The sequence below is a fragment of the Streptomyces sp. NPDC098789 genome (assembly GCF_044759975.1).
GTDB lineage: Bacteria > Actinomycetota > Actinomycetes > Streptomycetales > Streptomycetaceae > Streptomyces.
In genome coordinates, this window is sequence record NZ_JBIWAJ010000019.1 from 115,344 (window position 1) to 172,595 (window position 57,252).

The 57,252-nt window shown below is 73.0% G+C and carries 48 protein-coding genes and 1 pseudogene (2 of these 49 running past the window's edge); 14 read left to right on the forward strand and 35 right to left on the reverse strand.

Annotated features, from left to right (window positions below):
* The 3 genes from ACIQWR_RS31555 to ACIQWR_RS31565 all read left to right on the forward strand — a co-directional run.
* Nucleotides 1–521 carry the 3' end of an alpha/beta fold hydrolase gene (locus ACIQWR_RS31555; RefSeq protein ID WP_404016547.1) on the forward strand. It extends 1,030 nt beyond the left edge of the window, so 521 of the gene's 1,551 nt are visible here — the last part of the coding sequence; its start codon lies beyond the left edge, outside the window; its stop codon occupies nt 519–521.
* 50 nt (nt 522–571) lie between these two features.
* Nucleotides 572–2,191 carry an alpha/beta fold hydrolase gene (locus ACIQWR_RS31560; RefSeq protein ID WP_404016550.1) on the forward strand — a complete coding sequence of 540 codons (1,620 nt, stop codon included), beginning with the start codon at nt 572–574 and terminating at the stop codon, nt 2,189–2,191.
* A gap of 75 nt (nt 2,192–2,266) precedes the next feature.
* Nucleotides 2,267–3,151: a DUF4436 family protein gene (locus ACIQWR_RS31565; RefSeq protein ID WP_404016552.1), complete on the forward strand. Its 885-nt coding sequence runs from the start codon at nt 2,267–2,269 to the stop codon at nt 3,149–3,151.
* On the opposite strand, the gene ACIQWR_RS31570 is transcribed toward ACIQWR_RS31565, so the two are convergent.
* Together ACIQWR_RS31570 and ACIQWR_RS31575 are read right to left on the reverse strand one after the other, a co-directional pair.
* The gene (locus tag ACIQWR_RS31570; protein ID WP_404016555.1) at nt 3,148–3,807 is read right to left on the reverse strand and encodes a hypothetical protein; all 660 of its coding nucleotides are present in this window, start codon (nt 3,805–3,807) and stop codon (nt 3,148–3,150) included. The genes ACIQWR_RS31565 and ACIQWR_RS31570 overlap by 4 nt on opposite strands.
* The gene (locus ACIQWR_RS31575) at nt 3,804–4,124 is read right to left on the reverse strand and encodes a hypothetical protein (RefSeq protein ID WP_404016557.1); all 321 of its coding nucleotides are present in this window, start codon (nt 4,122–4,124) and stop codon (nt 3,804–3,806) included. The genes ACIQWR_RS31570 and ACIQWR_RS31575 overlap by 4 nt, the downstream gene beginning before the upstream one ends.
* Nucleotides 4,125–4,337: 213 nt before the next feature.
* On the opposite strand from ACIQWR_RS31575, the gene ACIQWR_RS31580 reads away from it, so the two are divergent.
* Nucleotides 4,338–8,651 carry a CHAT domain-containing protein gene (locus ACIQWR_RS31580; protein ID WP_404016559.1) on the forward strand — a complete coding sequence of 1,438 codons (4,314 nt, stop codon included), beginning with the start codon at nt 4,338–4,340 and terminating at the stop codon, nt 8,649–8,651.
* Nucleotides 8,648–9,310 (forward strand): RES family NAD+ phosphorylase, encoded by a 663-nt coding sequence (locus ACIQWR_RS31585; protein WP_404016562.1) that lies wholly within the window; start codon nt 8,648–8,650, stop codon nt 9,308–9,310. Before ACIQWR_RS31580 ends, ACIQWR_RS31585 begins: the two co-directional genes overlap by 4 nt.
* Here ACIQWR_RS31585 and ACIQWR_RS31590 read toward each other — a convergent pair.
* Genes ACIQWR_RS31590 through ACIQWR_RS31605 form a run of 4 tightly spaced genes read right to left on the reverse strand, consistent with a single transcriptional unit; the run spans nt 9,307 to nt 15,858 of the window.
* Nucleotides 9,307–9,774: an FHA domain-containing protein gene (locus ACIQWR_RS31590; protein WP_404016565.1), complete on the reverse strand. Its 468-nt coding sequence runs from the start codon at nt 9,772–9,774 to the stop codon at nt 9,307–9,309. The genes ACIQWR_RS31585 and ACIQWR_RS31590 overlap by 4 nt on opposite strands.
* Nucleotides 9,771–11,816, reverse strand: coding sequence for an AAA family ATPase (locus tag ACIQWR_RS31595; RefSeq protein WP_404016568.1), 2,046 nt, complete (start codon nt 11,814–11,816; stop codon nt 9,771–9,773). The genes ACIQWR_RS31590 and ACIQWR_RS31595 overlap by 4 nt, the downstream gene beginning before the upstream one ends.
* On the reverse strand, nt 11,816–13,534 hold the full coding sequence (locus tag ACIQWR_RS31600; protein WP_404016571.1) for a hypothetical protein: 1,719 nt from the start codon (nt 13,532–13,534) through the stop codon (nt 11,816–11,818). Before ACIQWR_RS31600 ends, ACIQWR_RS31595 begins: the two co-directional genes overlap by 1 nt.
* Nucleotides 13,531–15,858: a protein kinase gene (locus ACIQWR_RS31605; RefSeq protein ID WP_404016574.1), complete on the reverse strand. Its 2,328-nt coding sequence runs from the start codon at nt 15,856–15,858 to the stop codon at nt 13,531–13,533. The genes ACIQWR_RS31600 and ACIQWR_RS31605 overlap by 4 nt, the downstream gene beginning before the upstream one ends.
* 317 nt (nt 15,859–16,175) lie before the next feature.
* On the opposite strand from ACIQWR_RS31605, the gene ACIQWR_RS31610 reads away from it, so the two are divergent.
* Nucleotides 16,176–17,360 carry a macro domain-containing protein gene (locus ACIQWR_RS31610; protein ID WP_404016577.1) on the forward strand — a complete coding sequence of 395 codons (1,185 nt, stop codon included), beginning with the start codon at nt 16,176–16,178 and terminating at the stop codon, nt 17,358–17,360.
* Here ACIQWR_RS31610 and ACIQWR_RS31615 read toward each other — a convergent pair.
* Entirely contained in the window at nt 17,335–18,030 is a 696-nt protein-coding gene (locus ACIQWR_RS31615) for a 4Fe-4S single cluster domain-containing protein (protein WP_404016580.1), read from the reverse strand. The genes ACIQWR_RS31610 and ACIQWR_RS31615 overlap by 26 nt on opposite strands.
* A gap of 225 nt (nt 18,031–18,255) precedes the next feature.
* Between ACIQWR_RS31615 and ACIQWR_RS31620 the strand changes: the two genes are divergently transcribed.
* From ACIQWR_RS31620 to ACIQWR_RS31630, 3 genes are read left to right on the forward strand one after another with little or no spacing between them, the layout of a single operon-like run.
* The gene (locus ACIQWR_RS31620; RefSeq protein WP_404016583.1) at nt 18,256–19,197 is read left to right on the forward strand and encodes a hypothetical protein; all 942 of its coding nucleotides are present in this window, start codon (nt 18,256–18,258) and stop codon (nt 19,195–19,197) included.
* Entirely contained in the window at nt 19,194–19,979 is a 786-nt protein-coding gene (locus ACIQWR_RS31625; RefSeq protein WP_404016586.1) for a hypothetical protein, read from the forward strand. Before ACIQWR_RS31620 ends, ACIQWR_RS31625 begins: the two co-directional genes overlap by 4 nt.
* Complete coding sequence (locus tag ACIQWR_RS31630; RefSeq protein ID WP_404016589.1) at nt 19,954–21,663, forward strand: hypothetical protein; 1,710 nt, start codon at nt 19,954–19,956, stop codon at nt 21,661–21,663. Before ACIQWR_RS31625 ends, ACIQWR_RS31630 begins: the two co-directional genes overlap by 26 nt.
* Nucleotides 21,664–21,799: 136 nt before the next feature.
* Here the strand turns inward: ACIQWR_RS31630 and ACIQWR_RS31635 are convergent, their stop codons facing one another.
* The 3 genes from ACIQWR_RS31635 to ACIQWR_RS31645 form a co-directional block, all read right to left on the reverse strand.
* Nucleotides 21,800–22,282, reverse strand: a complete 483-nt coding sequence (locus tag ACIQWR_RS31635; RefSeq protein WP_404016592.1) for a DedA family protein — start codon at nt 22,280–22,282, stop codon at nt 21,800–21,802.
* A 168-nt stretch (nt 22,283–22,450) separates the two neighbouring features.
* On the reverse strand, nt 22,451–23,743 hold the full coding sequence (locus tag ACIQWR_RS31640; protein ID WP_404016595.1) for a ClC family H(+)/Cl(-) exchange transporter: 1,293 nt from the start codon (nt 23,741–23,743) through the stop codon (nt 22,451–22,453).
* 176 nt (nt 23,744–23,919) lie between these two features.
* Nucleotides 23,920–24,684, reverse strand: coding sequence for a TetR/AcrR family transcriptional regulator (locus tag ACIQWR_RS31645; protein ID WP_404016598.1), 765 nt, complete (start codon nt 24,682–24,684; stop codon nt 23,920–23,922).
* 132 nt (nt 24,685–24,816) lie between these two features.
* Between ACIQWR_RS31645 and ACIQWR_RS31650 the strand changes: the two are divergent.
* Nucleotides 24,817–25,197, forward strand: a pseudogene (locus tag ACIQWR_RS31650) (VOC family protein); the annotation flags it as partial.
* Between the two features lie 27 nt (nt 25,198–25,224).
* Here the strand turns inward: ACIQWR_RS31650 and ACIQWR_RS31655 are convergent.
* Together ACIQWR_RS31655 and ACIQWR_RS31660 are read right to left on the reverse strand one after the other, a co-directional pair.
* Nucleotides 25,225–25,953: a GNAT family N-acetyltransferase gene (locus ACIQWR_RS31655; RefSeq protein ID WP_404016601.1), complete on the reverse strand. Its 729-nt coding sequence runs from the start codon at nt 25,951–25,953 to the stop codon at nt 25,225–25,227.
* 75 nt (nt 25,954–26,028) lie between these two features.
* Nucleotides 26,029–26,493 carry a GNAT family N-acetyltransferase gene (locus tag ACIQWR_RS31660; RefSeq protein WP_404016604.1) on the reverse strand — a complete coding sequence of 155 codons (465 nt, stop codon included), beginning with the start codon at nt 26,491–26,493 and terminating at the stop codon, nt 26,029–26,031.
* Nucleotides 26,494–26,624: 131 nt separating this feature from the next.
* On the opposite strand from ACIQWR_RS31660, the gene ACIQWR_RS31665 reads away from it, so the two are divergent.
* Nucleotides 26,625–27,686, forward strand: a complete 1,062-nt coding sequence (locus ACIQWR_RS31665; protein WP_404016607.1) for a helix-turn-helix transcriptional regulator — start codon at nt 26,625–26,627, stop codon at nt 27,684–27,686.
* Between the two features lie 149 nt (nt 27,687–27,835).
* Complete coding sequence (locus tag ACIQWR_RS31670) at nt 27,836–28,693, forward strand: hypothetical protein (protein ID WP_404016609.1); 858 nt, start codon at nt 27,836–27,838, stop codon at nt 28,691–28,693.
* A 140-nt stretch (nt 28,694–28,833) separates the two neighbouring features.
* On the opposite strand, the gene ACIQWR_RS31675 is transcribed toward ACIQWR_RS31670, so the two are convergent.
* Nucleotides 28,834–30,366, reverse strand: a complete 1,533-nt coding sequence (locus tag ACIQWR_RS31675) for an FAD-dependent oxidoreductase (protein ID WP_404016612.1) — start codon at nt 30,364–30,366, stop codon at nt 28,834–28,836.
* 217 nt (nt 30,367–30,583) lie between these two features.
* Between ACIQWR_RS31675 and ACIQWR_RS31680 the strand changes: the two genes are divergently transcribed.
* Entirely contained in the window at nt 30,584–31,072 is a 489-nt protein-coding gene (locus ACIQWR_RS31680; protein WP_404016615.1) for a VOC family protein, read from the forward strand.
* 5 nt (nt 31,073–31,077) lie between these two features.
* On the opposite strand, the gene ACIQWR_RS31685 is transcribed toward ACIQWR_RS31680, so the two are convergent.
* From ACIQWR_RS31685 to ACIQWR_RS31750, 14 genes are all read right to left on the reverse strand, one after another.
* Entirely contained in the window at nt 31,078–32,331 is a 1,254-nt protein-coding gene (locus ACIQWR_RS31685) for a methylaspartate mutase (protein ID WP_404016618.1), read from the reverse strand.
* On the reverse strand, nt 32,328–32,792 hold the full coding sequence (locus ACIQWR_RS31690; RefSeq protein ID WP_404016620.1) for a cobalamin B12-binding domain-containing protein: 465 nt from the start codon (nt 32,790–32,792) through the stop codon (nt 32,328–32,330). The genes ACIQWR_RS31685 and ACIQWR_RS31690 overlap by 4 nt, the downstream gene beginning before the upstream one ends.
* Nucleotides 32,785–34,050: a type III PLP-dependent enzyme gene (locus tag ACIQWR_RS31695; RefSeq protein WP_404016623.1), complete on the reverse strand. Its 1,266-nt coding sequence runs from the start codon at nt 34,048–34,050 to the stop codon at nt 32,785–32,787. The genes ACIQWR_RS31690 and ACIQWR_RS31695 overlap by 8 nt, the downstream gene beginning before the upstream one ends.
* Nucleotides 34,047–35,591 (reverse strand): AMP-binding protein, encoded by a 1,545-nt coding sequence (locus ACIQWR_RS31700; RefSeq protein WP_404016624.1) that lies wholly within the window; start codon nt 35,589–35,591, stop codon nt 34,047–34,049. Before ACIQWR_RS31700 ends, ACIQWR_RS31695 begins: the two co-directional genes overlap by 4 nt.
* On the reverse strand, nt 35,588–37,147 hold the full coding sequence (locus ACIQWR_RS31705) for an amino acid adenylation domain-containing protein (RefSeq protein ID WP_404016626.1): 1,560 nt from the start codon (nt 37,145–37,147) through the stop codon (nt 35,588–35,590). Before ACIQWR_RS31705 ends, ACIQWR_RS31700 begins: the two co-directional genes overlap by 4 nt.
* On the reverse strand, nt 37,137–38,111 hold the full coding sequence (locus ACIQWR_RS31710; protein ID WP_404016630.1) for a hypothetical protein: 975 nt from the start codon (nt 38,109–38,111) through the stop codon (nt 37,137–37,139). The genes ACIQWR_RS31705 and ACIQWR_RS31710 overlap by 11 nt, the downstream gene beginning before the upstream one ends.
* The gene (locus tag ACIQWR_RS31715) at nt 38,104–38,796 is read right to left on the reverse strand and encodes a 4'-phosphopantetheinyl transferase family protein (protein WP_404016632.1); all 693 of its coding nucleotides are present in this window, start codon (nt 38,794–38,796) and stop codon (nt 38,104–38,106) included. Before ACIQWR_RS31715 ends, ACIQWR_RS31710 begins: the two co-directional genes overlap by 8 nt.
* On the reverse strand, nt 38,793–39,875 hold the full coding sequence (locus tag ACIQWR_RS31720) for an acyl-CoA dehydrogenase family protein (RefSeq protein ID WP_404016635.1): 1,083 nt from the start codon (nt 39,873–39,875) through the stop codon (nt 38,793–38,795). Before ACIQWR_RS31720 ends, ACIQWR_RS31715 begins: the two co-directional genes overlap by 4 nt.
* The gene (locus ACIQWR_RS31725; RefSeq protein WP_404016637.1) at nt 39,868–41,046 is read right to left on the reverse strand and encodes an acyl-CoA dehydrogenase family protein; all 1,179 of its coding nucleotides are present in this window, start codon (nt 41,044–41,046) and stop codon (nt 39,868–39,870) included. The genes ACIQWR_RS31720 and ACIQWR_RS31725 overlap by 8 nt, the downstream gene beginning before the upstream one ends.
* Nucleotides 41,043–41,297 (reverse strand): acyl carrier protein, encoded by a 255-nt coding sequence (locus ACIQWR_RS31730; RefSeq protein ID WP_354384042.1) that lies wholly within the window; start codon nt 41,295–41,297, stop codon nt 41,043–41,045. The genes ACIQWR_RS31725 and ACIQWR_RS31730 overlap by 4 nt, the downstream gene beginning before the upstream one ends.
* A 5-nt stretch (nt 41,298–41,302) precedes the next feature.
* Nucleotides 41,303–42,424 carry an acyl carrier protein gene (locus tag ACIQWR_RS31735; RefSeq protein WP_404016641.1) on the reverse strand — a complete coding sequence of 374 codons (1,122 nt, stop codon included), beginning with the start codon at nt 42,422–42,424 and terminating at the stop codon, nt 41,303–41,305.
* On the reverse strand, nt 42,421–42,699 hold the full coding sequence (locus tag ACIQWR_RS31740) for an acyl carrier protein (RefSeq protein WP_404016644.1): 279 nt from the start codon (nt 42,697–42,699) through the stop codon (nt 42,421–42,423). Before ACIQWR_RS31740 ends, ACIQWR_RS31735 begins: the two co-directional genes overlap by 4 nt.
* An 82-nt stretch (nt 42,700–42,781) precedes the next feature.
* Entirely contained in the window at nt 42,782–43,552 is a 771-nt protein-coding gene (locus ACIQWR_RS31745) for a thioesterase II family protein (RefSeq protein WP_404016647.1), read from the reverse strand.
* Nucleotides 43,546–44,577, reverse strand: a complete 1,032-nt coding sequence (locus ACIQWR_RS31750; RefSeq protein WP_404016649.1) for a ketoacyl-ACP synthase III family protein — start codon at nt 44,575–44,577, stop codon at nt 43,546–43,548. Before ACIQWR_RS31750 ends, ACIQWR_RS31745 begins: the two co-directional genes overlap by 7 nt.
* A 183-nt stretch (nt 44,578–44,760) precedes the next feature.
* Between ACIQWR_RS31750 and ACIQWR_RS31755 the strand changes: the two genes are divergently transcribed.
* Nucleotides 44,761–45,366, forward strand: a complete 606-nt coding sequence (locus tag ACIQWR_RS31755; RefSeq protein ID WP_404016650.1) for an acyltransferase — start codon at nt 44,761–44,763, stop codon at nt 45,364–45,366.
* A 21-nt stretch (nt 45,367–45,387) separates the two neighbouring features.
* Here the strand turns inward: ACIQWR_RS31755 and ACIQWR_RS31760 are convergent, their stop codons facing one another.
* The 8 genes from ACIQWR_RS31760 to ACIQWR_RS31795 form a co-directional block, all read right to left on the reverse strand.
* Complete coding sequence (locus ACIQWR_RS31760) at nt 45,388–46,779, reverse strand: NDP-hexose 2,3-dehydratase family protein (RefSeq protein ID WP_404016652.1); 1,392 nt, start codon at nt 46,777–46,779, stop codon at nt 45,388–45,390.
* Nucleotides 46,776–47,759, reverse strand: a complete 984-nt coding sequence (gene rfbB / locus ACIQWR_RS31765; RefSeq protein ID WP_404016654.1) for a dTDP-glucose 4,6-dehydratase — start codon at nt 47,757–47,759, stop codon at nt 46,776–46,778. Before rfbB ends, ACIQWR_RS31760 begins: the two co-directional genes overlap by 4 nt.
* Nucleotides 47,756–48,820: a glucose-1-phosphate thymidylyltransferase gene (locus ACIQWR_RS31770; protein WP_404016656.1), complete on the reverse strand. Its 1,065-nt coding sequence runs from the start codon at nt 48,818–48,820 to the stop codon at nt 47,756–47,758. Before ACIQWR_RS31770 ends, rfbB begins: the two co-directional genes overlap by 4 nt.
* Before the next feature lie 13 nt (nt 48,821–48,833).
* A complete protein-coding gene (locus ACIQWR_RS31775; RefSeq protein WP_404016659.1) occupies nt 48,834–49,958 on the reverse strand; it encodes a DegT/DnrJ/EryC1/StrS family aminotransferase in 1,125 nt (374 codons plus the stop codon).
* A gap of 53 nt (nt 49,959–50,011) precedes the next feature.
* Nucleotides 50,012–51,247 carry a glycosyltransferase gene (locus ACIQWR_RS31780; RefSeq protein ID WP_404016662.1) on the reverse strand — a complete coding sequence of 412 codons (1,236 nt, stop codon included), beginning with the start codon at nt 51,245–51,247 and terminating at the stop codon, nt 50,012–50,014.
* Nucleotides 51,244–52,230 carry an NAD-dependent epimerase/dehydratase family protein gene (locus ACIQWR_RS31785; RefSeq protein WP_404016665.1) on the reverse strand — a complete coding sequence of 329 codons (987 nt, stop codon included), beginning with the start codon at nt 52,228–52,230 and terminating at the stop codon, nt 51,244–51,246. Before ACIQWR_RS31785 ends, ACIQWR_RS31780 begins: the two co-directional genes overlap by 4 nt.
* Before the next feature lies 1 nt (nt 52,231).
* Nucleotides 52,232–53,434 carry a macrolide family glycosyltransferase gene (locus ACIQWR_RS31790; RefSeq protein ID WP_404016668.1) on the reverse strand — a complete coding sequence of 401 codons (1,203 nt, stop codon included), beginning with the start codon at nt 53,432–53,434 and terminating at the stop codon, nt 52,232–52,234.
* Nucleotides 53,435–53,586: 152 nt separating this feature from the next.
* On the reverse strand, nt 53,587–57,252 hold the 3' portion of the coding sequence (locus tag ACIQWR_RS31795; RefSeq protein ID WP_404016671.1) for an SDR family NAD(P)-dependent oxidoreductase. It continues 6,501 nt past the right edge of the window; 3,666 of the gene's 10,167 nt are visible here — the last part of the coding sequence; the start codon falls outside the window, past its right edge; its stop codon occupies nt 53,587–53,589.

The window sequence follows — 57,252 nt, forward strand, 5'->3', positions numbered from 1 at the left end:
GCCGGGGCCGCACGGAACGCGTCGCGCGGGCCCGCGCGGCCGACTCGGTCCAGAACGTCGGCGCGGTCGCCCACGGGCTGATCGAGTCGGTCGCGTGCGGCGAGTGGGTGCCGGGGTCCTCACCGTCCGACCTGCTCGGCGCGGGGCGCGCGGCCTTCCCGGGCTGGCCGGACACGGTCCTGGCCCAGGCACCACAACTGCCCTTCCAGTACGAGGCGTGCCGCATCTGGAGCGTTCCCGACCGCACCGCCACCCAGCGGGTCGCCACCGAGAGCGCGGTACCGGCGCTCGTCATCCACGGCACCTTCGACACCAAGACCGGGGCGAGCCTGTCCAAGGACGCGGCCCGTACGCTGTCCCGCTCGACCTCCGTGGTGATCCCCGGAGTCGGGCACTGGGTGGTCCCCCAATCGCCCTGCGCACAGCGGGTGCTGGCCTCGTTCCTCGCCCGTCCGACCGAGCCCGACACCGGTTGCGTGGCGGGTCTGACACCGCAACCGTTCACGATCGTCCCGAAGTGACCGGATCATTCCTAAGTGACCGCATCATTCCCATGTGACTGGGAGGGCAGATGGCTCTCGACCTCGCGCCCCGTCGCCTCCGCGACGCCCGACGGCGCCACACCAGGTCGGCCGCGGTGGCCACCGGAGTCCTCATCACGGGCCTGCTCACGGTCCCCGCCCACGCACAGCCGGGCACGGGCACGGGCACGGGGTCCGGAGCGCCGATCGGAACGGTCGCCAGGGCGGTGGGCGACGCGAGCTTCGCGCCCGGACCCTGCCCGAAGACGCCGGAGCCGATCGCCGAGCTCGACGGAGCCCGCTGCGGAACGCTCACCGTGCCCGAGAACCGCACCACACCGGACGGTCGGAAGATCAAGCTCGGTGTCGCGATCGTGGCGGCGGCCGCCGACAAGCCGAAGTCCGACCCGATCGTGTGGCTCGCCGGCGGACCCGGCGACGACGCGGTCGGCGAGGCGAAGATGGCGATCGACGGCGGGCTGAACCGCGACCGGGACGTCATCCTCATGTCCCAGCGCGGCACGTACTCGGCAGATCCGGCGCTCACCTGCGCCGACATCGACGAGTTCAACGCGCGCGCGACCGGGCTCGTCTACGACGCGCCGTCCACCGGGCGCGAGCACGTCGCGGCCACGAAGACCTGCCGCGACGCACTGGCCGCGACCGGCGCCGACCTCGGCGCCTACAACGACATCGAGAGCTCCGCCGACCTCGCGGACCTGCGCACCACCCTGGACATCGGGCAGTGGAACGTGTTCGGCATCTCCTACGGCACCCAGCTGGCGCTCGTCTACATGCGCCTGCACCCGGAGGGGGTCCGGTCGGTCGGCATCGACGGCATCCTGCCGCCGTCCACGGCGGGGTCGGCCCTGACCTGGAGCGCCGCGAAGCAGGGCTTCGACGGCCTGTTCAAGGCCTGCGCGGAGCAGCCCGCCTGCAACGACCGCTATCCGAAGCTGCCGGCCACCTTCGAACGCCTCGTCCGCGACCTCGAAGCCAAGCCGGTCACGACCACCGTCGCGCTCCCCGACGGCAAGCGGGTGAAGGTCGTCCTGGACGGCGGAGCCCTGGTGAACTGGATGACCTCCGCCACCCACGTGGCGGAGCAGGTGCCCGCCGCCCTCGACGAGCTGGCCCACGGCAAGCCCCAGCGGATCGCCCAGCAGTGGGCGGTCGGCAAGTACAGCCCCCAGGCCATCGGTCGGACGGCGCACGGGCTCGTCTACGGGGTCTTCTGCAGCGAGTGGACGCCGTACGAGACCCAGGCCCAGGCACTGCGCGGAGGCCAGGAAGCCTTCCCGTCGTTCCCCCGATCGGTACAGGCCCAGGCCCCGCAGCTGAGCTTCCTGCGAGAGGACTGCGACGCCTGGAACGTCCCCGCGGCGCCGGCCTCGATCCGGGACGTCACGACGAGCGACATCCCCACCCTGGCCCTCTCGGGCGGCTTCGACGCCCAGACCGGCGCCGCCAACGGGCCGTACGTCGCACGGACGTTGAGCAGGGCCACCGTGGTCACGGTCCCCTACGAACCCCACGTGGTGTTCGCCACCTCGAAGTGCGCGCAGCAGATCACCCTCTCGTTCTTCGACTCCCCGACAGCGCCGAACACCGGCTGCATCGCCGCGCTCACACCGCCGGCCTTCGAGATCGGACCCGGAACCGCGGGCTGAACCGCCGCCCGGAGAAGGCGGCCCGGCTCCGGCCCGATCGCGTCCGCTCCCCCCTCCCACCCCGTCGGAGTCACCATGGCAGCGCCTTCGGACCCACCTCGCCCGCCCCGCTCCGGGACGTCGCTCCTGCCGGTCCCGCTTCCCCTCACGGTCCTGATCGTGGTGGCGGTGTCCGTGGGATCGTGGCTGCAGTTCTCCGAGCGGCAGGCCATCGACACGGTCCACACCATCGGATCCACGGCCGTCGACCGGGTGGACGTGGAGGCCAACGTCCAATACGTCGACGCCGCGGCCAGAGAGCTGGTACTGCGGATCCGGGTCGCTCCGCGCGGCACCCTCGGCGAGGAGGAGGGGAACGCCCCCGTGGCCGACCTCAGCCTCGAAACCTCCACGGCCACCGTCGGCGACCTGGCGTTCAAGGCACACGAACGGCTCACGACCAGGGACGTGAAGGTCGCGCTCACGGGTGGATCGATCAGCGACTACCCGTTCGACACCTACGGGACCGACATCGGGTTCAGAGCGCTGCTGGGTGGCGAGCAGGTGCCGGTGCAGCTGCTGTTCTCCAACAACGACACGCTCTTCTCGATCTCCGCCACACCCTTGCCCTCCCAACAGGTCGCCGTCGCGGAACTGGAGTTGAACCGGTCGGCCAGCCTCCTTCTCTTCGCGTGCTTCATGATGGTCGTGATGTGGGCGCTGGCCGGGTCCGTGCTCATCGGGGCCTGGTACCTGATCACCCGCAACCAGGGCCTGGTCTGGCCCGCCCTCTCCTGGATGGCCGCCACCCTGTTCGCCCTCGCGGCGTTCCGCAACACCGCCCCCGGCACACCTCCGATCGGCTGCGTGCTGGACTGGTTCGCCTTCCTGTGGGCCGAGACCGTCATCGCCCTCTGCCTGATCGCCCTGGTCGTCACCGGCGTCCGCACCGCCCTCCGCCCGGACGAACCCGGCTCCTAGTGCTGTGGCGGGCCCTGCGACGGGGCGCAGGAGACGACCGCGCGCAGCGTGCCGGCGGTCGACAGGTCCACGGTCACCTCCCCCGCCTCCGTCCTGAGCACGAGCCGCCCGGCGGTCGTGCTCAGCGGCTCCCCGCAGAAGCTTCCGGCGGGGGTGGTGACGGCGATCCGCGGACCGTCCTTCGCCGGCCCGTACCAGGTCAGCGCCACGGCCGCGGTCAGCAGCGCGGCACAGACCAGGGTCGCCGACACACCGCGGGTCAGGGCCCGTGCGGCGCGCAGCGCCTCCTCGTGCCCGGCGGTGACCGGCCCGGCGGGCAACCTCCCCGGGGCCGGTGCGGGCAGTGCCGTCGCGGCCGGACGGCCGTGGGCGGCGCGCAGCAGCAGGACCGCGCCGCCCACCCCGCACAGCAGCGCACACAGCAACAGCCCACCGACCACGGCGCCGTAGGACCCCGCGAGCGCCCCCACGTCCGTGCGCCCCTTCAGCAGGCCGAACCCGATCAGTCCGGCCAGCAGCGCCCCCAGCCCGTTGCGCCAGGCCAGTGCCGATTCGCGGACCCGCGACAACTCCCCGTGCAGCAGCCGGCGCCCTCGGCGGGCGGCCATCCGGTCGGCCGGCGTCCCGGCCGGTCCGGGGAGGGCCCGCCAGGTCATGGAGCCGCCCGCTCCAGCAGGATGTTCCAGTAGGCGCCGCAGCCCTCCTCGTCGGCGGGCCGCCCCGCGTGTTCGGTCTCGCACACGCACAGGACGGGCACCCGCAGGGCCTGCGCGGCCCGCCCACCGGCGGAACGGCCACCGACGGGCCGGTGGCGGTAGACGCGGCGGGTGTACGAGAAGTCGAACGGGCAGGCACACCGCGGACAGGCACCGCTGAGCACGGCGCCGTCCGCGGTGCCGGTCACCTGCAGCCCGGTGGTGTACGAGGCCGCGTAGGACGCCGCGGTGACTTCGAGGTAGGGGAGCACGGTCAAAGGCCGCCGCCTTCCGGGGTGAGGGACCGGGCGGAGGCCGGACCGGTCCGCGTGGCCCCCGCACTCCGATGCTGCCACGCGGACCGCCGCAACGTCCGGCCGTTCCGGGCGCCCGCCGGTCGATTGCCGGGCGGGTTCCGCGGGCGCGCGCAACTGCCATGCGGGGAACGGGATCACGAGTGATGATGGTCTCGATTCGCTTGCCTGGGAGGGGTGTTGGGGACACAGGACGAACCTGCGGAGCCGCTTGCCGACGAACTCGCCGACCGTGCACGGGAGCTGGTGCGCCGCTCCGAGGGAGCCAAGGTCCTACCGGTCGCGGAGGGGCCGGCGTCGGGCCCGTCGGCCGCCGAACGGGACGCGCTCATCGAGGAGATCCGGCTGCTGCTCCCCGATCTGGCCGGCCGGCCGCAGGACGAAGCGCTGCTCCCGGTGGTGCTCGCCCGACTGGGTGCGCTGATCGGTGCCCGCTGGACCGAGGAGCGCGGGGAGGCCGACCGCAAGGAGGCCATCGCCCTGTTGCGGCGGGCCCGCGGCGGCGACCTGCTCGATACGGAGCGGCACACGGACGCGGCGCGGGACCTGCTCATCCTGCTGGCCGGCCGGTTCGGCGCGCGCACACCGCTGGGCATGGAAGCGGTGCAGAGCATCCTGGACGCGTCGGTGCCGGAGCACCTCGGCGGCGTCGGGCTGATCGAGGCCTCTGCCGAGATCGAGCGCCTCGCCCACGAACTGGCGGCGAGCAAGCGTGGGGGGTTGCCTCCCGGGATGGCCGAACTCCTGTCCCTCCAGACGGACTTCCACGCGGCGCTCACCGCCCAGGACGGCCCGGGGCTGCACCGCCTGATGAGCCGGATCGACACCCTGAACCCGGATCTGCTGGGCCCGGTGGCACCGCTGGTCACCATGTTGCGCCGGATGGTGCCCACGTCACCGCAGGACCTGCCCACGACCGGTCTGAAACCCCCCACCCGGGACGAACAGCTGGAACTGCTGCCCCTGATGGGCCTCATGGCCGAGATCGTCCAGCCGGGCGCGCTCTCGACGGACCAGATCTCCGACCTGATCGGGGAGGCCGCCGGTCCCGCGCCGAAGACGGGTCTGGAGGTTTCCGACACCGTGCTCGCGGCGGCCCGCACGCTCCTGGGCGGGCGTACCGGCGATGCCGGCCAGTACCAGGAGGCGTTGCGGCTGCTGCGCAAGGCCGCCGACGAGCACCCGCAGGACGAGACCTTCGCCTGGCTCGTACGGGGCGTGCTGCCCGGACTGCTCGCCGGATCCGCACTCACCGGCGGGAGCAGGCTGGACTCCGCCGTGGCCGGGCAGCTCCTGGAACAGTCGCTCACGCCCGGTGTCGGCCCCCTCGTCGCGCAGCGGCCCCCGGGCCTGCCAGGGGCCCTGGACATGCTGAACACGAACCGGCACCTGCTGCTGATGACGCAGCTGTCGGCGGCCTCCGACGCGGACGACGTACCGGCCCTGGAGGCGCTGATCGAGGAGGTGCTCGATCTCCTGGACGCACTCGACTCCCCGGACGGAACCGGGTCCACCGGCGGAACCGAGCCCGCCGCGGCGACCGAACCCGCCGACGCGCACGACAGGCCCCCGGGAGCAGCGGACAGGCAGCGGTTCATGCCGCTCTTCCTTCTGGGCTACGCCCACATGGCCCTCGCGAAGGCCACGTCCGACGCCGGGGCCCTGCGCAACGCGGCCCACCACCTGGACCAGGCGTACGCGGCCGCGGAGTCCCAGCCCTTCCTGCGCCGGCTCATGGACGCCATGTGGGCGCCCCTGCTGGCCCTCACCTCCTTCCTCGACCCGCAACCCGAGCGGGTCGCCGCGGCGGTGGAGCGCGCCCGGGCCTCTCTCCTCGACACCCCCGTCCTCGCCGACCAGCGCATCCGCACCCGGATGGGCATCGCGATGACGCTCACCCTCCAGTACCGGGCCGCGCACGACCCGGCCCTGCTGGACGAGGTGCTCGCCGAGCTGGAGCGGGCCCGCGAGGAACTGTCCTCCGGTACCGCTCAGGTGGCCTCCGCGCTGTACTGGGACCTGGCCGAGGGCTACGCCACCCGCGCGGGCCGCGGCGCCGGCCCCGATCTCGTGCGGGCCGTCTCGGACGCACGCGACTCGCTGAGCGCGACGGCCGCCGACGTACTGCTGCAACAGGGCGTCCAACACGGGCTGGAGGTCGCCCGCGGCGGCGCCGCACGCGGGCTGGTCGCCGCATCCTGGGCTGTCCGGAGCGGCCGCCCGGACCAGGCGGTGGTCTGTCTGGAGGCCGGCCGCGCGCTCGTGCTCGCGGCGGCGGCCGTCTCGGCCACCGTGCCGGAACGCCTCGCCACGCTCGGGGAGGAGGAGCTGGCCCGGCAGTGGCGTGACGCAGGGACGGGCGCGGGCGCCGCGACGCCGGGCGCCGGACCGGCCGGACTGCTCGCGGCGCTGCTCGACGCACCGCCCCAGGGGCCCGAACTGCCCAGCGCACTGCGCCGCCGGGCCCTGGAGCTGCTGCGCGGCCGGGACGGCGGGCAGGACGGGGTGCCCGAAACCGCCGAACTGCGGGACGCGGTCGCCCGATCGGGCTCCGACGCACTGGTCTACCTGCTGCCCGGCCAGGGGGACGAGGAGGGCTGGGCCCTGGTGCTGGAGCCGGACCGGCCACCACGGGCGCTGCCGCTGCCGGCCCTGTCCGGGCCGGGCCGGGCCCCGGTCGCCGCCTACCTGGAGGCCACCGCGGCCCGGTTCTCCGCCCGCCGCGGCGCGGCACGCTGGGAGGCCGCTCTGGACGCGGTGTGCGACTGGGCCGGGGCGGGGGTGATGCGGCCGCTGCTGGACGAACTCGGCCTGTGGGAGAAGGGTCTGCGGGAGGCGGACCTCCTCACCGATCCCGGGTCCGCGCCGACCGCCGCACCGGTGCGCCTCGCCCTCGTCGCCTGCGGAAACCTGGGCGTGGTGCCCTGGCAGGCCGCCCGGATCGCCGTCCCGGACCGGTGGCGCGAGGCCGGCGCGCCGGCCACCGTACGTGCCTGCGAACCGGTCGTGCTGACGTACGCCGCCTCGGGGCGGGAGTTCCTGCGCGCGGTGGGGACCCGCAGGCTCCCGCTCGCCCGGGGGCAGGCCCTGGTCTGTGTGCCCGCGGGTCTCGACATGGCCGAGGACGAGGTGCTGGCGGTGCACGACGCGTACTACCCGGAGGCGGTCCTGTACGGGGAGTTCGACACCCGCACGTTCGCACCTCCGCTGCCCGAGGGCACTCCGTCCGAGGTGCTGGGCCTGCTGGGCGCGCCGAAGCCCGGGCGGCGCCCGGTGGCCGTCGTCCACCTCGTCTGCCACGGTACGGCCGGCGCGGACCCGGGCTCCTCGGTGCTCGAACTGGGCCGGCCCGCCGGCGCCGGCCCGGAGGCCGGCCGGCTGTCCGTGACGCAGCTGCTCGACACCCCGGCCGGTCCGGCGGACGCGGAACGGCCCCTGGTCGTCCTCAGCGCCTGCGAGACCGACCTGAGCACCCGCGACCACGACGAGGCGCTGACCGTCACCACCGCGTTCGTGCACGGCCTGGCGGCGGACGCCGTGGGCTCGCGCTGGAAGGTCAGCGACGACGCCTCGGCCGTGCTGATGACCGTGTTCCACCACCACGTGGCGGCCGGGCTGGCCCCGCCCGACGCCCTGCGGGCGGCCCAGCGCTGGATGCTGGCCCCGACCCCGCTCCGGCCTCCGGTCCCGGGCCTGACAGCACACTTGCGGCGGACCGCGGCCCGCCCGGAACTGTCCGGACCCGCCTTCTGGGGCGCCTTCATCCACCAGGGAAACCCGGCCCCCCACCCGGGCGGGCCGCTCCGGCCCGCCCGCCGCCGGCCGGCAGAGCGCGGAAGGAGAAGCAACCGCATGACACCTGATGAGTTCGTCGCCCTGCTCGGCGAGCACTGGCCGCGGATCCTCGCGGCACTCGAACCGGCCGACCGGGAGGAACTGGCAGCCCTCCTCCAGGGCCTGGCCGAGGCCGTCGACCCGCAGGCCGTACAGGCCGCGCTGCGCCGCATGCGCCGGCTGCTGCGCGTCCTGCCCGACGAGCACGCCGTGACCGCGGCCCTGCGGGACGGCGTCCGCTTCGTCGGCGCTCCGGCCGCCCCGGAGGTGGACCGCGTACCGGTACTGGCCCTGCTCGCGACGCTGCGCGGTACGCCCGATCCGCACCCGGTACGCACCCGGCTGTTGGCGGCCCCCGCCCTGGCCGCCACCGAGATCGCGGCCGCCACCGGCGATCCCGGGCTGATCCGGCTGCACCACCCGGAACTGGGCGACCGCTACCCGCGGTTCCAGTTCGCGTCGGGCACCACCCGGCCGCTGCCCGTGGTGGGCCTGATCAACCGCCTGCTCATGGCCGACCGGGACCCCTGGGGCGCGGCCGACTGGTGGCTGGGCGAGAACCGCTGGCTGCGCGGGGTGCCGGCCGAACTCCTGGGCTCCGTACCCGACGAGGAACTGACCCGGGCCGCACGCGAACTGGTGGAGGGCGACGGATGACCCGCCAGATCCCGCCCACCGGACTGCCGATGGAACCGCTGACGCGCACCCTGCCGGCCGGCACCCGCCTGTGGCGGCTGCACCTGGACCGCTACGAGGCCGCCGAGTTCAACCCGAAGCTCGCCCACGAGTTCTTCCGCGGAAGCCGGTTCGACGCCACGGAGAAGGACCCGTACCCCTACCTGTACGCCGCCCTGGACCCGGTGACCGCGCTGTCCGAAGTCCTGCTGCGCTCGATCGAGTTCGACGACGCCACGGGCATCCGCCTCGTGCCCTGGGCGCAGGCGTCCCGTTACCGCCTGTCGGTACTGCGCACGACCGCGGAGCTGTCCCTGGTCGACCTCACCACCGCCGAGGGCCTGGCCGCGGTCTGGCAGGACACCTGGCTCGTGGACTGCGAGGAGGAGGACTACGCCAAGACCCGCTACTGGGCCCGGCTGATCCGCGAGCACAGCGCGCGGGCGGACGGCCTGCTGTGGCAGTCCAAGCGCTGCCGCCCCCGCGCCGCCCTCCAGCTGTTCGGCGACCGCTGCGCGGGCGGTCCGCTCCTCACCGAACCCGACGCGGCCCTGCGCCTGGCCTCGGTGGACGGCGTGCACGAGGTGAACGCCCTGCTGGAGCCGTTGCGCGCCCGCATCTCGCTACCGGACATGCTCTAGGCACGGCGACCCAGTTGGACCGTGCAGCTGACCCGGGGGCCCAGGCGCAGTCGGTCCCCGTCGGTCAGCGGGTACGGCCTGCCGGCCACCAGGTCGGTTCCGTTCAGCCGGGTGCCGTTGACCGCGCCGGGCAGTTCCTCGGTGACGGTCGCGGACCCGTCCTCGGCGACCGTCACCCCGGCGTGGCGTGCCGAGACCGTGTGGTGGTGGGCGAGCGCGGCGGCGGTGCCCGGAGCCCAGTTCGGGTCACGGCCCAGCCCGGTCACCGTACCGGGCACGACGGTCAGGGTCAGCGGGACCTCCAGGAAGCGCAGTACGGCGGGCAGGCAGGCCGAGGGGTCCGGCGGGCGCGGTTCCGCCACGACCGGCCCCGAAGCGGGACGGGGCCGCACCGGGATGATCGGCGACACCTCGTCCCAGTCGTCCCACTCGTCGTCCCGGCCCTCCGCCCCGGGCGTGCTCATCCTTCTCCCGCCAGGGTCTCGATCTCGATCTCCACCTGTCCGTCCTCGCTCTCGTGGACCCCGCGCACCCGTACCGTCGCCCCCGCGCCCGCCCCGGGCCGGTCGAACAGTTCGCAGGCCAGCGGGTTGAGCAGGTGCGTCTCCAGCACCATCCCGACGCCCCGACCGCCGTTCCACAGGTCCCGGGTGCAGTACGTGGCCAACTGGGCCCGGGCCTCGGGCGCGAGCTCCAGGCGGAGGCCGTGTTCGGCGGCCAGCTGGCGCCGGATGTTGCCGATCTGGAGGTCGAGGATCCGGCCGGCCGTCTCCTCGGTGATGAATCCGAAGACCACGACGTTGCCGCCGATGCGGTTCATCAGCTCGGGCCGGCCCACGACCGCCTCGAAGTGGTGCTTGACGTTCTTCTTCACCTGCCGGGCCAGTTCCCGGTAGGGGGTGCCGGGCTCGACGATCCACTTGCGCTCCTCGGTCACCGGATCCGTCCGCTGGACCCCGAGGTTCGAGGTGAAGATCAGTACGCACTCGCTGAAGTACGTCGTGACTCCTTGGCCGTCGGTGAGGCGCCCGTCCTCCAGCACCTGGAGGAACTTGTCCAGGACGCCCTTGTCCGCCTTGTCGATCTCGTCGAAGAGGATCACCCGGAACGGGTTCGCGCGCACCGCCGTGGTCAGTTCGCCGCCCGCCTCGAAGCCGACGTATCCGGGCGGCGCGCCGACGAGCCGGTCGGCGGAGTGCGCCGCGGAGAACTCGCTCATGTCGAAGCGCAGGTAGGCCTGGTCGCTGTCGAAGAGCACCGAGGCGACCGCCTTGGCCAGCTCGGTCTTCCCCGTGCCGGTCGGTCCGGCGAAGAACAGGGTGCCGCGGGGCCGGTGCCCGGGGGTGCTCGCCTGGGCACCGGACAGGCCGAGCGCCGCCCGCTTGAGGATGGCGAGCGTCATCGAGACGGCCGCCTCCTGGCCCAGGACCCGGGCGGGGATCTGCCGCTCCCCCGCGCTGATCCGTTGCCGGACCTCCTCGCGCCGCCACGGGTTCTTCTCCACCCCGAGCCGGTAGACGCGCACCGCGTCGGGCATCGCCGTGAACGGCATGCGGCGGGCCAGCGCCAGCCGGGAGCTCTCCCGCATCGCCCGCAGGCTCAGACCCGCGGCGGCCCGCGCGAAGGCGTCCGCGGCCGAGGTCTCCCGCTGCCCGGCCTCCCCGTGCCGGCGCTCCCCCGTGCCGAGCTCCGGTACCGCGGGCCCGTCCCCGGCCCGGTGCGCCGCCGCCTCGGCCTCGGCGTGCTCCCGCTCCAACAGCACGGCCATGCGGCGCCGTTCGTCGGCATCGGGTTCGGGGACGGCGATGGTGCGGATCCGCTCGCTCCCGGAGACCAGCCAGTTCGGCAGGTCCCGTTCGCCGTCGGCGAGCCAGATGATCGGGTTGAACAGCTCGGGACCGGTGGGGTCGGCGGTCCGCAGCGAGGTGAGCGGGTTCGGGGGGACGAGCGGGGCCGAGTCGGCCAGTTTGAGGCAGGCGACGAAGAAGTCCCGCTCCGCCTCGGTGAGCCGGCCCGGGTCCGCCGTCAGCCGTGCGGCGTGGTCGATGATCAGGGCGACCCGCAGCGGCGCCGGTTCGGCCCCGCCGTTCGGCGCCGCTTTGCGCCGGTCGGCCCAGCCCGCCACGAGCTCTTCCAGGAGCGGTACGGCTTCCTGGAGTTGCGGCGCCCGGTGCGGACGGCCGATCCGTGCCAGGGTGTCCGGCCCGCTCTCCGTCAGCAGGTGCTCGACCAGCTCCTTCTCCGTCGCCTTGAGCACCCAGAAGCCCGAGATCTGGTCGTAGGCGACGAGCGCCTGGTAGCCCTGACCGCGCAGGGAGTTCCACAGCATCTCGAACAGGGTGACGTGACGGTCGCCCCTGGGCCTGCGCACCAGGTACTGGTCCCGGATGTTGCCGTGCAGGACGTACTGCGCGTGCACGCTGAGCGTGCCGGTCAGCTCCTCGACGAAGAGCGGACCGCTCTGCTGCGGCGCGGCCGTCTTGACCATGCGGTCGGGGGTGCTCATCAGCCCGTCCTCCTGCGGTCGTCGCTCACATACCGCACCTTGGGCCCTGCGGGCCGGTGGGCCGTCGGCCCGGGTGCGGCCGTACGGTCCTGCTCCTGCGCCCCCGGTTCCGCCATCTCCAGGACGATGGCACCGTCGCCGCCCCGCACCCCGGGGACGGCCGACCCGCTCTCCGTGAAGGACAGCGGCAGTTCGAGGCCCCACCGGCGCCCCGCCTCCCGCAGTCCCTCCATGTGCCCGCGCGCCTCGTGGCAACGCCGGGCGTCCAGGGCCAGGTCCGCCGGGCCGCGCGGGCCGGTGTGCTCCTCGTACATCGTGACCAGTTCGGTCCTGCCGTCGCGCACGGTGATCCGCAGCCAGTGGCCGGGCCACCAGCCGGCCGGGGTCAGGTCGAAGCACACCGGTCCGTCGGCGCCGCCGCCGGTCCCACCGGCCGTCCCGGCGCCCGCGGCCGCCGGAGCGGCGAACCGGGCGACGGCCCGCCCGAGCAGTTCCCGGGTGTAGCGGCCCTCCAGGTCCGTGAGCCGCTGCGCCACCTGCCGGTCCACCGCGCGCTGCTCGTCCGGGGTCAACGGCCGCCCCTCTTCCAGGGCCTTGCGCAGCAGGCCGGTCTCCTCGGCGGCCGGGGTCGGCCCCGGTTCGCCCGGCGGTGCCTCGGTGAGGAGGAAGTCGAGCTGGACGGCGGCCTTCTCCTGCGCGGCGAGCCGGGCCCGTACCGCACGGTTGGCGTCCGTGACGAAGCGGCGCGCCTCCCGCAGGTGGCTGCGGGCCTTCGCAGGCCGCTCCGCGGCGCATTCGACGGCATGGCGTACGGCCGCCACGGCCAGCTCGGCGTCCTTGGCATCGGCTCCCGGCTCCAGCAGCGCCAGCAGCTCGGCCCCCGACTCCTCGGCCTCCGGGCGGCCCAGCCGCTCGGCCCCGGGCGGTTGGGGCAGGGCGGCGGGCACGGCCGCCACCGGGGCCGCCTGGTGGGCTCGTACGGCGGCCTCGCGGCGGGCCAGCATGCGGCGGCGCCAGTCCTCGCCGTCCGGGGCGTTGGCGGCGTGCGTCGCCTGCTCCATCGTCCAGCGCGCGTGGGCCGCCTCCGCATCCCACAACGCCCGCTCCATCAGGGCCAGTTCCGCACGCAGCTCGCCGAGTCGGGCGCCGTTGCAGTGGAGGGGCGGCGGCAGGTCCGGGAGCGGCGGCGGGGGCGTGTCGGGCAGGGTGGCGAAGGCCGTCCGGCGTACGCGGGCCAACAACGCGACGCGGCGCGCGTTGGCCCGTACCGCCGCGAACGCGGCCGCCTCCCACTGGGCGGTGGCGGCGGCGGCGATCTGCTGACCGCGCTCCAGGCACCGCTGCTCGTCGGCGGCCCGGACCGCTGCCGCGGCCAGCACGTGGGTGGTGACCAGCGCGGCGCGTCCCACGAACAGGGCGCCGCTGAGCGCGCCCAGGGCGACGAGGGCCGGCTCCACGAGTTCCTGGAGGGCGTGGCCCGCGGCGTCGAGGGCGTGCGAGGCGGCCGCCCCGGCCCCGTCGACGGCGTGCGAGGCCCCGTGCTGGAGCAGCGTGCCGTCCGTCAGCGCGCCGTGGGGCAGGGAGCCGGCCGTGTGGTGGAGGACGTCGCTCGTTCCCGGCACGTGCGCGGCGCCGGGGAAGCCCGCCGAGGCGGGGTTCGGGTAGCTGACCGTCGGCAGGATCTCGAAGATCGAGGGGTAGGCCAAGCCGTGGCTCATCGGTTCCTCCGGGTGGGTGCGACGGGCGGACCGGGTGCGGCGACCGGGGCGGACCGGCGGCGCGCTCGGGTCCCGCGGGCGTCCCGGGCGTGCCGGCGCCACTCCCACCAGCGCCGTACGGTCCACACCATGAGGGCGGCGACGGTCCCGGCGGGCCAGACCCAGGGGGCCCGGGCGACGGCCCAGAGGCCCAGTGCCCCCAGCGCGATCAGGACCGCCGCGCCCACCGCCTCGCTGCGCCGGCCGCGCGATCGGGCGGCCCGGGCGGGCCGCTCGCCGGTGCGGATCACCAGGCCCGCCAGGGACCGCGCGGGATGGTAGGTGTGCGGGCCGATGTAGACGGCGATCCACAGCTCCAGCGCGAAGACGGCCGCGGCCGCGGGCAGCGCGAGCATCCAGGCGAGGACCACTTCCCGCTGGTCGGCCCGGCCGAGCAGGTCGGCCAGCCCGATGACGAAGGTCCACGGCGCGGTGGCCATGGTCGCCCCCAGCAGGGCCCAGCCCAGGGCCGGCGGCCGGTCCAGCCGCCGCAGGAACTCGGAGCGGGCGTCCAGCTCCTGGGCGAAGAGCCGCTCCAGTTCGGCCACGCGCAGCTCTTCCCGCCTGGCATCGGCCTCCTGCCGGGCGAGCCCGGACAGCAGGAGGGCCGCCAGCAGCCGCAGCGGGTTCTCGTGGTCGGTGCGCAGCGCGCGGTACCACGGGGGCGGGGCGCCCCCGCCGCGCCGGTCCCAGGCGGTGCGGCGCAGCAGCAGGCCGCTCATGCCCTCCGGTTCGCGGGCGAGGCGCAGCAACCGGGCGTCCAGGTCTCCGGTGCGGTTCAGCGATCGCGCCGCGGCCCTGCGGTCGCTCGGGCCCCCGCGTACGAACAGGTCCGCGGTCGCCTCCCGCCAACTCTCCCGGTAGTGCTCCCAGCGCCGCTGGACCGCGTCGAGCCCTTCGCCGCCGGGGCGGGCGCTCAGCAGGTGCAGCAGCCGGTGGCGGACCAGGGCCGCCACCAGCTCCCGGCTGCGGTCGTCGCCGCGCACCGCGTCCCGCTCCAGCTCCGCGATGCCGAGGGTGTCCAGCGGAACCCCGTGCCAGGAGGCGGGCAGCAGCGGTCCCATCCAGTTGAGCAGGCGCAGCGTGGTCGGCGGGTCCGGGGGCTGGGCGAGCAGACCGCGCAGCGCGTTCAGTTCCTCGGTGTCCTCGGGGGACCGGCCGGGCCCGGCGGCGAACTGGCCGAGCCAGGCCACCAGCCGCTCGCGCCCGCGGCGCGAGCGCAGCAGCTCGTCGGCGGCCCGCCACTGCAGGTCGAGCCGGCGGGCCAGTTCCTCGGTGCTGGCGACCTCGCGGCCCAGGAAGGCGAAGGGTTCGGTCGCGGAGCGCGGCGGCAGGTCCTCGGGCGCGGCGCCGGTGGTGCGCGGGGCCACCGGCGGGGAGTCGCCGGCGAGCCAGCGGGCCACCTGGTCGGCGCCCCAGCGGTGTTCGGGGGCGCGGGTGAGCAGGCCGTGGCAGAGCATCAGCAGTCGCGGGTCGGTCACCAGCGGGAGTTCGGGGTCGTGGGTGGCGATCTCCGCGAGCACCTCCTCGTCGCCGCGGAAGTCGATGGGGTGACGTCCTGCGGCGAGTTCGGCCACGACCATTCCCACGGACCACCAGTCGGCGGCGGGGGTGACGCTCTGGCGGTGCGTGCTCGCCTCGGGAGCCAGGTAGAGGGGCTTGCCCTTCCAGTCCCGGCGGCGCGGGGAGTCCTCGTCCGCGCCGGTGTGCACGGCCGCTCCGAAGTCGACGAGGACCAGGTCGAGGCGGTCCTCGTTCTGGGTGCGCACCACGATGTTGTCCGGGGTGACATCGCGGTGGACGACGTCCTGCTCGTGGGCGGCGCACAACGCCTCGTGCAGGTGGGCGACCACCGTGCGGACCAGGGGCGCGGGCAGGGCGCCGGGGCGGCGGGCGTGGTACTGGGCCAGGGTGGTCTCGCCGTAGGAGGGGAGCAGCTCGTACGGATGCCCGTCGGCGCTCCCGTGCTCCAGGACGCGTACGACGTGGCCGCCGAGGTCCCCGCTCAGCACCCGGCGCACCTCGGGGTCGGGTGCGAAGGCCCGGTGGTACCACTTCATGACCAGCGGCACCGCGGGATCCCCGTGGCGGGCCTCGCGGTCCTTGACCCGGGCGACGACCGCCTGGGACGGGCGCCGGACATCGCTGAGGACCTCGGTGAGGTCGAGGCGTTCGCTCAGTGCGGCGGGTACGCGGTCGAGTCCGCGGCGGGTTTCCTCGGGTCCGGAGGTGAAATCCTCACCGAATCCCTCGGGGTCCACTTCCGTGGGCGGCAGCGTCGTCATGACTTCCGGATCCCATCGAGAGAGGGAGTGCATAAATGCACGATATTTTCTGGAGCATTTGCGACATCCACCCCGAAGGACCTCGATTCGAAGGGTCCGGATTTACCCATTCCGGATTTACCCATTCCGGATTCATGGAGTCCGGATTCACGGAGTCCGGGCTCACGGATTCCCGACCCACGGGGCAGCGGGTCGCAGGGATTCGGTTCACATATCCCTCGCGTCCGATCGGCGCCGGGCAATGAGAACAGATCGTTCCGGGCCATTCCCGGTACGGGCCGACCTCGAATCCGGCAACCACGATTATCGTGTCGGCCATGAGCCCGCAGACCCCCGCGTCCGCGCCCGACCAGCGGTCCCCCACCGCCCCGGCAGGCGCCGAACTGCCCTCCCACGCCCAGCTGACGGAGGAACTGCACACCCTGCGCCGGCCCGGCCTCGCAGGACTCAGACGCATCCGGCCGGAGGCACTGGGGCGGGCCGCCGCCGCGGCCGGGTTCGCGGCCGGCTCCGCGGATGAGCCCGCAGGCATCGAGGCCCTGCTCCAGGCCGCCGCACGACGGCTCGCCGCCGCACCCGGCCCGGCGTCCGAGGACACCGACGGCCGTCGCGCCGACCCCCTGGGCCGGGCCGCCGCCCACACCTTCGGGCTGCTCCCCGGCCGGCGCGGCGCCCCCGCCCAGGACCGCCGCAAGGCCGCGGCCGCCGTGTACGGCGTCACGGCGGAGCGGTTCCGCCGGGGCCAGGAGCAGGAGGTCATCGCCGAACTCGCGGGCGCCGCCCTCGCGCTGGCCCGCGAGGCCGCGGCCGAGCCGCCACGCGCCGAGGACGCCGGCGCGCTGCCCGACCCGCCCGCCCGCGCGGCCGGGCCGGCGCTGCCCGCGGCCACGCTGCGGCGCATCACCGTGCACGTGTCCTCCGTGGAACTGCTGCGGGACATCGACATCCTGGTGTCCTCCGAGAACACCCACATGGAGATGTCCAAGACCTTCCGCCCGACCGTCTCGGGCGCGCTGCGCCGGGCCGCCGCGGTGCGCAATGCGGGCGGGGAGATCACCGATGACGTGCTCACCAGGGAACTCGGCGACTGGATGCGCGCCCACGGCCGCACCGGCCTGCCGGTGCGGCCCGGCATCGTCGTCCCCACCTCCGCGGGCGCCCTCGCGGAGCGCGGGATCCGCCGCATCTACCACGCGGCCGTCGTCCGGCCCCTGGGCAACGACGTCCGCTACCAGGTGGACCCGCAGACACTGGCCGACGCCGTCGCGGCCGTCTTCGCCCGGGCCACCGCCGAACGGGAGGCGTACGACCCGCCCCTGACCTCGATCTGCTTCCCCCTGCTCGGCGCCGGCCAGGGCGGCCTTCCCCCCGTCAAGGCCGCCCGCTGGCTGCGCTGGGCCGTTCAGGAGGAGCTGAGCCGGCACCCCGACTGGACGGTGCACTTCGTCGCCCGCCGGCCCGAGGTCGCCCGGCTCCTCACGGACGCCAGCTCCGCCCCCTGAGTCGCAGCCCATGCTCCTCCAACCACCTTTCGTAGAAGACGAGTTCCCCCCTGGCCGGTACGCCCAGGAGGTGGGCGGCCGGGGCCTCGCCGGGCTCCCGCCCCGGCTCCACCACGACCTGGACGGCCCGGCCCGTCGACCGCCGCCCCAGGTGGGGCGCGTAACGCTCCCGGCCCAGCGCGGTGCGCGGGAGCAGCTGCTGGTTCGCCGAACCGCGCCAGGCGAGCCCGGTCGGCTCGGCGATCCGGAACCTCCCCGCGATCACCGCGTCCGCGTGCCGCAGGGCCCGCAGCCTGGGCGGGTCCCACTCCGCCTGTTCGTAGCCCGTGTAGACGAGGAAGTCGGGGCGCGGACCGTCCCGCGCCCCTCGGACACCCGCCGCCTCGCCGCGCAGCCGGTCCGCCCCGGCCAGGAACTCCTCCAGGGCCCGGGCCTGTTCCAGCGGCTCCCCACCACTGACGGTCAGGCCCTGCGCGCCGCGGTCCAGCGCGTCGCGCCACAGGTCGAGCAGCTCGCGCACCGACGACCTCGCGCCGCCACCCGGCGCCCAGGTGTGCCGCGACATGCACCCCGCGCAGGCCAGCGGACAGCCCTGCAACCAGACGCCGAGACGTCGGCCGGGACCGAGCGTCTCCAGCGGGAAATGCGTCCCGCTGATTTCGATGCGCACCGCACCCTCCCCCGGTGGACGGGAATCGAGTATCAACGGAATTACCCGCCCACCGCAAACCTTTCCCGAGAATAATCCGGTCGTTTTCCGGGCGACAACCAGTCGACTTCGGGTGGCGCACGCCGGGGTGGGGGAACCCATCGAATTACGGCACTCTTTCTGCTTTCCTTCGGTTACCCTCCTGCATCTGGAGCGAGGGCAGCGGAGAAGGGGGAATCCGTCATCATGATCGCCACGGACCAGATCCGAGGACCCGCGCGCCGGGCCCGGCTCGGGCGGGCAACCGCCTACCGGGCCCGGCGCCGCGGCCGGCTCGACGCACCCGGCCTGCGCCCCCTCCTGCCGACGCTGCCGCCACCGGAGCCCGGCGCGCTCCTGGAACTCCCGGAGATCGTGACCCCGTTCGTGATGGAGGCCCAGGCGGGCGCCCTGCGCGCCGTCGGGCAGTTGCGCTCCCGCCTGCTGCGGGACAAGCGGCGGCTGATCATCGAGATCCACGCGGAATCGGTGCGCGTGGTGACCCAGTACGACGTGCGGGCCGAGCCCTCACCGGCCGCGCTCGCCCGCTACGGCAAGACGGTCGGAGGCTGGCGGGCCGACGCCGAGCTGTGCCGTGCCCGGGCCACGGCCCTCACCCACGAGGCCAATCAGCGGCTGGCCTGCTACTGGGACGCGGTGTGGTCGACCGTCCAGACCGCCCGGGCCGAGGAGCGCCGCCTGGCAGCGGAGCCGCGCCGCACCCGGCGGGGGACCCGGACGCCCCAGTGGGCCCGGACACCGCAGCCGCCCCCGGAGCCGCCCCTGACCGGGCCGGCCGCGGGGCCGGCCCCAGGACCGGCGTGGGCACCGGGATCGGCGTGGGCACCGGCCGCCCCGGGAGGACCGGCGCCGGCCGGGGCGGCGGGGGGACCGGCCGACCCGCCCTTCACCGCCCGTCCCGTGCACTGGCTGCCGGGCCGCGTCACGCTCGACGCCACCTGGAACCACGTGGACGCGTGGCTGCTCACCGGAGGAACCCCGGTACAGGCCCCGCCGGCGGGCGCACGCACCCACGCCGTCGCCCGGGCGTTGGAGATCCTCGACACGCAGCCCAGGAGGGACGGGGCGAGCGCCCCGACCGGCCACCGGCCGCGCCCGGCCGCCGACCAGCAGGGGGGAATGCGATGACGTCCCACCACCCGCGGCCGCGGGTGCGCCCGCTCCGCGCCCGGCCGCCGGCCCGGCTGCTCGCCGCCCTACCGCTGGCCGTCCTCGCGCTGGCCGCCCAGCTCGCCGTGGTCGGCTGTTCCAGCGAGAAGCCCGCGGCCGCCGGCACGCCGTGCGCGGTCGTCCTGGACGGCTCGGGCTCCGGTTCGCCCAAGGACGGGTTCGACGCGAAGGCCAAACTCGACGCGACGATCGTGCCGTTCATGAAGAAGCAGGGCTGCGGCACGATGGCCTTCGCGCCGATCACCCGCTCGTCGAAGGCCTCCCGGTGCCGGATCAACGACGTCGACCTCGATCCTCCGGCCGAGAGCACCGACGACGTGGCGGCCGTCAGGCAGGAGGCCATGACCCGGGCCGTGGTGGCGGCCCGCGCGATGCTGAAGTGCGCGCAGGAGACCGAAAGCGGATCCGACGTCCTCGGTGGAATCGCGCGCGCCGCCGAGGCGATCCCCTCGGGGGGCGCTCGCGCGGCCCTGCTCGTGGTCAGCGACTTCGAACAGGCGGACCCGGAGTTCTACCTGGACTCCAAGACCATTGCCACCCCCGAGGCCCGTACGAGCGCCGTCGAGAAGCTGGTCGGCCCCCGCGGGGTGCCGGAGCTCTCCCGCATGGACGTCTACCCGGTCGGCTACGGCATGAGCCACGAAGCCAAGCCCAGCGAGTACGAGCCGTTCGACGCCTTCTGGACGGAGATCCTGGAGAGGAGGGCCAAGGCCCGTGTCCACGACGACTACCGGCGCTGATCCCGGCCCCACGCCCCGCCGGGCACGCTTCGCCCGGCCGTTCCGGCGCCGGCCCGACGCCGGAACGAGCGCCGCCCGCGGCGTGCCGTCGCCCACCCGGCCGCAGCGCCGCCCCTACTCCGTCGAGGACCCGGACCAGCGCCGATTGATGGCCGAGGCCCGCCGCCGCGGCGCCAAAGCGGCCAAGAACGGCGTGCTGGACCCATGGGTCCTGGCCAGCGGGGACCGGGTGCCCTACTTCGCCCAGTTGGCCGCCGTGCGCGACCTCGTGCGCAGCCGGCTGAGCGCGGACGCGGCAGAGGAGGCGGCCCGGGCGCACACCGAGAAGGCGAACGCCGTCTCGGCCGCCGCCGGCCACGAGCAGGAGGTGCGCAGGATCGAGGACCAGCTGGCGGAGAGCGCGGGCTGGCTGCGGACGAACCGCTCCCAGCTGGACCGGCTCGCCGCCCGGGCCGTGCGCTGGGAGCGGTTCCGGGACGGTGTCCGGGAACAGCTGGAGGAACGCTGGCTGCGCGCCCGCTTCGGCCACATCGACCCCGATCCCGACCGGGCCGAGGGTACGGACGGCCGCGCGCGCGGGGACGCGGACGGGCGGGGCTCCGGGGCTCCCGGCGCCGCTCCCCGCAAGGCAGGGGCCGAAGACCCCGACCACCCCCACGGGGACGGGGCGGACGACGCGGACGACGGCCGGGGGGCGCCGGACGTGCCGGCCCTCGGCCCCGAGGACGAGGACTGGCAGTCCGTGGATCCGAGTCCGGCGGCCGCCTCGGCGGCCGGCGTCGGCTCCCGCCGCGACCCGGCCGATCCCCGTGCGGCGTACCGGCACGCGGACCAGCAACTGCAAGGCGAAGAGGCCCTCTTGTGGGAGGGGTTGTCGACGCGGCCCGGTCTGCCGCGCTGGATGGTGTGGGCCCTCCTCCTGGTCATCGCCGCCGTGGAGGTGCCGATCTACTGGATCGCCTTCCAACCCTTCCACGGGGCGGGGAGCACGGAGTCGGACACCCTGTCGGGCACCCTGGCCATCTCGGCGGCCCTCGTCATGGTGGTCGTACCCCACCTCGCCGGCCGCGCCCTGCGCAGCCGGTCCGGCACCGCCTCTGCGATGGGCATCGGACTGCCCGCGGTCGCCCTGCTCACGGCGTGGGGGTTCTCCGCCTGGGCCCTCGGCGACCTGAGGTCCAAGCTGGTCTTCCGGCACCGCGCTCCGCAGCCGCTCTCCCCGGATCTCGCCGGCGTGGCCGGCATCGGGGAGCTTCAGCCGCCTCCGACGCTCGTCGACAGCCTGCACCTCGAACCGACCACCGTGACCTGGATGTTCGTCGCCCTGCTCCTGCTCTCGGGAGGCATCGGCCTGCTGCTCGGGCTGTTGCGGGAACACCCGTACCTCGACTCCTACCGTTCCCACCTGGAGCTGCGTGCCCGCCTGGTGCACGCGAGGGAGGCCGCTGCCGCTGCCATGGGGCGGGCGCGAGCGCTGGAGTCGACCGCCGACGCACGCGCCGAGCTGCGCGAGCACGCCCTCAACGCCCGGCTGCGGTCGACGACGGACCTCTACGAGGCCGCGGCGCACGCGTTCCTCCAGGAGGTGATGGAGAAGGCGGCTGATCCCGCGGTCACCGAGTCCGCCATGCGCCTCTCGTCGCGCACCTGGCCCCTACTGCCCGCCACGCCCGCCACGCCCTGAGGCGGCGGGCCCGGAGTACGACGGAAGCCGTATCGGTTCCCTCCGATACGGCTTCCGGCTTCCGGCTTCCGGCTTCCCATGACCCCAGCGGGCCGGTATCGAAGGCGCTCGACCCGGTTGCGGACGTACAAGGGAATCAGGCTTCGTCGGCCGCGGTGTCGCCGGCGGTCGGGACGGTCTTCCTCCTGCGGTAGAGCACCGCCCCGCAGACCGCGAGGAGGAGCAGGGCCACGGCGGACACCCCGAGGGCCGTCCGCTCGGCGAAGAGCCTTCCCAGCACTTCGAGTACGCCGATCCCCGCGGTCGCGTAGATCAGTGACCAGGCCGCTCCGCCCACGAAGAGGGCGGGGAGGTAGCGGGGCAGCGGCATGCGCATGGTGCCCGCGATGAAGTTGGCGGCGGTCTGGAATCCGACGGTCAGGAAGGAGACGGCCACCACCGGCGCGCCCCACCGCTGGATCGCCCGCTCGGCGCGCTGGAACTTCGCCGAGGAGGTCCGCCCGGCGAACCTGCTCCGTCGGGCGCCGGCCGCGGCGAGCCACCCGATGGCGAACGTCCCTCCGGCGCGGAGCAGGACGATGACGTAGAGGGCTCCGGCGGTGAGCGCGATCTTATCCACGACGCCTCTTCGCGGGCTCCGCGCCGACCCGGCCACCATCTCGCACCTGCACCCTTGCCCCTACCCGTTCCGTCTCATCGGGCTGCCACCGGCGCACCGAAACTCGAACCTACCCGCCCGCACATCAGGCAAGGCAACCCTAACCGAACGGGTGCGCCGCGTACCCCATCAGGGGCGTTGCAGCATCCGGCGGCGCAGGCTGTCGTAGATGGGCTCGCTCCCCCAGCGGTCCGCGGTCACGTGCGCGGCGAAGCACGCGGTGAGCAGCGGGAGGGCGAGCGAGCCGGCGTTCGTCATCTCCGCGACCAGGACGACGCCCGTGAGCGGGGCCCGTACGACCCCCGTGAACAGGGCGGCCATCCCCACCACGGCGAACGCCACGGGGCTCGCCGCGCCGGCGGGCAGCAGCGGGGACACGAGGGCCTCGGCCAGCGTCCCCCACAGTGCGCCCAGGGCCAGCAACGGGGCGAAGAGCCCGCCGGGCGTCGCCGCCGCGTAGCTCAGGGGGCCCGCCACGAACCGGACGGCCAGGTACGCGAGCAGGGCCGCCACCGTCATGCCGCCGCCCGCCAGCAGGCGCTCGCTCAGCGGATCGCCACCGCCGGCCAGCAAGGGGTCGACGGCCATCAGCGCTCCGACGACGGCTCCGATCAAGGCGGCCCGGGCGGTGAGCGGCACCCCGGTCAGGCGGTCGCACGCGGCCAGCGTCCCCACGACCAGCGCGCTGTAGGCGGCTCCCAGCGCCCCAGCCGTCACGCCGAACACCAGGAACACCCCGAGCATCCACACCGGTGGGGCCACGAGGTCCGGCACCGGGAACGCGGCGCCGCCCCCCACGACGAACCGGGAGCAGGCCACCGCGCTGACGGTGCCGACGAGCGTCAACAGCACCAGGCGCGGCCTGATCGAGCGGGTCACCTCCTCACAGACGAACAGCAACCCGCCCAGCGGGGCCGTGAACGCCGCCGCCAGGCCGGCTCCGCCGAGCGCGGTGTACAGCAGGCGGGCGTCCCCGGGGTCCAACCGGGCACGGCGGCCGGCCACCGACCCGATCGCCGCGCCCATGTGGACGACCGGCCCCTCGCGCCCCAGGACCAGGCCCGAGCCGATCGCGACGAGGCCGCCGAAGAACTTCGCCGGCAGCAGCCACAGCGGGTGCGCCTCGGACTCACGGCGCCACACCGCCTCCACGTGCTGGATCCCGCTGCCCGCCGCGTGCGGGACGCCCTGGGCGATCGCGCACGCCAGCGCCGCCCCCAGCGCGGTGAGCGCCACCGGGACGAGCACTCCCGCGGGGCCCGGACCGGCGGCCGCCAGGATCGAAGCGCGCAGGTCCTCGGCGTGCGCGAGGCACCACCGGAAGCCGCCGCCGACCAGGCCGACCAGGGAACCGGCCGCCGCCGCCACCGCGAAGGCCCGGCCGGTGTGACGGCGGCCGGCACCGGCAATGGCAATGGACATGGACTGCCTCCACCGAGCCGCACGAGGACGTCCGCCGAGCCTGCATCCCCCGCCCGACCATGGCGGCGCACCTCGCCGTGACGGCGCCCGCGGCGACCCGACCGGGCGAGCGGATCGGGTCTTCGCCGAGTCACCCCGCTCTTCCAGGAACACCGGGAGCAGGGCGACCGATCGGCTCAGCCCCGGGCATCGACGAGCACGGCGAGACCGTCGAGGACGCGTTCCAGGCCGAAGGCGTACGCGTGCTCGGGGCTGTAGGCGCCGCCCTGCGCGGCGCCCGCGGCGGAGCCGACGCGCGAGGCCAGCGGGTAGGCGCGCTCGTCGAGGACGCGCGCGAGCAGGGGGGCGTGGGCGGCCCACCACTGCTCGTCGTCCATCGCGCTGTCCCGTTGCGCCGCGCGGGCGTCCGCGGCCGTGCGGGCCCATCCCTGCACGAAGCCGAGCAGGTAGGTCAGCGCCGCGTCCATGGCGACGTCGCCCAGCCCCAAGCCGTCCAGTGCCGACAGCTCGTGTTCGTACTTGGCCATCTGCCCGGGGCCCAGCGGCGGGCGGACCGTGGAAGCGGCGGCCGCCCACGGGTGGGACTCGAACAGCTGTCGATTCGCCCCGGCGACGGCCGACACCCGCTCCCGCCACGGCCGACCCGAGGTGTCGGTGCGGGGCATGCGGGCGTATGCCGCGTCGAGCATGAGGTCGAGCAGCTCCTCCTTGCCCGGCACGTAGGTGTACAGCGTCATCGCGGCCACGCCGAGCGCGTTCGCCACGCTGCGCATGGTCACCGCCGTGAGCCCCTCGGCGTCGGCGAGGGAGGTCGCCGCGGACACGACGGCGTCGATGGTCAGCCGCTGACGGGGGCCGCGCCGGGGGACCGTCGCCTCGTCGCGCCAGAGCAGTTGCAGCGTGCGGGCCGGGTCGCCGGCGCCGGTGCGTTCAGTGGTCACGCGCAAAAGTACCTCGCGCTCGCACTTCGTACGCCGTACAGTGTACGAAGTACGGAGATCGGGGCGGTGCTCCGGCCGCGCCCCTCCCCTCCGCCCTCCCTGCCGCGCCACTTCTGCCTCAAGGAGCATTCGATGAAGATCACTTCCTCGGCCGTCACGTTGAACGTCGACGACGTCGCGGCGTCCAGCGCCTTCCTCGCCGCGCACTTCGGGTTCCACGAGGAGATGGCGGCCGACGGCTTCGCGTCCCTGACGCGCGCGGACGCCGGCATGAACGTCATCTTCCTGCGCCGCGGCCTGCCGTCGCTGCCCGCGGACCAGCGCGACGACCACGCCCACGGCGTGATCCTGGCCTTCGTGGTCGATGACCTGGAAGGCGAGTTGGCCCGTCTGCGCACCGAGGGCGTCACCATCACCATGCCGCTGACCGAGGAGGAGTGGGGGGAGCGCGCCTTCCAGGTCCGGGACCCCAACGGCGTCATCGTCCAGCTCGTCGACTGGAACGCGGCCGCCTCGAACGGTCCGGCGAGCGAAACGGACCTACGCGTGGGCGGCGGCCGCGGCGGCGCGGACTTCGGCGAGGGACCGGCGTTGGATTCCACGGGCGTCGAAGTTGTCGGGTGACAGCCAGGACTCCAGGACCCGCCGGTTGGCGGGCCACTCGCCGTCGATGACGGAGAACCAGGCGGTGTCGCGGCTGCGGCCCTTGTAGACGATGTCCTGGCGGAAGATGCCCTCGAAGGTGAATCCCAGGCGCTCCGCCGTCGTGCGCGAAGGTGCGTTGAGGCTGTCGCACTTCCACTCGTAGCGTCGGTATCCGAGCGCGTCGAAGACGTACCGCATGGCCAGGAACTGGGCCTCGGTCGAGAGCGGACTGCGCTTCATCAGCGGCGAGAACATCACGCTGCCGACTTCGACGACGCCCATCTCCGGGTCCTGCCGCATCAACGCGAGCGTGCCGACCGCCGTGCCCCGGTCGAGGTCGATCACCGCGTAGTGCCTGGGGTCGCTCGTGGCCGCCGCTTCCTCGGCGTGGCGCCGGAAGCCCCGCGCGTCCTGGATCGGCCCGGTGAACATGTACGTCCAGTCCCGGTCGTCCGGGGCGCTGGAGTAGGCCGCGAAGAGGTCGGCCGCGTGCCGGTCCGCGTCGAGCGGCTCCAGCCGGCAGTACGCGCCTTCGAGGGTCACCGCGCCGGGCAGCGGACGCGGGGACCACTCGGGCACCGGCTCGCCGATGGGCTGGTCGAAGTCATTGCTGCGGAAGGTCACGGCTGCTCCTGGCCTGGATGTGTCCTGCCAGCGTACGGAACGCGCGGGCGCGACCGACGGTTGCTGCGGCCGGGCTCAAGCCAGTTCCAGCGCGCCCACCGTCTGGCCCCCGCTGGTCTCGCCGGTCGGTCGGAAGCCGAGCCCGAGGTAGAAGTCCCCGGGACCGTCCGCCTCGGCGTGCCAGGTGGTCGTGAGCCGCGTACCGCCGCGGCGCCGGATCTCGGCCGCCAGGGCCTCCACCGCGAAGCGCCCGTAGCCGCGGCCCTGCTTCCCGTCCGCGATGTTCAGGCGCCAGAGCCCGGAGCGGAAGTCGACCCCCTCGCCGGTCCAGTCGATGTCGAAGAAGGCCATGAGGAAGCCGACGATCTCGTCGCCGTCGCAGACGAGCCGGGGCCAGGCGACGCCGGGGTGCACGTACGCCTCGGCGATCGACTTCACCACGGGGGACACCAGGTGCTCCTGGTCGGGGCGGACCTTCAGGTCGACCGCGGCGTCGAAGTTGTCGGGGGTGAGCTCTTGCAAGTGGAGTGAATCCGGCATGGGCCGCACCCTATGTAGTCGCCCCGGGGCGTCCGTCCGCGGGGCGCGGGTCAGGTGGCGTGCCGGGACCCGTGCCCGGTCCGTGGGGCTCGGCGGGTGCGGCGGGTCGACCGCTGGGATAGTGGGAATCAGTGGCCCTCACGTTCTTCGACACCGGACGCGTGGCGCGCGATCTCTACGCCGCCGCGAGCCAGAAGGCTGGGCCCGAGGGCGCGGGGGCCGCGATGTCCCAGGTGCTGCGCCCGATCATCGCGCACGACGCGCTCAGCGTGGTGGCCACCGATCCCGCGACGGGGCTGGGCCTCGGCTGCTTCAGTTTCTGGCACCAGTACGAGCCCGCGCTGGTCACCGCACTGGTCATGCACCGCTACCTGGACGGCGATCCGTACCGACCGGCCGCGCTGGCCGGGCTGCGGACCCCGGCCGCCGTCGTGGGTCCGGCCGGTGACGGCCCGCCCGACCCGTGGATCGGCCGGGTCCTCGCCGAGCACGGGGCCGGCTCCGAGCTCCGGCTGCTGATCGCGGACGTCCACGGCGTGTGGGGCTCCCTCGCGCTGCTGCGCTGCGCGGGCGCCTGCCCCTTCGACCAGGACGACGTCCAGCGGGCCGTGCGGCTGCGGCCCGCGCTGGTGGCGGCCCTGCGGCGGTACGCCACCGCGGGCCCGCTCTGTCCCGCCGCTCCCCCGCTCGCCGCCGGAGTGGTCACGGTCGGCAGCGACCATCGGATCAAGGCGATCAGTCCGCAGGCGAAGGAGTGGCTGGGCCAGCTGCGGGCAGGGCACACCATCCCGGGTTGGGTCACCGAACCGTTCCTTGTCGCCCTCTCCCTCTCCGCACGGGCCCGCGCCCGGGACTCCGACGCGTGGACACCGCTGGTCTGCACGCCACCGGCCGTCTGCGGCCGATGGATGACGTTCCTCGGCGAGCCGCTCGACGAGGAGGGAGCCGGTGACGTCGCCCTCGTCGTCCAGGGAACCGTCGCGGACCTCGTCCTCCCGTCGTTCTGCGCCTGGTACGGCATCACGCCCCGCGAACGCGACACCCTGGGCGCGCTTCGCACCGGGGATGCCGTCAAACAGATCGCGCGGCACCTGGGGCTCTCCCCGTACACCGTCAACGACCACCTCAAGGCCCTCTTCAGCAAGACGGGCGCGGGTGGCCGCGACGAACTCATCGCCGCGTTGACCCGCTGATCCCGGGCCCGTCCATCCCTGATTTCAGGGGGTCGCGGCGCCGGCGGCCCGGCCCACCATGGAAGCCATGGAAGGAGGATCCCCGGATCTCCGGATCCACGGATCCCCACCGGGGGTTCCTCCCCCTCCCCTCCTTCCCAGGAGTCACCATGACGAAGATCAACTTCAACGAGCCCTCGCGGGGCGAGACCGCGAGCGGCGACACCTCCTTCTCCGTGAGCAACCGCGGATCCGGTCAGGCGCTGGCGGGCGAGAGCTTCCAGGGCGAGGCCATCCGCGGAGTGAGCCATTCCGAACACGGGGCGGTCGTCGGCATCAACGACAAGACCAACGGCCGGGGCGACGCGAGCTGGTTCGAGAGCAGCGCGGGCGAAGGCTGTCACGGCGTGAGCCACGCGCTGGGCTCGGCCGGAGTCGTCGGCATCAACGACAACCCCAACCCGGGCAGCGGCGCGGGCGTGTACGGCGAGAGCAAGACGTTCGAAGGCGTGCGCGGCGTGTCGCACACCTTTGAACACGGCGCCGTGGTCGGCGTGAACCTCTCCCAGGGGATGGCCGGCTACTTCGAGGGCAACGTGCACGTCACCGGCCGCATCACCCATCCCGGCGCCGACTACGCCGAAGCCCTCACCGTCGCCGGCCCGGCGGCGGTCAGTCCGGGCATGGTCGTGGTCCTCGATGACGGAGGTCGGATCACGCCCTGCTCCCGGGCGTACGACGCCCGCGTCGCCGGGATCGTCTCCGGAGCCGGCGGAGTCCAGCCGGCGATGGTGCTCGATGACCACGAGGGCGGAGCGCCCATCGCCCTGATGGGCAAGCTGTGGGTACTGGCCGACGCGTCGAAGGCCCCCATCCACTGCGGGGACCTGCTCACCACCTCCGCGACCACCGGTCACGCGTGCCGGGTCACCGACCGGGAGCGGGCCTTCGGCGCCGTCGTGGGCAAGGCGCTCACCGATCTGCCCTCCGGGCGCGGCATGGTCCGCGTCCTGGTGAGCGCGAGCTGAAGGGTCCCGACCCGCTGCTCCCGACGGTACCGGTCCGGGCTCCCCCGCCCGGACCGGTACCGCGCGCGCCGACCGGGGCCGGGGACACCAGCGGCGGCGCCGTCATCCGCGGAGCGGAACCCACCCGCGGCGGGAGGGCGTCACGCCGGGCCCGCCGTGGCCGGAGCACCGAACCAACGGGTCGCGGCCCGCTCGAAGGCCTCCGCATCGGGGTGGCGGTCGCCGGACCAGGCGACCACGCCGTCGGGACGCACCAACACCGCGCCCGACCCGAGGTCGTTCCTCGCCGTCCCGGCCACGTACCGGATCCGGTCCTCCCAGGCCGTCGCCGAGGCGTGCAGACGCCGGTCGGCGCTGAAGTCGAGCACGAGGCCCCGACCGTCCTGCATGAGGTCGCCGAGACGGGTGCCGTCCTCCAGTGCGAAGTCGGGGGCGCTGCGGCCGACCAACGGGTGCGCGCTGCCGAGGTCGTACCGGATCCAGGCTCCCGACAGCCTCTCGAACACGTGGGTCGCTCCGTCGCGGGTGCCGATGAGATCGCGGACCACCGCCTGGATCGCCTGGGCGTAGGGGTCCGGCCGCATGGTCGCCACCTGGGCGCGCGACCAGTCGAGGACCGCCGCACCGATCGGATGGCGCTCATCGGCGTAGCTGTCGAGCAGCCCGTCCGGCGCGTGCCCCCGCACGGTCGCGCCGAGTTTCCATCCCAGGTTCACGGCGTCGCCGATGCCGGTGTTCAGCCCCTGACCGCCGAGGGGGGAATGGATGTGGGCGGCGTCGCCCGCGAGGAGGACGCGGCCCCGACGGTAGGCCGTCGTCTGCATCGCCCGATCGGTGAAGGACGAGGCGATGTGGACCTCGTCGACGGTCACGTCGGTACCGGACACGCGGCGCAGGACCTCCTGGAGGTGGTCGCGGGTCGGCGGCCGTGAGCGGTCGAACGCGCCGCCGTCGAAGTCCATCATGGCGAAGTACCCGGCACCGGGCAGCCGGATGTACATGCCCGTCGGTGTCAGGTGGAATCCGGGACTGATCCGCTCCGGATCGGCCAGATCGGCCAGCATCGTGTATCCGGTGAACTGGGGCTCGGTGCCGATGAATTCGAAGCCCGCGAGCCTGCGCACCGTACTGCGTCCGCCGTCGCAGCCGACGAGCCAGCGCGCCTCGTAGGTGTCCTCACCGGCTCGGGCGAGGACGCCTTCGCCGTGCTGGGAGACGGCCGTGACGGTGACACCGCGCCGGATCTCCACGCCGAACTTGGCCGCCTGCTCGGACAGCACCGTCTCGACCGCTTCGAGGTCCGTCGCCAAGGATTCCTGCGCCGGGCTGGGCAGCCGGAACGGCAGGGCGTCGGCATCGATCAGGGAACCGTCGAGCATCATGCCGGCGAAGTGGCCGCCGAACCGGGGGCGTTGCGGTGCGTCCGGTTCGGGGGCCGCGCCGAACATCTCCTGGGTGCCCGACGCCGTCAGTAACGACTCCAGCATGCCGCGCCGGTAGAACGCTTCGACCGACGCGGCGGACAGCCCGCGCCTGCCGAGGGGGGCCGCCCTGAACGGTGAGCCGGTCTCCGTCTCCCGTTCGAGCACCACTACGGAACAGCCCGCGAGGCCGAGCTCGCAGGCGAGGGCCAGACCGACCGGACCGGCTCCCACTATCACTACGTCATGCACGAGAGATCTCCTCCTGGATCGCCGAGCCGGACGGGCATGTCCGGCATGACCTCTCCAAGGTGTCAACTCCCGCCGACATCCCTCCGACAACCCCGACAAACCACCGACACCGGCGCGGGGGCCGAGTTCAGCGCTTGACCTCAACCAAAGGTGAGCTTCTAGGTTCGTTCCAGAGCCGCGGGAACTGCCCGGCGGCGCCCTTGCAAGGAGCTTCGCCATGACCGAGCGCACAGCCACCGTCGAGATCCCCGACCGATACCGCTACGCCGTGATCCCGCACATCATGGTCGCGGACGCCGCCGCGGCGATCGATTTCTACCGGCGGGCCTTCGGCGCCCGCGAGGACATCAGGATCGATGCTCCGGGCGGCGGGATCCTGCACGCCGAGATCACCGTCGGACGGTCGGTGCTGATGCTGGGCGACGCCGGCGGGGACGGGGCGCAGGCCGGATCCTTCGCCGCGCCGACCTCGCTCGGCGGAGGCACGTCCGTCATGCTGCACGTCTACGTGCCGGACGTCGACGGCCTGGCGGAGCGAGCGGAGGCTGCCGGCGCCGAGATCCTCCAGCCGCCGACGGACATGTTCCACGGTGACCGCACCGTCATCCTCAAGGACCCCTCGGGGCACATCTGGGTATTCCTGACCCACCTGGAAGACGTCCCGGAGGATGAGCTCCGACGCCGCCTGGCCGCCGCCACCGGGTGACCGGGTCACTGGGCGTCGAACTTGCGGCGGACGTAGGTGAGGTCCTGGAGGAGGGCGGCCGCGGTGACGCGGGTGGCCGCGCGGGGGCGGGAGGGGGCGGGGAGGGGGAGGGAGCCGGTCTCGGCCCATTCGAGGCGGCCGTCCGGGGCGATGTAGGCCCTGGTCCGGCCCCGGTTGTCCGGGTGCAGGCAGTAGGGGATGTCCAGGTATCCCTTGCGGAAGGCCAGCAGCAGGGCTCGGCCCAGGTCGGGGTCCAGGTTCAGGACCGCGTGGACCAGCGTCGCCGCCTCCTCGTACGTCGCGGAGTCCGCGGGCTCGTCCGTGGTGGGCGGGGAGACCCGGGCGGACGCCCAGGAGGCGTACTCCAGGGCGCGCACGTTCTCCTCGATCGTGGGGATGCGCCGGGACTCGGCGGTCGTCTTGACGATCAGGCGCTGGGCGCCCGCGGCGGTGGCCAGCTCCGCCGCGTCGCCGAGGATGCGGTAGGCGCCGGCGTGCGTCTCGGGGTAGACGCCCATGTAGGCGTAGACGACGACGTGCCAGTCGGTGACGGGCAGCAGCTCGCCGCACAGCCGGCGCAGGGCCACGATGGCCTCGTGGTCCTGCTCCCGGTTCGTCTGCTGGGCGTAGCTGACGGAGACGCTGCGGATTCCGTGCTGGGCGAAGAAGAGGGCCTCCAGCACGCTGATGGCCACGAGTTGGCTGGGGGGACACAGCTGGCCGAGCATGCAACCACCGAAGGTCTCCAGGTGGGGTTCCAGGCCGGTGTCGCGGAGCTGCGCGAAGAGGTCGCAGCTCTTCTCCCAGTTGCGGACGGACTCGGACAACGGGGTCCGGCCGTAGGGCAGGCAGTAGGAGACCGGGCCGCCCTCCGAGGCTTCCAGCCCTGCGGCGAGCAGGGCGCGGAAGATGTCGAGCGGATTGGCCGATCCGTGGCGGACCTGTACCGGGAAGTCGTCGCCCCGAATGCCCGACAGCACCCGGGTGGTGGTGTCGAGGGAGTGGCTCACCAGCGGGTAGCCGTTGAGGTCGGTCCCCTCGCGCAGGGCGCTCTCCGCGGCGGCCAGGTGCCCCACCCGGGTGTGGGCGTCGATGGTGATCGTGCCGACGCTGCATCCGGCGACCCCGCGGGTCGCGGCCAGCCCGGTGCGCATGGCCACCGGGTCGCTGAAGCCCATCCGGGGCTGCACGACGAGCTGGTCGCGCGCCGCGGCGGCCTGGACGAACGCCCCGAACCCCGCTGCCTGCCGCTCGCTCACCGGGCGCTCTGGACCAGGTCCAGGTCCGGTTCCGCCAGGGGCAGCGAGGCGGCGAAGAGCCGCAGGGCGCTCGCCGGGTCGGTGTCGTCGTGGAAGACCTCGTCGAAGCCCGCCGCCCGCAGTTGCTGCGCGCTGGCGCCGTCCGCTCCCTTCACCCCGAGCTTCCCGCCGATCACGATCGGCGTGTCGGCCAGCTCGGAGACGGCCCGCAGCTTCCCGATGACCCGCAGCCCGTCCTGGGCACCGTGGCCGTTGACGCTGCTCACCACGACGAAGGCGGGGCGGACCTCGACGCACCGCTCCACCAGCACCTCGTCGGGTACACAGGGGCCGAGGTTCACCACGGCGTAGCCCATCTCCTCCAGCAGCAGCTGGATGAAGACGAGGTTCCAGGTGTGGGAGTCCGAGGCCACCGTCGTCACGATGACCGTCTGCCTGGCGCGCGTCCGCTGGTCAGCCACTGGTCTCGGCCACCTTCCGATAGGTACGTACGTGCTCGATGCGGGATACGGAGAGCACCTCCGCGCCCCGTACGACCGCCTCGCCGGGGGCGGGCCTGCCCAGGAACATCAGCAGGCTGGCGGTGGGCCCGTAGGCACCGGTGTTGGGGATGGCGACCAGGTCGCCGGGGGCGAGCGAGGCCGGGAGCTCGATCTCCCGCCCGAGGATGTCGCCGGGGGTGCACAGCGGTCCGGCGAGCGACGCGCGCTGCGTGTCCCGCTCGTCGGGGGCCGGCCGGACCGACACCGGCAGGATGCGTCCGATGCCCGACATCCCGCCGAAGGTGTTGATGCCGGCGTCGAGGACGACGAAGGTCCGTCCGCGGCTGACCTTGACGTTGCTGACCGAGGCCAGCAGGGTGCCGCAGTCGCCCACGAGGTAGCGGCCCGATTCGACGGCAAGCCGCGGGGCGCCCTCGCGCCAGCGCGGGAAGTGCGCGTCGAGGGCGGATTCCAGCGCCGCGCGCAGCTCGGGGTAGGCCGCCCGCTCGCCGTGCTGTCCGTAGGGGACGGAGAAGCCGCCGCCGATGTCGAGCAGTCGCAGCGGGATCCCCAGCTGGCGCTCTATGTGCGCGGCCAGCTCGATGGTGTGCAGGAACTCACCGATCAGCGCCGCCTCGTCGGCCGCGTTGCTCTGGGAGAAGAGGTGCAGGCCCGCGATCGTGGTGCCCGGCACGGCGAGCAGCCGGGGCGCCAGGTCCTCGATCGTCTCGCTGTCGATGCCGAACTGGGTGGGCTTGCCCGTCATCCTGACACCGCTGGCCGCGCTGGCCGTGGCGCTGTTGATCCGCAGCAGGCAGTCGGCGACGGTCCCCTGGTCCAGCGCGGCCGCGCCGATGTGCTCCAGGTCGGTGAGCGATTCGGCGGAGAAGAGGCGCACGCCGAGGCCGATCGCCTCGCACAGCTCGCCCGCGGTCTTGCCGGGACCGGTGTAGAGGACGTCCTCGGGGGCGTGCCCGGCCTCCAGGGCGGCGGCCAGTTCCCCGGTCGAGCTGATCTCGGCCCGGCAGCCGCGCCCGTCGGGCCCGCGCAGGGCCCGTACGAGCTCCGGGTGCGGGTTGGCCTTGAGGGCGTAGAAGACCTCGCACCCGTCGGGCAGCCAGCTGACGAGGTCACGGCGGGCGGCGTCGAGCCGGTCCATGTCGTAGACGTACAGCGGGGTGCCGTGCGTCCGTGCCAGTTCGTCGTACGGGGTGTCTGTGCCTATTCGGGTGCTCATTCGGCCCCTCCCTGGAGCAGGGCCGTCAGTGCGGCGCGGGAGTTCTTGCCGTGCAGGGTGAGGGGGAACTCGCTCAGGACGCGGCAGGTCGTGGGCACCTTCGGCAGTTCGAGGCGCTTGGTGAGTTCGGCGGTGACCTCGCCTGCCTGGAGGTCGCTCTCGACGAACAGCGCGAGTCCGTGCCCGTCGCCGGGCGGCAGTACGGCCGCGGCGCGCACGCCGGGGATGTCCATGGCGGCGCTCTCGATCTCGACGGTGCTCATGCGGAAGCCCTTGTGCTTGAACATGTCGTCGCGGCGGCCGTTGAAGTAGAGGTAGCCGTCGGCGTCGAGGTGTCCGTAGTCGCCGGTGTGCAGCAGCGGCTCGCCGCTGCGGCGGTCGCGGCGGAAGGACCTGGCGGTGTCCTCGGGGTTGCGCCAGTAACCGGCCATCACGTGGGGGCCGGCGGTGACGATCTCGCCGATCTCCCCGGTGAGCACGGGATCGCCGTCGGCGTCCAGGATCAGCACCCGGGTGCCCGGCAGCGGCAGGCCGACGGATTCGGGGCGTTCCCGGTCCTGCGCGGGGGGCATGAGCGTGATGCGCTTGGCCTCGGTCTGGCCGTACTGCCGGACCACGCTCGCGCCGGGGAAGTACTGGCGCAGGGCGTCGATGGTGGCCTGGGGCAGGGCGGCGCCGGTGTTGGTGAACATCCGTACGGTGGCCACCGGTTCGGTGTCGCGGCCGGCCAGCCGGGTGATCATGCTGGCGAGCGAGGGGACGATCGGGACGACGGTCACCCCGGTCTCGCGCATGCGCTTCAGGAGGACGAAGTCGGACTCGCCGTCGGCCAGCACGATCTGGCAGCGCGCGATGCACGTCATCAGGACCTTGAAGAGCCCGTAGTCCCAGGACATGGGGAAGCGGCAGAAGACGACGTCGTCCGACCGGTAGCCCAGCCCCTCGGTCAGGGCGCGGGAGGCGAAGGCCACCTGCGACTGCGGGCACATCACCGCCTTCGGGGCCGCGGTGCTCCCGGAGGTGTAGATCAGGACGGCCAGGTCGTCGGCGCGTACGGGATCCGGCTCCGCGTCCGGCGTCGAGCGGTCGTCGACGTCGTCGTGGGAGCCTTCGGTCTTGGGCCACACGTCGGCCAGGTCGTGCACGGGGGCGGAGCTGATCCGCCGCAGGACCGCGGCCCGCGGGGCGTCGGTGATGACGAGGGCGGGCTCCGCGTTGCCGAGGACCGACGTGAGGTGGAACTCCTTCATCGCCGGGTTCAGCGGGACGAAGACGGCGCCCGCGCGCGAGGTGCCGTAGAACATGGCGGCCAGTTCGCGGCTGCTGTGCAGCTGGACCAGGACGCGGTCCCCCCGACCGATGCCCTGGGCCCGCAGCCAGGCGGCGAATCCCCGGCTGGCCGCGTCGAGTTCGCGGTAGGTCCAGGTGCCGGTGGCGTCCCGGATCGCCGGGGACCCGGGCACCTCGGTGACGGCGGCGTCCAGCAGCGAGTGGATGGTGTGGCTCGTGGCCTGGCTGTTCAAGCTCTCTTCCCCGTTCACCTTGCGTGGGTGGTGGTCGTGACGAGCAGGTCCCGCAGGGCGCTGCGGTCCACCTTCCCGTTGGCGTTCAGTGGTAGGTCCGTCAGCACGGTCAGCGCCGCGGGGACCATGTACTCGGGCAGTCGGGCGCGCAGCGTCGCGAGCACGTCCGCCGCGTCGACGCCCTCCCCGGTGCAGAAGGCCTCCAGCCGCGTGTCGCCGCGGCGGCCCGGAAGGGCCAGCGCGATCGCGTCCGCGACCAGCGGGTGGGCGCGCAACTCGCTCTCCACCTCGCCGAGTTCGAGGCGGTAGCCGCGCACCTTGACCTGGTGGTCGAGGCGCCCCAGGTGGCCGAGGCCGTCCTCGCCGTGGCGGACCCGGTCCCCCGTGCGGTACCAGAGGTCCGCGTCGGGCCGTCCCGACGGGTCGGCGAGGACGGCGCGGGCGTCCCCGGCCTCGTACCGGTAGAAGCGTGCGGTGTTGTCGGCGGGGTCGAGGTAGCCCGGGAAGCGCTGGACGCCGCGCACGCAGAGCTCGCCCTCGTCCGCGGGGCGGCCGTCCTCGTCGACGACGAGCTGCTCCAGAGCGGGCAGGAGCTCCCCGATCGGTACGGTGCCGCCCGCGGGCAGCTGCGGGTCCGTTCCGGCCGGGAGTCTGAACTGGGTGCAGCTCAGGGTCAGTTCGGTCGGACCGTACAGGTTCTCCAGCACGCTGGCGGGTGCGGCCGCCTGCCAGGCCGTGGCCTGGGCCGTGGTCAGCGGCTCGCCGCAGAAGAGGCTCCAGCGCAGCGTGGGCATGCTGTCGGGGCTCAGCCCGCGCAGTCGCTGGGCGAGCGAGATCACGGAGGGGACCGAGAACCAGTGGGTGATGCGCTCCCGGGCCACGAAGCGGGTGGGGGCCATGAGTTCGCCCCGGCCGGGCACGACGAGGGTGGCCCCCGCCCCCCAGGCCGCGAACAGGTCGAAGACGGAGAGGTCGAAGGTCAGGTCGAAGGTCTGGGAGAGCCGGTCGCCGACGCCGATGCCGTAGCGGTCGATCACGTGGTCCAGGTAGGCGGCGATGCTGCGCTGCTGGATCGGCACGCCCTTGGGGGTGCCGGTCGACCCGGAGGTGAAGAGGATGTAGCAGACGTCCTCGGGGTCGGTGCCCACGACCGGCGGAGGCTGCGGGTGGGTGGGGTCCCCGCCCGTCGCGGTGACGTCGGGGGCCACCACCGGGACGGGCAGGGCGACGTCGGCGTACTGCGGCTGCGTGAGGACGCAGTCCAGCTCCGCCGCCGCCACGACGGTCGCGGTGCGGGACGGGGGGAAGTCCGGGTGGAGCGGCACCACGGTGGCGCCGAGCCGCTGGACGGCGAGGTATCCGGCGTACGCGGTCAGGCTGCGCAGGGCGAGCAGGCCCACCCGGCGGGGCACCCGACCACCGGCGGCGCTCACGAGCGCGCCGGCCAACCGTCCCGCGACGGCCTCCAGTTCGGCGTACGTGAGGCGGGCGCCGTCGATGTCGAGCGCCACGGCATCGGGGTGCCGCCGGGCCGTCGCGGCGAACCGCCCGTACAGTCCGCGGTCAGACGTCACGGCCCGCTCCTCCTTGCCGCGCACCGGCGTGCTGCGGCTCCGCCGCGCCCGCCGCTTCCGCCGCCTCCAACTGCTCCACCATGGCGATGACCTGGGCGAACGCCTTCTCGACCGCGCCCGCGCGGAACCGGCCGCGCTCGGCCGAGGCGATGCCGAAGCGCACGGCCTGCGGCAGGGCGCCCCAGGCGGCGGACGCCTCCTGCGCGCCGGGCACCGATGCCAGGCGGAAGCGCTGGTGCCGGGCGGCGGTCCAGATGTCGTCGGCGTAGCGCGCCAACGCTTCGGGGTCGGCGCAGACCTGGTCGGCGACGTGGCGCAGCGCGGGCAGCAGGCCGTGCACCCAGGTGCCCTCGGGGGCGGCGGGGCGCGGGGCCGCGTCGAGTTCGAGCCAGCGGTACCCGGTGTACGGGGGCAGGGCGGCCTCCTCGCCGAGGGCGTGCCGGTCGCGGCTGACGGCCTGCGGTGCGGCGTGGCCGAGCGGGGTCAGGGCGCCGCGCAGTTCCCGGTCGTCGAGGATCCCCGCGTAGGGCGTCTGGCTGCCGTGCGGGGTGAGGGCCTCGAAGGCGTCGCTGACGGACCACTGCCCTTCGGCATGCCGGCTCACGACCACCCAGTGCGGTGTCCCGACCGTCCCGTACATCGGCGACCAGGGCAGGTGGCGGGTGTTGCCGACCGCGAGGACGCGGCCGTGGAGCGCCGACTCCGCGTCGAGCGCGGTGCGCGCCGCCTCCCAGTCCTGCGCACCCCGGTAGGCGAGGCCGCGTCCCCGGTCGTCGATGTCGACCCGGGCGTGGTGCGAGAACGCCAGCCCGCCGTCCGGGGAGTCGGTGCGCACCGACAGCCGGACGGACCGCGCGAGCCTGTCCTTGATGTCGGACGCGCCGGGTTCGAGGTAGGCGACCAGGCTCGCGGTGTAACAGCTCAGCTCCGCCCGGTCCGGCGTCGATGCTGGGGTCTCACTCACGCGGTTCTCCTGGTGCTGTCGTTCGTGGGTCTGGTCCGGAAGGCGCCGTGAAGGCGCAGCTCAGCGGGATCGGCGAGCGGTCCCGCAGGGCCACCCACCGGTAGGGCCCCCAGGCGCCGTGCGGGGCGTACGGGGGGACGTCGGCGGACCAGACGCCGCCCGCGAGCCCCGTCCCCGCGCTCTTGAGGACGGCTTCCCGCACCGTCCACATCCAGGCCAGCTCCGTGGCCCGCGGCCCCACGGGCAGGAGGGCCAGCTCCTCGGCGCGGTCCTTGGCGCTGTGGCGCAGCATGGCGGGGTGCACGGTGGTGGGCGGGTACTGCACGTCCACGCCGACCGCGTGGTCGAGTCCGACGCAGGCGGCGACGGCGTCCGCGTCGTGGCTCACGCTGATGCCGATGCGGGGCCACTGCGGAAGGTGCGGCCGGCCCTGCGGGGTGTACGCGACGGGGGCCGTGCGGGCTTCGGGGAAGTGCGCGGCCAGGAGCCGGCGCAGTGCCCGCCTGCCGGCGAGGTACTCCGCGTACCGCCAGTCGGGCATGTCCGGGGCCCGCACGAGGTCCTGCGCGGTGAGGCCGTGGTGGTCCGCGGCGGGGGCGCCGCCGATCTCCAGGGTGACCCGGATGCCGGGTGCGGCCTCGATGTCCAGGCGGGTGTGCTCCTGGAGGGTGGTCGGGGCGTTCACGGCGTCAGCCCGGCCAGTACGTGGTCGAGCCGCTCGGCCGTGGTGTCGAGGACGACTTCGGTGGCGCCGCCGCCGATGCCGAACACGGCTGCCTCCGCGCGCAGTTGCTGGATCCCGCCTCGACCGAAACCGTCCGCTCCCCGCAACTGGCCGCACTCGCTCAGCACGCGTTCCACGGTGGTGCCCGAGAGCGCCTTGAGCACCGCGGCGGCGGTGGCGTCGCGGTCCGTGGCGATCCGTTCGTGGGATTGCATCCACAGCGCGTGCAGGGCGCTGACCTGTACGGCGCAGGCGGCGAGGCGCTGGCGTACGGACGGCGAGTTCCGCAGCGGAACGCCGTCGAGCAGCCGGCCGGCCAGGTGGTGCGCCGTGTCGCCGACGACCCGGCGGCACAGCTCGATCGCCCAGGCCGCCGAGGCCAGGCGTTCGACGGCGAGGTGCCGGGCGAACAGGGCGAGCCCCCGGCCGGGGCGGCCGAGGAGGTGCGTGCGGGGCAGGGTGACGCCGGAGAGGTGGACGTCACCGACGCCGGAGCCCTGGAAGAGGTCGGTGTCGGCGGGGCGCACGGTGACGCCGGGGGCGTCGAGCGGGACCAGGACCCACGTGAAGCTGGTGAAGTGGCGGCCGGGCCGGTGCCGGGCGAGGACCAGGGCGTGGTCAGCGGTCAGGGCGGAGGTGACCCACCGCTTGACCCCGCTGACGACCAGGTCGCCGTCCTGGTCGCTCAGGTCCACGGTCGTCCCCAGCGCGGCCAGGTCGGAACCGGCGGCCGCCGCGTCGGTGGCGGCGAGCGCGAGCAGCGCCTCGCCCTCCAGGGCGGCGCGCAGCACCTCCCGGGTGACCGGGGTGGCCGCCGCGTCGGCGAGGAGCGGTATCGCCGTGGCCAGTTGGACCAGCAGGGCGAGGACGGCGCCCTGCGGGCCGCTCGCGTCGGCGTCGGCGATAAGCCGCCGCAGCAGGAGCGGATCGAGGCGGCCGGTGGGCTCCTTCCCGTACAGCTCGCGGAGCGTGCCGGAGGCGGCGAGGGTCGAGAGGACCTCCCGTACGCCGCCCCCAGGCCCGGTGGGCAGTTCAGGCAAGGTTGACCTCCGGGTCGAGCAGGGCGAGCCTGCCGTCGGCGAGGTGCAACCGGTCGTTGTTGTAGTTGAGCGCCGCCGACCGCAGGTCGCGCAGGGCCCGTTCGAGACCGGTGGGCGAGCCCTTGAGGTAGCCGTGCCGCAGGCCCACCGCGTCGACGAGGTCCTCGATGGTCCGGTGGCACTCCTCGGAGGCGGTGATCTTGAGGGCGTTGATGAGCATCTGGTACTTGGGGCGCGACAGGTCGTCGCCCTCCTCGGCCGCGCTGGCCAGGGTGGCGGCGGTGTGCCGGAGCAGCGCGTGCACGGTGTCCAGACGCTGCCGGGCCGTCGAGAGCCTGGTCAGCAGCAGCTCGGAGTCGAGGTTGGTGCTCTTGCGGCCGGCGGGGCTGCGCAGCAGGCGCAGCACCCGCGAGAGGGCGCCCGCGGCCGTACCGAGCCAGCTCGCCGCCCAGCCGAGGTGGGCCAGCGGGCCGAAGGTGTCCAGCACGATCTTGCGGAACTGGCCGTGTTCGCCGATGACCTGGTGCTCCGGCACCTGGCCGGTCAGCCGCATGGCCACGCTGTGGCTGGCCCGCATGCCGAGCGGGTCCCAGTCGCCGGAGACCTCGATGTCGAGCTGGTCGCGGTGGGCGAAGACGAGGGAGACCTCGTGCGGGGAGCGGGCGGTGGGGCTGAGCATGGTGATCAGGAAGCCGTCCGCGTGGGCGCCGCCCGTCACGATGGGCGCGAAGCGGTCGATGACCAGCCGGCCCGGCTCGGCGGTGAGCTCCGAGGCGGCCGTCAGCAGGTGGCCCCCCTTGCCGGCCTCGGTGGTCACCGAGGCCAGGTAGAGCCGCCCGGCTGCGATCTGCGGGAGCAGTTCCTCCGCGAGTCGGGGGCTCGCGTGACGCACGACGGCGGCGACCTGCTGGCAGTGCATGGTGAAGATCATGGCCACCGACATGTCGACCCGGCCCAGGGCGATGCCCGCGTCCAGGACCTGGTCCACGCCGCCGCCCATGCCGCCGTGGGCGGTGGGCACGGTGAGGCCGAGCAGCCCGGTGTCGCGCAGCGCGTCGAGGACGGCGGTCGGGAACGCGGCGGCCTCGTCGCAGGGGCCGGCCTCCTTCTCCGCCACTTCACCGACGCGGCGCAGCGCCTCGGTCAGCGCCTGGCCGTCGAAGTCGCTCATGCCGACTCCGCCGCACCGGCGGGCATCGCGCCGAGGGCCGCGTTCCACAGGCTGCCCGCGGTGGTGAAGGTCTCCTCGGTGAGGGCCTCGTCGGGGAGTTCCACGCCGAAGGTGTCCTCGAGCGCGAACATCAGCTCGATGGCCTGCATGGAATCGAGCCCCAGCTCCCGGAGCTGGGTGTCGGGAGTGATCTCCTGGTCACCGAGAAAGGGCAGGAAGGGCGTGAGCATCTCGGCAAAGCGGGCATCCATGAAGATCAATTCCTTTTCGTGGTGAAGTCGTTCTTTGCGTCGCCGAGCGCGCGCCGTACCAGCGCGGACAGGCTCTCGATGTGCTGGAGGTTCTCGGGCACCAGATCGGCCGGATCGAACTCCACGGCGAACCGGTCTTCGAGGGTCTCCACGATCTCGACCATGCGGAGGGAATTGAATTCCGGATGCACCGTCAGCACACCGGTCTCCAGCGCCCCTTCCGCGATGCCGAGCACCGAGGACACCGTCGCCCGCACCGCGCCGCGCACCGCGAAGGCCGCGGTGTCCGCGTGCAGCGCCTGCGCCGCGCGCTCCCACAGGCCGCCGGGCTCGGCCCGGCCGCGGTCGACCCGCCGGAAGGCCAGGTAGGCGTGTTCGACGAGGGCGTCCCAGGCGCCGAGGTGCAGCTGCACGTCCTCACCGAGCGGCTCCCCCGCGCGTTCGGCGGCGTACAGGGCGTGCAGCCTCCTGGAGCGGGCCAGCAGCCAGGTCTCCAGCGTGAAGGCTTCGAGCGCCGCCCGCCGGTCGGGGTGTTCGGCGTAGCCGCGCAGGTACTCCGTCGCCGTGACCGGGCCCGGAAGGTAGCGGGGCTCGGGCGGCGCCGCGAGCGCCCGGGGGGCGAAGCGCACGCTCTCGACCCCTTCCGGGAGCGCCGCGATCAGCGCGGCGAAATCGGCCCGGGAGCAGCCGCGCCGCAGCGGCCGGGCCGGGCCCCACTGGGTGTCGTTGTGATAGGCGTCGCCGATGGCGAGGCCGTCGCCGTCCGGTTCGACCAGGAAGCTGTGTTCCACGTGCTTGGTCCCGTGGTACGGCCCCCACGGCAGGTGGTGGGCGTCGGCGACCACGTAGAGCGGGGCGTCGACCTCCACCGGGGAGCCGGGCGCGTGCCGGCGGCGTTCCGCCACGGCGAGGCCGAGCAGATCCGCCGCGTCGTCCAGGTGCTGGTCGAGCGTGGGCTCGACGGTCGCCAGGCCGGTGGGCGAGCCCGCCGGCGCCGGACGCGGCGCGAAGCGGAGCGTCGCGCCGAGGCGCAGGTGGGTGCCCGCACCGTGGTGCCGGTCGGCGAGCAGGGCCAGATTGGCCTGCAGGCAGTCCAGCCGGTCCGCGTGGACGGGGAAGTCGCTCACCGGGACCCGGCCTCCTCGGCGGCGTCGGCCGCCAGGGCGATGAGGTCGTCGACGGTCTTGTACGAGCGGCCTGCGAAGAGGTCGTCCGGGAGGCCGGCGCTGAGCTCGTCCTCCAGCCGCGTGAGGATGCCGAGCAGCGCCATGGACGAGATCTTGAGGAGCCCGCCGTCCAGCGGTTCTCCGTCGGCCAGTTCGGACGGCTGGAGGGAGAGCCCGCGCTCGGCGATGACCACGCGCTTGACTTCCTCGGCGATGCTGTCCCGGTCGGGATTCACTTCTCGATCGACCTTCCGTCGTATGTGCTCGGCCCCGATCGTGAGGGCAGTGCGAGGGGGCGGTCCGGCGGAGCCGTACCGCTCAGCGCGCCACCGGGGCGCGCGTCGTGCGGATGTGTTCGGAGATCAGTCGGATCACGTCCGCGGCCTGCGAGTTGAGGTAGAAGTGGCCACCGGGGAACACCGTCTTCGTGAACGGCCCCGTGGTGTGAGCGGACCAGGAACCCGCCTCGTCGTCCGTCACCTGCGGGTCGGTGTCACCGATGAGGGAGAGCACCGGGCAGGTCAGCGGCGGGCCGGGCCGGTACACGTACGTCTCCACCACCCGGTGGTCGCCGCGGATGGCCGGCAGGATCATCCTGAGCAGTTCCTCGTCCTCCAGCAGCCGGGCGTCGGTGCCCTCCAGCTGCCGGATCTCCTCCATCAGCCCGCGGTCGTCGCGCAGGTGCACGAGGTCCGGCTGCGGGCGGGTGCGGGAGGGGGCGCGGCGGCCGGAGGCGATGACCCCGAGCGGTACCGTTCCCGCGTCCTCCAGGAGCCGGGCGACCTCGAAGGCCACCATGGCGCCCATGCTGTGCCCGAAGAGGGTGACGGGCCGGTCCAGCCAGGGGCCCAGCGCTTCGACCACTCCGTGGGCGAGCTCCTCGATGGAGTCGGCGCACGGTTCGTGGCGCCGGTCCTGGCGCCCCGGGTACTGGATGGACAGGACGTCGGTCTCCGGCGACATCGCCCGGGCGACGGGCAGGAAGAAGGACGCGGAGCCGCCGGCGTGCGGGAGGCACACGAGCCGCGTCGGCGCGTCGGGGGCCGGGGCGTACCGGTGGATCCACGCGCCGGTGTCCACGCTCACCACGCCGGCAGTTCCCCGATGGTGAGCACGGTGGCGGAGCAGACCCAGCCCGGACCCTGAGAGGTCATCAGGACGTGGTCGCCGGGCACCAGCTCGCCGGTGCGCACGGCGTGCTCCAGCGTGATGAAGATGTCGGCGCCGCCGGCGTGGCCGACCGAGCTGCCGTACTCCCAGACCAGCCGGTCCATGGGAATGCCGAGGGGACGCATGAGCGCGTGCTCGGTCATCCTCTTGTCCACGTTGATGGAGATGACCTTCGAAATCTCCTCGCTGGTCAGACCCGCGTCGACAATGGCCTCGTTGATGATTCCGAGATCGAATTTACCGAACTTCTCGAAGAGCTCGGCAAATCCCATGACATTGTCGACGAAATACTGCGACCGCTCGCCCATGTTGAAATACTTGCGGTCTCCGCCGTCGGGCGGCAGAAGCGATTCCTCGCCACGGTGCCACTGCTCCAGGCTGTGCAGCGTGCCGGAAGTCAGGGACCGCACCTCGGCGAATCCGCTGCGCCCGTTGACGACCGCGGCCACGGCTCCGTCGGAGAAAATGGAAGAGGTGCCGAAATCGCCCCACCGGTTGATCAGCGGGGTGCTGAAGTTCGTCGCGGTGGTGATCAGCACGTTGTTCCGCTTGGCCACGCCGGTGATCTGGCCGATCGCCGCCTCCAGGCCGCCGAGCATGCTGTTGCAGCCCTGCTGCACGTCGAGCGAGGGAATTTCCCCGGCGCCCAGCTCGCGCAGCACGTAGGCCGGCGCGTAAGCCCCTTCCGGCACCTGGTAGTAGACGCTGCCGTGGACGTGGTAGTCGATCGCCTCCAGATGCGCCGACGAGCGCGTGACGGCGCTGCGGGCAGCGAGGACGGCCATGTCGGCGGCCGGTACGTCGCCGGCCACGTGCGTGCCCTTCAGGCCGGCCGCGGCGAACTCTCCGCGCGCGTAATCGCTCGCACCCTCGGCCTCGGCGGAGGCCACCCATTCCGGAAGGTGCACCCCGAGCGAATCGATAAAGACACCATTTATTTTCATGACGAAAACCTCCCCTGTCTCCCCGCTTGTACAACGTCCACCTAAATCGAGAGTGGATCACCCTGTCAAGCCGACTTGACATACGGGGGCCATACAGTGTTGACGTGACCTTCGTCACGGCGAAATTGTGACAGTCTTTCGGCTATCCATAGAGCATTGCGGATTTCTACTGAAGGTGGATCGATGACCCCCCATATTGACCCCAGCGCCGAGGTCGACGTAAACGCGACGGTGGGCGACGGAACGACCGTCTGGGGCCTGGCCCACATCCGGGAGGACGCCGTGGTGGGTCGCGGCTGCACCATCGGCCGCGGTGTCTACCTCGGCCCCGGAGCGACGCTCGGGGCCGACTGCAAGGTCCAGAACTACGCCCTGATCTACGAGCCGGCCCGGGTCGAGGACGGCGTGTTCATCGGCCCCGCCGCGGTGCTCACCAACGACCCGCACCCGCGCGCCCTCACCCCCGACGGCGCGGCCAAGGGGCCGCAGGACTGGACGCCGGTCGGGGTGACCGTCCGCCACGGCGCCTCGATCGGCGCCCGGGCCGTGTGCGTCGCCCCGGTGACCGTCGGGCGCTGGGCCCTGGTCGCGGCCGGTTCCGTGGTGACCCGGGACGTGCCGGACCACGCCCTGGTGGCCGGCTCGCCCGCCCGCCGGATCAAGTGGGTGGGGCGGGCCGGTGTGCCCCTGGAGGACCGGGGCGACGGCCGCTTCCACTGCCCGGTCACGGGCGAGGCGTACACCGAGGTCGCCACCGACGTACTGCGCCGGGACGCCGACCCCGCGTGATCCGGGCGGCCGACGGCCCCGTCAGGACAAGGAGTTCAGGCAGGCCAGGAGGGTACGGGCCTGCACGCTGACGTAGTGGTCGTGCCGCAGCAGTGCGTTCAGCTGCGGCACGCTGAACCACGCGAAGTCCGGCGGCAGCCGGTCCGGGAGGGCCTCGTCCGCCTCGACGATGAGGTGGCGGGAGACCGCGTTCAGGAACCGTCCGCCCTCCTCCGACTGGACGGCGTCGTAACGCACCCTGGCCGGATCGGCGTTCAGGACGTAGTCGAGCAGCGGCGGCCGGTCCGCGGGGTCGTAGTTCTCCGGCACGCACTGCACGGTGGGGCCGAGCTCCACCGCGCTGCGGAAGCCCGGCTCGGCGCGGGCCCGCATCAGCACGTGCGGCACTCCGCCGACCTCGCGCACCACCGACGCGACCACGCCCGGCCCGCGCGGGGCGAAGAGCGGCTGGTGCCAGCCGGTCACCTCCCGGTTGCCGGCCCGGACGGACACGGCCACCACGCTGAAGTAGCGGCCGTCCTCGCGGGCCATCTCCGTCGCGCTCCGGTGCCAGCCCCGCGTCTCGCGCAACGGGATGCGGGTCGCCTCGATCTCGCGCTCGCTGCGCTGCCCGGTGAGCCAGCCCAGCAGTTCGGCGGTCGGCGTCAGGGCGCCGTCCGCCCGCTCGGCGGAGGGCAGCAGCGGGGCCAGGCAGGCCAGCACCGTACGGGAGTCCATGTTGACCACGTTGTCCCGCGCCAGCAGGTCGTTCAACTGGCCCAGGGTGAGCCAGCAGAAGTCGTCGGCCAGGGGGACCTCGGTCCCCGGGTCGACCTCCACGACCATGTTGCGGTTGCGCTTGCGGTAGAACCACGCGCCGTGCTCGGACTGCAGCACGTCGGTGATCACCCGGCCGCGCCCCGCCCCGGCGAAGTACTCCAGGTAGCGGACGGGCGCACCGCGGTGAACACCCGTGAAGTTGCTCCGCGTGGCCTGCACGGTGGGCGACAGCTGGAGCAGGTTCGGGTTGCCCGGCTCCATCTTCGCCTGCATCAGGAAGTGCGGCACCCCGCCGAAGTCCTTGACCAGGATGCCGAGGATGCCGATCTCCGGCTGCCGGATGATGGGCTGGTGCCACTCGCCCACCGGCCCTTCGGCGGACCGTACCGCCAGTCCCTCGACGCTGAAGAACCGTCCGCTGCGGTGCACCAGGTTGCCCGTGGCGTCATCGAAGCTCCAGCCCTCCGCGGCCGCGAACGGGACCCGCTCGACCTGGAAGGGATGGGCCTCCCTGCGCTCCTCCAGCCAGGCGTCGAACGCTTCCAGGGACAGCTGGACGCCGTGGCGGGCCCGTTGCGAAGCCGCCAGTCGGCCGGGCAGGGCCGCGTCCTCGCAGCTGCGCAGGGCGCCCGGGTGCGTCAGGACCGCCGTCACGCCGCCGCTCCCCGCTCCGCCGTGGCCGCACTCCGCCGCTCCGGGTGGGCCCGGTACCACGCGACGGTGTCGGCGAGCCCCCGCGCGAAGTCGACGGCGGGCGCGTAGCCGAGTTCCTCGCGGATCTTGCTGTCGTCCAGCGAGTAGCGCAGGTCGTGACCCTTGCGGTCGGTCACCCGGCGCACGCTCTCCCACGTGGCACCGCACAGGTCGAGCAGCAGCTCGGTCATCTGATGGTTAGTCAGCTCGCCGCCGCTGCCCACGTTGTAGACCTCACCGCCGCGGCCCTTGGTGAGGACCAGCTGCAGCGCCTCGCAGTGGTCGCTGACGTGCAGCCATTCGCGGACGTTGGAGCCGTCCCCGTACAGCGGCACGCTCTCGCCGGCGAGCAGCCGGCTGACGAACAGCGGGATCAGCTTCTCGACGTGCTGGTAGGGCCCGTAGTTGTTGGAGCAGCGCGTGACGGACACGTCGAGGCCGTGGGTGCGCGCGTAGGCGCGGGCCATCAGGTCACTGCTCGCCTTGGAGGCGGCGTAGGGCGAGTTGGGGGCCAGCGGCCACTCCTCGGTCCACGAGCCGCTGGGGATCGAGCCGTACACCTCGTCGGTGGACACGTGCACCACCCGCTCGACTCCCGTGCGCAGGCACGCCTCCAGCAGGTTCTGCGTGCCGACGACGTTCGTGCGGACGAAGACGGACGGGTCCTCGATGGAGCGGTCCACGTGCGACTCGGCCGCGAAGTGCAGCACGGCGTCGTGTCCGGGCAGCAGGTCCCGCAGCAGCTCCTGGTCGCAGACGTCGCCCTCGACGAAGGTCAACCGCTCGTGCCGGGCGGGGAGGTTGGTCCGGTCGCCGGCGTAGGTCAGCTTGTCCAGGACGGTGACGTGGGCTTCCTCGTACCCGGCGTAGCCGCCGTCGAGCAGGGTGCGCACGTAACAGGACCCGATGAAGCCGGCGCCGCCGGTCACCAGGAGCTTCACGCGGCCACCTCCACGCTCGCGTGGTCCCCGACGATCAGTCGGTGGGAGCCGTCGGTGCCCGCCGCCGTGACGGTGGCCTCCCGGCCGATGACCGAGCCGCGGATGGACCGGACGCCCTGGACGCTCGCACGGGCCAGCACGATCGTGTCGCTGACCTCGGCCCCGCGCAGCAGGCAGTCCTCGCCGATGGAGGTGTGCGGGCCGATGGAGCTGCCCTCGATCAGGGCCCCGGCGCCGACGACCGCGGGGCCGATGATCTGCGAGCGGACGATGCGGGCGCCCGCCTCGACCACGACCGCGCCGATCAGCTCGCTCTCCGAGTCGACCTCGCCGTCGACGCAGGGCTTGATCCCGTCGAGGAGTTCGCGGTTGCAGGCCAGCACGTCGTCGATGCGACCGGCGTCCTTCCAGTAGCCGGTGTAGGTGCGGGCGCGTACGTCGGCTCCGCTCTCCACCAGCCATTGGATGGCGTCGGTGATCTCCAGCTCGCCGCGGGCGCTGGCACCGATGGCGGCCACGGCCTCGTGGATGGCCGGGGTGAAGAAGTAGACGCCGACGAGCGCCAGGTCGCTGGCCGGGTCCTCGGGCTTCTCGACGAGGCGCAGCACCCGCCCGTCCTCGTCGACCTCGGCGACACCGAACGCCCGCGGGTCGGCCACCTTGTGCACCACCAGTTGTGCGGTGGGGCGCTGGGCGCGGAACTCCCGGGCCATCTCGACGACGCCGTTGGTGAGGACGTTGTCGCCGAGGTACATGACGAAGTCGTCGTCGCCCAGGAAGTCGCGGGCGATGGCGACGCAGTGGGCGAGGCCGAGCGGTTCGTCCTGCTGGATGTAGGTGAGTCGGACGCCCAGCTCGGCGCCGTCGCCGAGGACCGCGGCGATCTTCTCCGGGCGTTCTCCGACCACGATGCCGATCTCGGTGACGTCGAGGGACTTGAGCGCCTCGATGACGTGCACCAGCACGGGCTTGTTGGCGAGCGGGATCAGTTGCTTGGGCAGGGAGTGGCTGAACGGCCGCAGCCGCAGCCCCATACCGCCGGACAGTACCAGCGCTTTCACCGGTGACTCCTTCTCAGAGGGTCGTGAGGACGTCGCGCAGGGCACCGATGACGGTGCTCTGGAGGTCCGGGGCCAGCGACGGGTACATGGGCAGCGAGAAGATCTCCCCGGCCAGCTCCTCGGTGACCGGCAGGGACCCCTTGCCGTATCCGAGGTGCTCGAAGCCGGTCATGGTGTGCACCGGCCAGGGGTAGCTGATGTTGAGCGAGATGTCGTGCTCGTTCTTGAGGCGCTCGATGATCTCGTCGCGCCGGGGGTGGCGGACCACGTACACGTAGTAGACGTGGTCGTTGCCGGGGTTGACCTTGGGCAGCAGCAGGCCGCCCGGGCCGGTGAGGTCGGCGAGTCCCTCCTCGTAGCGGCGGGCGATGGCGCGGCGCCCGTCGACGTAGGCGTCGAGGCGGGTGAGCTTGCGCCGCAGGATCTCCGCCTGCACTTCGTCCAGCCGGCTGTTGTGGCCGGGGGTCTGGACGACGTAGTAGACCTTGTCCATGCCGTAGTAGCGCAGCCGCCGCATGGCGAGGTCGACGTCGTCGTCGTTGGTGAGGACCGCGCCGCCGTCGCCGTAGGCGCCCAGGACCTTCGTCGGGTAGAAGGAGAAGGCGGCGGCGTCGCCCATCGAACCGGCGATCCTGCCGTGGTGACGGGCGCCGTGCGCCTGCGCGCAGTCCTCGACGAGGGCGAGGCCGTGCTCGGCGGCGAGGGCCTCCAGGGGTGCCATGTCCACGCACTGGCCGTACAGGTGCACCGGCAGCAGGGCCTTGGTGCGGGGGGTGATGGCGGCGGCGACCTGGTCGGTGTCCATCAGGAAGTCGTCGGCCCGGACGTCGACGAAGACGGGGGTGGCGCCGGCGCCGTCGATGGCGAGCACGGTCGGGGCGGCCGTGTTGGACACGGTGATCACCTCGTCCCCGGGGCCCACACCGACCGCCTGGAGGGCGAGCTTGATGGCGTTGGTGCCGTTGTCCACGCCGGTGCAGTGGCGGACGCCGTGGTGGGCCGCGAACTCTTCCTCGAAGCCGCGGACGCTCGCGCCGAGCACCAGCTGGCCCGAGTCGAAGACCGTCTCGACCGCGTCGAGGATGTCCTTGCGTTCCTCGTGGTATTCCGGCAGGTAGTCCCAGACGTACGTGGTCATGGGTGGGTCAGCCTCCAAGGCGGTGGTGAAAGGGGGGTGCGTGAACAGCGCCGTCAGAGCGCCCGGTCGCCCCAGGACTCGATGACGTCGCAGGCCGTCTCGACGCCCCGGTCGGCGCGCACGCGCGCACCGATCGCGGCGGCCCGCTCGGCCAGGCCGGGGTCGCCGATCACGGTGGCGACGGCGTGGCGCAGCTTCTCGGCGGTCATCTTCTGGAACGGCACCGGCGGGGTGGAGAGGCCCAGTTCGGCGAGCCGGTCCGCCCAGTAGGGGCCGTCGGCCCAGCAGGGCAGGGTCACGTGCGGAACGCCGGCGCGCAGCACGTCGGCCGTCGTACCGAACGAGGCGCCGTGGATGACGGCGGCCACCTTCGGGAAGAGCCAGCCGTAGTCGACCTCCTGCACCCGGAACACGTCGTCGGACCCGGTGCCCTCCGGTCCGCCGACCACGATCAGCCGGCGCCCGGCGCGGCGTACCGCGTCGCGCACCAGGGCGAAGGTCTCCTCGCCGTACACCGGCCAGGCGCTGCCGAGGGCGAGCACCAGCGGCTTCGAGCCGCCGTCGATGAAGTCGGCCAGGCCGGCCGGGGGTTCCTGGTCGGGGCGTTCGCGGACCCAGTAACCGGTGACGTGCGCGTGCGCGGGCCAGTCGGCCGGCGGGGGCATGAACGCCGGGCTGTAGGGATAGAGGATGGGCTGCTCGACGCCGAGCCGGCCGACGGGCGACTTCTTCACCGGCGACAGGCCCTGGCGGGCGCGGAGCTTGTTGACCGCGGGGCGCTGCCAGGCCCATTCCATCTGCGCGGACAGGGTGTGGGTGAGCTTGGTGTACGCCGGACCCAGCGGCAGGTCCGGCGTCTTGTACGCGCGGAACTCGCGGGTCTCGGTGATCGGCCACCAGGAGACGGTGCCCCAGGGGAGCCCGGGGCCGGCGTAACCCGCGCCGCGCGGGATCAGCGAGGTGAGCAGGAAGTCGGCGCCCTCCGCGGCCTCCTGCATCTTCTCCAGGGAGTTCGTCACCTCGTCCATCGTGGGACGCTCCATGGCCATCGCCGTACGGATCGACGACGGGCTCTTGCGGATCGCCTTGATGACGGCGGGGGCCGCGAAGTAGTCGGCGCTGTTGCCGGGAATCTCCCGGAACTCCAGCCCGGCCTCTTCCACCATCGGCCGGAAGTCCACGGACGTGGCCACGGACACGTCGTGCCCGCGCTCGCGCATCCCGATCCCCAGCGCCACGAAGGGATGGACGTCGCCTCGCGTCCCGAACGTCTGCAATGAAACCTTCATCGGACCCTCTGCAAGTTCTTTTGGTACCACTGGACTGTGTCGGCTATGCCGCTCTTCAAGGACCTCGGAGTGAAATCGACGACGCTGTGGAATCTTTCGAGGTCGAGCGCGCGACGGGCGGCCCCCACTGGTTTGTCCAGATCGAAGCGGACGCCGTTCGTGCGCCCGGTCGCCGCGGCCAGAAGATGGGCCAGATCGCGGATCGAAATGGATTCCGGAGTACCGATGTTGAGCGTTGTGTGCTCCGCGGACTGAACCATACACAAGATCGCGCGCACGAGATCGTTGACGTGTATGAAGGTCCGGGTCTGACTTCCGTCGCCCCAGATTTCGACGTCCTCACCGGACGCCAATTTCATCAGCATGTTCGGAATGACGTGATTGGTGGTCGTACCGAAATCGTCCCGCGGACCGTACACATTGGTGGGGCGGGGCGTGTAGATGCGCATTCCGAACTGCTCGCGGTGGAGATCCGCGGCCACTTCGGTGAACATCTTGGACATCCGGTAGCCGTTGGGCGAGAACTCCATGTGCCGGCGGTGGTCGTCCTCTTCCCGCATCGGCTTTTCGCTCTCGTACGAGTAGATCTCGGCCGAGCTGATGAGCACCACGTCCTGCATTTTGCAGTGACGGGCCAGTTGCAGCACGTTGGAGACCATGCGGACGTTCTCGTCGAACATCCGGCCCGAGTGCTCCAGCAGGAACTCCATGTTGCCGTCGAGGGTGGCGCAGTTGATGACGGCGTCGATGTGCGGCACCGTCTCGGCGGCGGCCAGCAGCGCCTCGTAGTCGAGGATGTCGACGCGCACGGTCGACAGGAACTCGGTCGCGGGTAACTCGGCCCGCACGTCCGGCCTGTCACTGCGGTACAGGCACAGGACGCGCGCGCCCCGGCCGAGCAGCTCCTCGACCACGTGCGAGCCCACGAAGCCGAGTCCGCCGGTGACCATGACGGTCCGGTCGGCCCAGTAGTCCGGTGCCATGTCAGCGCCGGGCAAGGTACGCCTCGACCTCGTCGGCGGCGCGGGTCGCGCCGCCGGCCGCACGGACCCGCTCCGCCATGTCGGCCACCCGCTGCTGGATCTCCGTGTCCTCGGCCGCCTTCAGCACGGCCGCGCGAAGGGCCTCGGGCGTGACCTCCTGCCGGGCGATCCGGACACCGATGCCCAGGTCGGCGATCCGGCGCGCGTTGAAGTCCAGCTCCACCGACTGCGGGACGGCCACCAGGGGCGTGCCGGCGGCGAGCGACTCCATCGTGCTGCGGATGCCCGCGTGCGTCACGAAGACGTCGGCGTGCTCCAGTACGGCGAGCTGCGCCACCTGCCGGTGCACCTCGAAGTTGGCGGGCAGGTCACCGAGGTCCGACGGGTCCACGTGGTCGCCGGTCGCCATCACCACGTGCCAGGGCAGGTCCGCGAACGCCTCGGCGCACGCTCGGTAGAAGTCCGGGCGCTCGTTGAACAGCGTGCCGAGTGCGATCAGCAGCACGGGCGCACCGCCCTGCGGCGGGGTCCACGTCGGCCGGGTCGCGGGGGCCGCGAGGCCCGGGCCGACGAAGACGTAGCGGTCGTCGAAGGTCTCGGCGGCGGGCTGGAAGTCCGCGGCGACGCAGACCAGGTTGAGGTCCTCCGACGCGGCGAGGAAGTCACCGGGGCCCGGTGCGGGCAGACCGTGTCCGGCCCGGAACTCGACCAGCTTCATCCCGAATTCGACCAGCGCCGGGTGCTGCGGGTCGATAGCGGGGAATTCCTCCGACAGCGCCTGGATCACGGAGAAGTGCTCGTTCGACGCGAGCAGCGGAATGATCTGCGCGGCCGGCGTCTCCCACTTCTCGGCGAGGGCCCGCGCACCGCAGTTCATCAGCGTGTCGTACAGCACGAGATCGGGCAGATCCGCGGCGAGTTCGTTCTCGGCGGCGGTCGCGACCGCGATGTTCTCCCGGAGGAGCTGGAGCGGACCCTTCACCATTTCTTCGGCCGTCATCTCCGCCGGCACGCTGCGGTTGGCGGGCCAGACCGATTCGTACGTGATGGCCTTGGCGCCGGCCGCCGATACCGCTCCGGAGAACTGCTCTGTCGTGATGTACGTGATCCGGTGCCCTCGTCCCACCAGGTCGGCTACCACCGCGAGGGTGGGGTTCACGTGTCCTTGGTAGGGGGCGCCGAGTACGGCTATGTGCTTCTTCAAGGGAATGACTCCAGTTCACTGCGGAATGCGTGAATGCGTGAATGCGTGAATGCGTGAGTGCATGAATGCGCGATCAAAGATCAGGGATCAATGGTCGAAGGCCAACGATGGAAAGGACTTCTACTACTGCCGGCCGGAGTCGAAAGGAGCCCTCAGGCCATTTCGTCGAGCCATGCCTCGACGACGCGCGCCGTGGCTTCCGCGTGCTCTTCCACGATGCCGAAGTGGTCGCTCGCCACTTCCCTGGCGGTGTGCTCCAGCTTCCAGTCGATGTGCAGCACGTGTGCGTGCTCCGGGTCTCCGGAGGAGGTCCACATCGGCTCGGTGGCACGGACGAGCAGCGTGGGCGTCTTGATGGGCTCGGGGCGCCAGCCACCGAGGATCCGGTGGTATCCGCCCATGGCGCTCAGCCGGGTGTCGTTCATGATGCCGCCGCCCAGCTTCGCCTCGCGGTCGAAGACCACGCCCAGCATCGCCACGCCGACGTCGTTGTTGACCTCGTCGTCGTCGGGCCAGGGCACGTCCAGCAGGACCAGCGCCACGGGTGCGGAGCCGAGTACCTCCAGGTGCGCGGTGACGGCGTGGGCGATCTGACCGCCTGCGGAGTGGCCCACGAGCACGAACGGATCGTCCCCGGCGGCCTGCACGAGTGCCTGTGCGTGGAGTTCGACGAGCGCCGCCATGTCGGCCGGAATGCTCTCGCCCTCCAGATATCCGGGCTGCGGTACGACCGTCACGTCGCGCCGGTCACGGAAGTGCTCGGCGAAGCGGGTGTACTGCTGGGGACCCGCGGTCGCCACCACGGCGGGGAGGCAGAACAGCGTGGGCCGCGCCGGCCCGACGGCCAGCCGCACGGGCTCCGGCAGGTGCTCCGCGGCCGACCCGCTGTCGAAGGCGGTCCGAAGGCTCGACGCCGCCATGATCAGCTCGTTGCCCGCCGTGTGCTGCCCGCTGGCGTGCGCCTGACGGAACATCGCCTCGATGCCCGCGGCCGGCGCCGGGGCCCGCGTACCGGAGGTCGCCGGGCCGCCGGCGGTGTCGAACCCGTCGGCAGCGTCGGGGCCGGTGAGCACCTTCTGCAGGTGTGCGACCACCGACGTCGGCTTCGTGTACTCGAAGAGGAACCCGGTCGGCAGGCGCAGCCCGGTCCGCGCACCGAGCCGGTTGCGCAGGTCCACCGACATCAGCGAGTTGAAGCCCTGCTCGAAGAACCCCCGGTGGAGGTCGACGGTCTCGGGTCCGGGGTGTCCCAGGACCACGGCCGTCTCGGCACGCACCAGGTCGGACAGCAGCTGGGTCCGGTCCGCTTCCGCGAGCCCGGCCAGCCGCCGCCGCAGGTCCGCTCCACCGGCGGTGCCGGTCGCACCGGCCGGTGCGGCGGTCCGCCGCGGCCCGCTGCGACGCGTGGCGGGCCGCCCGGACTTCTCCGGGGCGCCCACGGCGTCACCACCGGGCCAGGCAGCGTCCGGCGGGGTCAGCGCGAGCGCCTCGACCGACGCCACGGGGGCACCGGTCGCATCGGCCAGCGCGATCGAGAACGCGCCGAGCCGTCCGGTGGCGGTGATCCGCACCCGCAGCGCCGCAGCGCCGACGGCGTGCAGCGAAACGCCCTGCCAGGAGGAGGGGAGCCACGGCCCGTTCGGGCCCGCGTCCTCCCCCGCGCTCGCGAGGACCCGAGCGGCGTCCAGAGCGGCGTCGAACAGCGCCGGGTGCAGACCGTAGCGGGCCGCTTCCCCCTGCTGCTCGTCCGCACCGGGCAGGCTCACCTCGGCGAACACGTCACCGTCGGCCCCCTGCCAGAGGCCGTCCAGCTCCTCGCTCTCCACCGCCACGGCTCCTGCCGGCGGCCAGGACACCAGGTCCCATGCCGGCGTCGAACCGTCGCCGGTGGTCAGCACGCCCGTGGCGTGGCACACCCACGGGGCGTCGGCCGATCCGGCCTCGGTCCGCGAATGGACGCTGAACTTGCGGCGCCCCGTCCAGTCCGGCTCCGCGGCCCGCACCCGGAGCTGGGCACCGCCCTGCGCGGGCAGTACCAGGGGTGCCTGGAGCGTGAGCTCGTCGACCACGTCGCAGCCGACTTCGTCGCCGGCCCTCAGCGCCATCTCCACGAACGCCGTCGCGGGCAGCAGCGCGGCCCCCTCCGCGCCGTGTGCGGGCAGCCACGCATGTGCCTGCGCCGACAGCCGTCCGGTGAGCACGATCCCGTCCGAGCCGGGCAGCTCGATCGCGGCGCCGAGGAAGGGGTGGTCTGCGGGCAGCAGACCCACCGAGGCCATGTCGCCGGTGGCGGAGGCACCTGCGTCGAGCCAGTAGCGGCGCCGCTGGAACGCGTACGTCGGCAGCTCGACCCGTGACGCGCCCGTCCCCTCGAAAACGCCAGCCCAGTCGACGTCCACGCCCTGGACCCACACCTCGGCAAGCGAGGCGTAGAACCGGTCCAGACCGCCCTCATTGCGGCGCAGCGTGCCCGCCACAACAGCGGATTCGGCCTGGTCCTGGACGCTCATCGTCAGCACGGGATGCGCACTGACCTCGATGAAGGTGCCGTGCCCCTGCGCGACCAGATCCTCGATCGCACCCTGGAAACGGACCGTCTGACGCAGATTCCGATACCAATACCCGGCATCGAGAGTCGTCGTGTCCAGCCAATCCCCCTCCACCGTGGAGAAGAACGGCACCCGTGCGGCCATGGGCTGTACGCGCGCCAGCACCTCGGCGAGTTCGCCCTCGATCCGCTCCACATGCGAGGTGTGCGAGGCATAATCCACCGCAACCCGCCGGGCCCGAACACCCTCCGCTTCGCACGCGGCGAGAAGCTCGTCCAGCGCCTCCGGCTCACCGGCGACAACGGTGGAGGTGGGGCCGTTCAGCGCCGCGACCTCCAGCCGACCAGCCCAACCCACCAGACGGGACTCCACCTCCGCCAAAGGCAGCGCGACGGACATCATCCCGCCGAACCCAGCCAGGCTGCCCGCAATGGCCTGCGACCGCAGCGCCACCACACGAGCACCATCCTGCAACGACAGCCCACCCGCGACACAAGCCGCAGCGATCTCGCCCTGCGAATGACCCACCACAGCGGACGGCTTCACGCCGAAGGACTGCCACAACTCGGCGAGGGAGACCATCACAGCCCACGAAACCGGCTGGACCACATCCACCCGCTCCAACGACGGCGCGCCCGAAGCCTGACGAACCACCGCCTCCAAATCCCAGTCCACGAACTCCGCCAACGCCCGACCACACTCGGCCATCCGCCCGGCGAACACCGGCGAGGAATCCAGCAGATCCACCGCCATCCCCGCCCACTGCGAACCCTGACCCGGGAACACGAACACCACCCGGCCGCCAGAGCCTGAAACCACACCCTCCACCAGACCCGAAGCCGGCAGACCATCACGCAACGCACCAATGCCAGACGCGAGTTCACCCAACGCACCACCGATGACCACAGCACGGTTCTCGAACTCCGCCCGCCCCGCGGCCAACGACCAACCCACATCCACAGGCGACAGACCCACACCGCCGGACTCGACGAGCGATGCCAGCCGACCAGCCTGATCCCGCACGGCCTCCGCCCCACGGCCGGACACCACCCACGGCACGGCCACCGGCGCCGCCTCGACCACCTCAACCCCAAGGTCGACGTCCGGAGCCTGCTCAAGGATCACGTGCGCGTTCGTACCGCTCACACCGAACGACGACACACCCGCACGACGGACCCGGTCAACAGCACCGGGCACCCACTCGCGCGCCTCGCTCAGCAGCTCGACCGCACCCGCCGACCAATCCACCTTCGACGACCGCTCACCGAC

What these genes read in the sequence shown, in the direction of transcription:
- ACIQWR_RS31560 (WP_404016550.1), top strand. Translation starts at nt 572, where the DNA reads ATGGCTCTCGACCTCGCGCCCCGTCGCCTCCGCGACGCCCGACGGCGC.
- ACIQWR_RS31565 (WP_404016552.1), top strand. Translation starts at nt 2,267, where the DNA reads ATGGCAGCGCCTTCGGACCCACCTCGCCCGCCCCGCTCCGGGACGTCG.
- ACIQWR_RS31570 (WP_404016555.1), bottom strand. Translation starts at nt 3,807, where the DNA reads ATGACCTGGCGGGCCCTCCCCGGACCGGCCGGGACGCCGGCCGACCGG.
- ACIQWR_RS31585 (WP_404016562.1), top strand. Translation starts at nt 8,648, where the DNA reads ATGACCCGCCAGATCCCGCCCACCGGACTGCCGATGGAACCGCTGACG.
- ACIQWR_RS31590 (WP_404016565.1), bottom strand. Translation starts at nt 9,774, where the DNA reads ATGAGCACGCCCGGGGCGGAGGGCCGGGACGACGAGTGGGACGACTGG.
- ACIQWR_RS31595 (WP_404016568.1), bottom strand. Translation starts at nt 11,816, where the DNA reads ATGAGCACCCCCGACCGCATGGTCAAGACGGCCGCGCCGCAGCAGAGC.
- ACIQWR_RS31600 (WP_404016571.1), bottom strand. Translation starts at nt 13,534, where the DNA reads ATGAGCCACGGCTTGGCCTACCCCTCGATCTTCGAGATCCTGCCGACG.
- ACIQWR_RS31605 (WP_404016574.1), bottom strand. Translation starts at nt 15,858, where the DNA reads ATGACGACGCTGCCGCCCACGGAAGTGGACCCCGAGGGATTCGGTGAG.
- ACIQWR_RS31610 (WP_404016577.1), top strand. Translation starts at nt 16,176, where the DNA reads ATGAGCCCGCAGACCCCCGCGTCCGCGCCCGACCAGCGGTCCCCCACC.
- ACIQWR_RS31620 (WP_404016583.1), top strand. Translation starts at nt 18,256, where the DNA reads ATGATCGCCACGGACCAGATCCGAGGACCCGCGCGCCGGGCCCGGCTC.
- ACIQWR_RS31625 (WP_404016586.1), top strand. Translation starts at nt 19,194, where the DNA reads ATGACGTCCCACCACCCGCGGCCGCGGGTGCGCCCGCTCCGCGCCCGG.
- ACIQWR_RS31640 (WP_404016595.1), bottom strand. Translation starts at nt 23,743, where the DNA reads ATGTCCATTGCCATTGCCGGTGCCGGCCGCCGTCACACCGGCCGGGCC.
- ACIQWR_RS31660 (WP_404016604.1), bottom strand. Translation starts at nt 26,493, where the DNA reads ATGCCGGATTCACTCCACTTGCAAGAGCTCACCCCCGACAACTTCGAC.
- ACIQWR_RS31670 (WP_404016609.1), top strand. Translation starts at nt 27,836, where the DNA reads ATGACGAAGATCAACTTCAACGAGCCCTCGCGGGGCGAGACCGCGAGC.
- ACIQWR_RS31680 (WP_404016615.1), top strand. Translation starts at nt 30,584, where the DNA reads ATGACCGAGCGCACAGCCACCGTCGAGATCCCCGACCGATACCGCTAC.
- ACIQWR_RS31695 (WP_404016623.1), bottom strand. Translation starts at nt 34,050, where the DNA reads ATGAGCACCCGAATAGGCACAGACACCCCGTACGACGAACTGGCACGG.
- ACIQWR_RS31725 (WP_404016637.1), bottom strand. Translation starts at nt 41,046, where the DNA reads ATGAGCGACTTCGACGGCCAGGCGCTGACCGAGGCGCTGCGCCGCGTC.
- ACIQWR_RS31730 (WP_354384042.1), bottom strand. Translation starts at nt 41,297, where the DNA reads ATGGATGCCCGCTTTGCCGAGATGCTCACGCCCTTCCTGCCCTTTCTC.
- ACIQWR_RS31750 (WP_404016649.1), bottom strand. Translation starts at nt 44,577, where the DNA reads ATGAAAATAAATGGTGTCTTTATCGATTCGCTCGGGGTGCACCTTCCG.
- ACIQWR_RS31755 (WP_404016650.1), top strand. Translation starts at nt 44,761, where the DNA reads ATGACCCCCCATATTGACCCCAGCGCCGAGGTCGACGTAAACGCGACG.
- ACIQWR_RS31775 (WP_404016659.1), bottom strand. Translation starts at nt 49,958, where the DNA reads ATGACCACGTACGTCTGGGACTACCTGCCGGAATACCACGAGGAACGC.
- ACIQWR_RS31780 (WP_404016662.1), bottom strand. Translation starts at nt 51,247, where the DNA reads ATGAAGGTTTCATTGCAGACGTTCGGGACGCGAGGCGACGTCCATCCC.
- ACIQWR_RS31785 (WP_404016665.1), bottom strand. Translation starts at nt 52,230, where the DNA reads ATGGCACCGGACTACTGGGCCGACCGGACCGTCATGGTCACCGGCGGA.